Origin of the sequence: Arthrobacter sp. UNCCL28 (genome assembly GCF_900102805.1) — a bacterium.
Lineage (GTDB): Bacteria > Actinomycetota > Actinomycetes > Actinomycetales > Micrococcaceae > Arthrobacter > Arthrobacter nicotinovorans_A.
Genome location: NZ_FMWE01000002.1, coordinates 291,017 through 347,179 on the forward strand (window position 1 = coordinate 291,017; position 56,163 = coordinate 347,179).

The 56,163-nt window shown below is 62.7% G+C and carries 54 protein-coding genes and 2 tRNA genes (2 of these 56 only partly in view); 26 read left to right on the top strand and 30 right to left on the bottom strand.

The window, feature by feature from the left end; genetic code table 11:
• On the bottom strand, positions 1-822 hold the 5' portion of the coding sequence (locus BLQ01_RS06010; RefSeq protein WP_091550607.1) for a M50 family metallopeptidase. Its footprint begins 510 nt before the window's first position; the window shows 822 of its 1,332 coding nt (coding positions 1-822); the start codon lies at positions 820-822; the stop codon falls past the left edge of the window.
• A gap of 30 nt (positions 823-852) precedes the next feature.
• The gene (gene dxr, locus BLQ01_RS06015) at positions 853-2,037 is read right to left on the bottom strand and encodes a 1-deoxy-D-xylulose-5-phosphate reductoisomerase (protein ID WP_026547303.1); all 1,185 of its coding nucleotides are present in this window, start codon (positions 2,035-2,037) and stop codon (positions 853-855) included.
• 121 nt (positions 2,038-2,158) lie between these two features.
• Here dxr and BLQ01_RS06020 point away from each other — a divergent pair, with 121 nt between their 5' ends.
• A complete protein-coding gene (locus BLQ01_RS06020; protein ID WP_091550609.1) occupies positions 2,159-3,619 on the top strand; it encodes a lipase maturation factor family protein in 1,461 nt (486 codons plus the stop codon).
• A gap of 30 nt (positions 3,620-3,649) precedes the next feature.
• On the opposite strand, the gene BLQ01_RS06025 is transcribed toward BLQ01_RS06020, so the two are convergent.
• Positions 3,650-4,729 (bottom strand): LacI family DNA-binding transcriptional regulator, encoded by a 1,080-nt coding sequence (locus BLQ01_RS06025; protein WP_091551135.1) that lies wholly within the window; start codon positions 4,727-4,729, stop codon positions 3,650-3,652.
• Between the two features lie 281 nt (positions 4,730-5,010).
• Between BLQ01_RS06025 and BLQ01_RS06030 the strand changes: the two genes are divergently transcribed.
• From BLQ01_RS06030 to BLQ01_RS06060, 7 genes are read left to right on the top strand one after another with little or no spacing between them, the layout of a single operon-like run.
• Entirely contained in the window at positions 5,011-6,330 is a 1,320-nt protein-coding gene (locus tag BLQ01_RS06030; RefSeq protein ID WP_026541524.1) for an ABC transporter substrate-binding protein, read from the top strand.
• A 4-nt stretch (positions 6,331-6,334) separates the two neighbouring features.
• Entirely contained in the window at positions 6,335-7,273 is a 939-nt protein-coding gene (locus tag BLQ01_RS06035) for a carbohydrate ABC transporter permease (protein ID WP_091550611.1), read from the top strand.
• The gene (locus BLQ01_RS06040) at positions 7,273-8,172 is read left to right on the top strand and encodes a carbohydrate ABC transporter permease (RefSeq protein ID WP_091550612.1); all 900 of its coding nucleotides are present in this window, start codon (positions 7,273-7,275) and stop codon (positions 8,170-8,172) included. Before BLQ01_RS06035 ends, BLQ01_RS06040 begins: the two co-directional genes overlap by 1 nt.
• Positions 8,173-8,202: 30 nt before the next feature.
• A complete protein-coding gene (locus BLQ01_RS06045; protein WP_091550614.1) occupies positions 8,203-9,423 on the top strand; it encodes a Gfo/Idh/MocA family protein in 1,221 nt (406 codons plus the stop codon).
• An 11-nt stretch (positions 9,424-9,434) separates the two neighbouring features.
• Entirely contained in the window at positions 9,435-10,439 is a 1,005-nt protein-coding gene (locus BLQ01_RS06050; RefSeq protein ID WP_026541520.1) for a sugar phosphate isomerase/epimerase family protein, read from the top strand.
• A 56-nt stretch (positions 10,440-10,495) separates the two neighbouring features.
• Positions 10,496-11,197 carry a ThuA domain-containing protein gene (locus tag BLQ01_RS06055; protein WP_026547298.1) on the top strand — a complete coding sequence of 234 codons (702 nt, stop codon included), beginning with the start codon at positions 10,496-10,498 and terminating at the stop codon, positions 11,195-11,197.
• A complete protein-coding gene (locus BLQ01_RS06060; protein WP_091550616.1) occupies positions 11,182-12,285 on the top strand; it encodes a Gfo/Idh/MocA family protein in 1,104 nt (367 codons plus the stop codon). The genes BLQ01_RS06055 and BLQ01_RS06060 overlap by 16 nt, the downstream gene beginning before the upstream one ends.
• 70 nt (positions 12,286-12,355) lie before the next feature.
• Here the strand turns inward: BLQ01_RS06060 and BLQ01_RS06065 are convergent, their stop codons facing one another.
• Genes BLQ01_RS06065 through BLQ01_RS06095 form a run of 7 tightly spaced genes read right to left on the bottom strand, consistent with a single transcriptional unit; the run spans position 12,356 to position 20,270 of the window.
• Positions 12,356-13,213 carry an HpcH/HpaI aldolase/citrate lyase family protein gene (locus tag BLQ01_RS06065; protein ID WP_091550617.1) on the bottom strand — a complete coding sequence of 286 codons (858 nt, stop codon included), beginning with the start codon at positions 13,211-13,213 and terminating at the stop codon, positions 12,356-12,358.
• A 42-nt stretch (positions 13,214-13,255) separates the two neighbouring features.
• A complete protein-coding gene (locus BLQ01_RS06070) occupies positions 13,256-13,741 on the bottom strand; it encodes a MaoC family dehydratase (protein ID WP_026541516.1) in 486 nt (161 codons plus the stop codon).
• Positions 13,738-14,490 carry a CoA transferase subunit B gene (locus tag BLQ01_RS06075; RefSeq protein ID WP_091550619.1) on the bottom strand — a complete coding sequence of 251 codons (753 nt, stop codon included), beginning with the start codon at positions 14,488-14,490 and terminating at the stop codon, positions 13,738-13,740. The genes BLQ01_RS06070 and BLQ01_RS06075 overlap by 4 nt, the downstream gene beginning before the upstream one ends.
• Entirely contained in the window at positions 14,487-15,290 is an 804-nt protein-coding gene (locus BLQ01_RS06080; RefSeq protein ID WP_091550620.1) for a CoA transferase subunit A, read from the bottom strand. Before BLQ01_RS06080 ends, BLQ01_RS06075 begins: the two co-directional genes overlap by 4 nt.
• A gap of 20 nt (positions 15,291-15,310) precedes the next feature.
• Positions 15,311-16,474 (bottom strand): acyl-CoA dehydrogenase family protein, encoded by a 1,164-nt coding sequence (locus BLQ01_RS06085; RefSeq protein WP_091550622.1) that lies wholly within the window; start codon positions 16,472-16,474, stop codon positions 15,311-15,313.
• Positions 16,471-18,657, bottom strand: coding sequence for an ATP-binding protein (locus tag BLQ01_RS06090; protein ID WP_091550623.1), 2,187 nt, complete (start codon positions 18,655-18,657; stop codon positions 16,471-16,473). Before BLQ01_RS06090 ends, BLQ01_RS06085 begins: the two co-directional genes overlap by 4 nt.
• 2 nt (positions 18,658-18,659) lie before the next feature.
• Positions 18,660-20,270, bottom strand: coding sequence for a carboxyl transferase domain-containing protein (locus BLQ01_RS06095; protein WP_091550625.1), 1,611 nt, complete (start codon positions 20,268-20,270; stop codon positions 18,660-18,662).
• Positions 20,271-20,411: 141 nt separating this feature from the next.
• Between BLQ01_RS06095 and BLQ01_RS06100 the strand changes: the two genes are divergently transcribed.
• A complete protein-coding gene (locus BLQ01_RS06100) occupies positions 20,412-21,044 on the top strand; it encodes an SACE_7040 family transcriptional regulator (protein ID WP_026541511.1) in 633 nt (210 codons plus the stop codon).
• 41 nt (positions 21,045-21,085) lie between these two features.
• Here the strand turns inward: BLQ01_RS06100 and BLQ01_RS06105 are convergent, their stop codons facing one another.
• Both BLQ01_RS06105 and BLQ01_RS06110 read right to left on the bottom strand, forming a co-directional pair.
• Positions 21,086-22,942 carry an alpha/beta fold hydrolase gene (locus BLQ01_RS06105; RefSeq protein ID WP_091550626.1) on the bottom strand — a complete coding sequence of 619 codons (1,857 nt, stop codon included), beginning with the start codon at positions 22,940-22,942 and terminating at the stop codon, positions 21,086-21,088.
• Positions 22,939-23,538, bottom strand: coding sequence for a TetR/AcrR family transcriptional regulator (locus tag BLQ01_RS06110; protein ID WP_091550628.1), 600 nt, complete (start codon positions 23,536-23,538; stop codon positions 22,939-22,941). Before BLQ01_RS06110 ends, BLQ01_RS06105 begins: the two co-directional genes overlap by 4 nt.
• A gap of 233 nt (positions 23,539-23,771) precedes the next feature.
• Between BLQ01_RS06110 and BLQ01_RS06115 the strand changes: the two genes are divergently transcribed.
• Positions 23,772-24,644, top strand: coding sequence for an NAD-dependent epimerase/dehydratase family protein (locus BLQ01_RS06115; RefSeq protein WP_026547294.1), 873 nt, complete (start codon positions 23,772-23,774; stop codon positions 24,642-24,644).
• 77 nt (positions 24,645-24,721) lie between these two features.
• Here BLQ01_RS06115 and BLQ01_RS06120 read toward each other — a convergent pair whose 3' ends face one another.
• The 3 genes from BLQ01_RS06120 to pdhA are packed head-to-tail and all read right to left on the bottom strand — an operon-like array spanning position 24,722 to position 28,316.
• Positions 24,722-26,122, bottom strand: a complete 1,401-nt coding sequence (locus tag BLQ01_RS06120) for a dihydrolipoamide acetyltransferase family protein (RefSeq protein ID WP_091550629.1) — start codon at positions 26,120-26,122, stop codon at positions 24,722-24,724.
• Positions 26,119-27,129: an alpha-ketoacid dehydrogenase subunit beta gene (locus BLQ01_RS06125; RefSeq protein ID WP_091550631.1), complete on the bottom strand. Its 1,011-nt coding sequence runs from the start codon at positions 27,127-27,129 to the stop codon at positions 26,119-26,121. Before BLQ01_RS06125 ends, BLQ01_RS06120 begins: the two co-directional genes overlap by 4 nt.
• Positions 27,129-28,316: a pyruvate dehydrogenase (acetyl-transferring) E1 component subunit alpha gene (pdhA, locus tag BLQ01_RS06130; RefSeq protein WP_026541506.1), complete on the bottom strand. Its 1,188-nt coding sequence runs from the start codon at positions 28,314-28,316 to the stop codon at positions 27,129-27,131. The genes BLQ01_RS06125 and pdhA overlap by 1 nt, the downstream gene beginning before the upstream one ends.
• 195 nt (positions 28,317-28,511) lie before the next feature.
• Here pdhA and BLQ01_RS06135 point away from each other — a divergent pair, with 195 nt between their 5' ends.
• The 5 genes from BLQ01_RS06135 to BLQ01_RS06155 all read left to right on the top strand — a co-directional run bounded on the left by BLQ01_RS06135 (position 28,512) and on the right by BLQ01_RS06155 (position 32,208).
• Positions 28,512-28,982, top strand: a complete 471-nt coding sequence (locus BLQ01_RS06135; protein WP_026541505.1) for an Lrp/AsnC family transcriptional regulator — start codon at positions 28,512-28,514, stop codon at positions 28,980-28,982.
• A gap of 148 nt (positions 28,983-29,130) precedes the next feature.
• Positions 29,131-29,913 carry a hypothetical protein gene (locus BLQ01_RS22300; protein ID WP_254779254.1) on the top strand — a complete coding sequence of 261 codons (783 nt, stop codon included), beginning with the start codon at positions 29,131-29,133 and terminating at the stop codon, positions 29,911-29,913.
• Positions 29,914-30,042: 129 nt separating this feature from the next.
• Positions 30,043-30,450 (top strand): DUF4383 domain-containing protein, encoded by a 408-nt coding sequence (locus tag BLQ01_RS06145; protein ID WP_026541503.1) that lies wholly within the window; start codon positions 30,043-30,045, stop codon positions 30,448-30,450.
• Between the two features lie 56 nt (positions 30,451-30,506).
• Positions 30,507-31,112, top strand: a complete 606-nt coding sequence (locus tag BLQ01_RS06150) for a hypothetical protein (RefSeq protein WP_026541502.1) — start codon at positions 30,507-30,509, stop codon at positions 31,110-31,112.
• Positions 31,113-31,188: 76 nt separating this feature from the next.
• Complete coding sequence (locus tag BLQ01_RS06155) at positions 31,189-32,208, top strand: PHP domain-containing protein (protein ID WP_091550633.1); 1,020 nt, start codon at positions 31,189-31,191, stop codon at positions 32,206-32,208.
• A gap of 99 nt (positions 32,209-32,307) precedes the next feature.
• Here BLQ01_RS06155 and BLQ01_RS06160 read toward each other — a convergent pair whose 3' ends face one another.
• Together BLQ01_RS06160 and BLQ01_RS06165 are read right to left on the bottom strand one after the other, a co-directional pair.
• Positions 32,308-33,927 (bottom strand): solute symporter family protein, encoded by a 1,620-nt coding sequence (locus BLQ01_RS06160; protein WP_026541500.1) that lies wholly within the window; start codon positions 33,925-33,927, stop codon positions 32,308-32,310.
• Positions 33,924-34,304 (bottom strand): DUF485 domain-containing protein, encoded by a 381-nt coding sequence (locus BLQ01_RS06165; protein ID WP_026541499.1) that lies wholly within the window; start codon positions 34,302-34,304, stop codon positions 33,924-33,926. Before BLQ01_RS06165 ends, BLQ01_RS06160 begins: the two co-directional genes overlap by 4 nt.
• Before the next feature lie 216 nt (positions 34,305-34,520).
• Between BLQ01_RS06165 and BLQ01_RS06170 the strand changes: the two genes are divergently transcribed.
• The 5 genes from BLQ01_RS06170 to BLQ01_RS06190 are packed head-to-tail and all read left to right on the top strand — an operon-like array spanning position 34,521 to position 39,024.
• Positions 34,521-35,723 carry a sensor histidine kinase gene (locus BLQ01_RS06170; protein WP_026541498.1) on the top strand — a complete coding sequence of 401 codons (1,203 nt, stop codon included), beginning with the start codon at positions 34,521-34,523 and terminating at the stop codon, positions 35,721-35,723.
• 21 nt (positions 35,724-35,744) lie between these two features.
• Positions 35,745-36,464: a LytR/AlgR family response regulator transcription factor gene (locus tag BLQ01_RS06175; protein ID WP_026541497.1), complete on the top strand. Its 720-nt coding sequence runs from the start codon at positions 35,745-35,747 to the stop codon at positions 36,462-36,464.
• The gene (locus BLQ01_RS06180; protein ID WP_026547288.1) at positions 36,461-36,823 is read left to right on the top strand and encodes a hypothetical protein; all 363 of its coding nucleotides are present in this window, start codon (positions 36,461-36,463) and stop codon (positions 36,821-36,823) included. The genes BLQ01_RS06175 and BLQ01_RS06180 overlap by 4 nt, the downstream gene beginning before the upstream one ends.
• Complete coding sequence (locus tag BLQ01_RS06185) at positions 36,820-38,286, top strand: sodium/solute symporter (RefSeq protein ID WP_091550634.1); 1,467 nt, start codon at positions 36,820-36,822, stop codon at positions 38,284-38,286. The genes BLQ01_RS06180 and BLQ01_RS06185 overlap by 4 nt, the downstream gene beginning before the upstream one ends.
• Positions 38,287-38,334: 48 nt before the next feature.
• Complete coding sequence (locus BLQ01_RS06190; protein ID WP_026541494.1) at positions 38,335-39,024, top strand: hypothetical protein; 690 nt, start codon at positions 38,335-38,337, stop codon at positions 39,022-39,024.
• A 21-nt stretch (positions 39,025-39,045) separates the two neighbouring features.
• Here the strand turns inward: BLQ01_RS06190 and BLQ01_RS06195 are convergent, their stop codons facing one another.
• The 6 genes from BLQ01_RS06195 to rpsB all read right to left on the bottom strand — a co-directional run bounded on the left by BLQ01_RS06195 (position 39,046) and on the right by rpsB (position 43,931).
• Complete coding sequence (locus BLQ01_RS06195; protein ID WP_026541493.1) at positions 39,046-39,630, bottom strand: DivIVA domain-containing protein; 585 nt, start codon at positions 39,628-39,630, stop codon at positions 39,046-39,048.
• Positions 39,631-39,650: 20 nt separating this feature from the next.
• The gene (locus BLQ01_RS06200) at positions 39,651-40,586 is read right to left on the bottom strand and encodes a phosphatidate cytidylyltransferase (protein WP_026541492.1); all 936 of its coding nucleotides are present in this window, start codon (positions 40,584-40,586) and stop codon (positions 39,651-39,653) included.
• The gene (frr, locus tag BLQ01_RS06205; RefSeq protein ID WP_026541491.1) at positions 40,586-41,143 is read right to left on the bottom strand and encodes a ribosome recycling factor; all 558 of its coding nucleotides are present in this window, start codon (positions 41,141-41,143) and stop codon (positions 40,586-40,588) included. Before frr ends, BLQ01_RS06200 begins: the two co-directional genes overlap by 1 nt.
• A gap of 102 nt (positions 41,144-41,245) precedes the next feature.
• Positions 41,246-41,983 carry a UMP kinase gene (gene pyrH / locus BLQ01_RS06210; protein ID WP_026541490.1) on the bottom strand — a complete coding sequence of 246 codons (738 nt, stop codon included), beginning with the start codon at positions 41,981-41,983 and terminating at the stop codon, positions 41,246-41,248.
• 120 nt (positions 41,984-42,103) lie between these two features.
• Entirely contained in the window at positions 42,104-42,940 is an 837-nt protein-coding gene (tsf, locus tag BLQ01_RS06215; protein ID WP_026541489.1) for a translation elongation factor Ts, read from the bottom strand.
• Between the two features lie 121 nt (positions 42,941-43,061).
• A complete protein-coding gene (rpsB, locus tag BLQ01_RS06220) occupies positions 43,062-43,931 on the bottom strand; it encodes a 30S ribosomal protein S2 (protein ID WP_091550636.1) in 870 nt (289 codons plus the stop codon).
• Positions 43,932-44,337: 406 nt separating this feature from the next.
• On the opposite strand from rpsB, the gene BLQ01_RS06225 reads away from it, so the two are divergent.
• Positions 44,338-44,862, top strand: a complete 525-nt coding sequence (locus BLQ01_RS06225; protein ID WP_254779256.1) for a M23 family metallopeptidase — start codon at positions 44,338-44,340, stop codon at positions 44,860-44,862.
• Between the two features lie 13 nt (positions 44,863-44,875).
• Here the strand turns inward: BLQ01_RS06225 and BLQ01_RS06230 are convergent, their stop codons facing one another.
• The 6 genes from BLQ01_RS06230 to BLQ01_RS06255 all read right to left on the bottom strand — a co-directional run bounded on the left by BLQ01_RS06230 (position 44,876) and on the right by BLQ01_RS06255 (position 50,093).
• The gene (locus BLQ01_RS06230) at positions 44,876-46,066 is read right to left on the bottom strand and encodes an acyl-CoA dehydrogenase family protein (protein ID WP_026541487.1); all 1,191 of its coding nucleotides are present in this window, start codon (positions 46,064-46,066) and stop codon (positions 44,876-44,878) included.
• 135 nt (positions 46,067-46,201) lie between these two features.
• A tRNA-Ile gene (locus BLQ01_RS06235) sits at positions 46,202-46,275 on the bottom strand.
• Between the two features lie 85 nt (positions 46,276-46,360).
• Positions 46,361-47,557: a glycosyltransferase gene (locus BLQ01_RS06240; protein ID WP_026541486.1), complete on the bottom strand. Its 1,197-nt coding sequence runs from the start codon at positions 47,555-47,557 to the stop codon at positions 46,361-46,363.
• 109 nt (positions 47,558-47,666) lie between these two features.
• Positions 47,667-48,572 carry a DMT family transporter gene (locus BLQ01_RS06245; RefSeq protein WP_026541485.1) on the bottom strand — a complete coding sequence of 302 codons (906 nt, stop codon included), beginning with the start codon at positions 48,570-48,572 and terminating at the stop codon, positions 47,667-47,669.
• On the bottom strand, positions 48,572-49,195 hold the full coding sequence (locus BLQ01_RS06250) for a CDP-alcohol phosphatidyltransferase family protein (protein WP_091550637.1): 624 nt from the start codon (positions 49,193-49,195) through the stop codon (positions 48,572-48,574). The genes BLQ01_RS06245 and BLQ01_RS06250 overlap by 1 nt, the downstream gene beginning before the upstream one ends.
• 49 nt (positions 49,196-49,244) lie before the next feature.
• Complete coding sequence (locus BLQ01_RS06255) at positions 49,245-50,093, bottom strand: phage holin family protein (RefSeq protein ID WP_091550639.1); 849 nt, start codon at positions 50,091-50,093, stop codon at positions 49,245-49,247.
• Between the two features lie 174 nt (positions 50,094-50,267).
• Between BLQ01_RS06255 and BLQ01_RS06260 the strand changes: the two genes are divergently transcribed.
• The 5 genes from BLQ01_RS06260 (at position 50,268) to BLQ01_RS06280 (ending at position 56,098) form a co-directional block, all read left to right on the top strand.
• Positions 50,268-51,497 carry a multidrug effflux MFS transporter gene (locus BLQ01_RS06260; RefSeq protein WP_026541482.1) on the top strand — a complete coding sequence of 410 codons (1,230 nt, stop codon included), beginning with the start codon at positions 50,268-50,270 and terminating at the stop codon, positions 51,495-51,497.
• A gap of 23 nt (positions 51,498-51,520) precedes the next feature.
• Positions 51,521-51,700 carry a glycine zipper domain-containing protein gene (locus tag BLQ01_RS06265; protein WP_026541481.1) on the top strand — a complete coding sequence of 60 codons (180 nt, stop codon included), beginning with the start codon at positions 51,521-51,523 and terminating at the stop codon, positions 51,698-51,700.
• 138 nt (positions 51,701-51,838) lie between these two features.
• A complete protein-coding gene (locus tag BLQ01_RS06270) occupies positions 51,839-54,343 on the top strand; it encodes a DUF2156 domain-containing protein (RefSeq protein ID WP_091550640.1) in 2,505 nt (834 codons plus the stop codon).
• Positions 54,344-54,362: 19 nt separating this feature from the next.
• Complete coding sequence (locus tag BLQ01_RS06275; RefSeq protein WP_026541479.1) at positions 54,363-55,646, top strand: alpha/beta hydrolase; 1,284 nt, start codon at positions 54,363-54,365, stop codon at positions 55,644-55,646.
• Positions 55,647-55,690: 44 nt separating this feature from the next.
• Positions 55,691-56,098 (top strand): hypothetical protein, encoded by a 408-nt coding sequence (locus BLQ01_RS06280; protein WP_026541478.1) that lies wholly within the window; start codon positions 55,691-55,693, stop codon positions 56,096-56,098.
• 48 nt (positions 56,099-56,146) lie between these two features.
• Here BLQ01_RS06280 and BLQ01_RS06285 read toward each other — a convergent pair.
• Positions 56,147-56,163 (bottom strand) — tRNA-Asn (locus BLQ01_RS06285) (it continues 56 nt past the right edge of the window).

Consider the following 56,163-nt stretch of genomic DNA (forward strand, 5'->3'; position numbering starts at 1 on the left):
GATGCCGAGGAAGCCGACTTCCTGGTACTGCAAAACTCCATTGGCGTCCTGCGCCTGGCGACCGTCAGGGCCAACGACCGGACGGGAGGAAAGCACCGGGGTCACGGTGGTCTGGACGGGTGAGCCGTTGCGTTGGACGGTGATGGCCACCTCCCTGCCCGCCGAGGCACGGATCCAGCCGGTCAGTTCATCCCAACTGGTGACGGTTTTTCCGTCAAAGGAAGTGATGGTGTCGTTCGGTTGAAGTCCCGCAGCTGCGGCCGGTGTGGGTTTGCAGTCCGCAGAGTCCGGGTCAACGGTCTCGCCGGCCGCAACCTGGCATTTGGAAACATCGGCAATGGTGGTGGTTGCTTGGGCTGTCCCGAAGCCCATGAGCAGCACGGCCAGCAGGATCAAGCCGATGATCATGTTCATGGCGGGCCCACCAAGCATGACGATGACTTTTTTCCACACCGGCAGCTTGTAGAAGACCCGGTGTTCGTCCGCCGGACCAACTTCCTCGTGCGCCATGGAACGCGCTTCGGTGGCCAGTGTCTGGAACATTCCCGTGCTTGAAGGACGGACGGCGCCGTCCACCTTGTTTGGCGGGTACATGCCGATCATGGAGACGTATCCGCCCAGCGGAAGCGCTTTGAAGCCGTATTCCGTCTCCCCTTTTTTCCTGGACCACAGGGTGGGGCCGAAGCCGATCATGTACTTGGTGACGCGCACTTTGAAGAGCTTCGCCGGCACGAGGTGGCCTACCTCGTGGAGCGCAATGGAAACGGCGACGCCTATGGCGACGAAGACGACTCCGAGAATGAAGAGAAGAACGGGACTCATGCCGGTGGGACTGCTTCCATAAGGGTTGGGCTACTGGGCGCTGTTGGCTAAACGATCAAGGGTACGGGCGCGTGCCCAGTCCTCAGCATCCAGCACGGACTGAACCGTCAGCTCGGAGGAGCCTGAATGTTCACTGAGAACCGACTCCACGGTATCCACGATGTCCGTGAAACGGATGCGGCCGGCATGGAAAGCCTGGACTGCTTCCTCATTGGCTGCATTGAACACTGCGGGGAACGTGCTCCCCTGTTTGGCTGCATCCTTGGCCAGGTCCACTGCAGGGAAAGCCACGGTGTCCAGTGGCTCGAAAGTCCAGCTGGTGGCCTTGGTCCAGTCGCAGGCTTGTGCAGCCCGCGGGACGCGGTCCGGCCATCCGAGCCCCAAGGCGATGGGCAGGCGCATGTCCGGTGGTGAGGCCTGGGCGATGATGGAACCATCGACAAACTGGACCATGGAGTGGACCACCGACTGGGGATGGACCACGACGTCGATCCTGTCCAGGGGAACATCGAACAACAGGTGTGCCTCGATGACTTCCAGCCCTTTGTTCACCAGGCTGGCCGAGTTCGTTGTGACCATAAGGCCCATGTCCCAGGTGGGGTGGGCCAGCGCTTCCTGGGGCGTGACGTGATGCAGCTGATCGCGCGTTCGGCCACGGAAGGGACCGCCCGAGGCCGTCAGGATCAGCTTCTCGACTTCCTGGGCAGTCCCGGACCGAAGGCACTGGGCGATGGCGGAATGCTCCGAGTCAACCGGAACGATTTGGCCGGGGCCTGCAGCAGCTTTGACCAGGGCGCCGCCCACGATCAGTGACTCCTTGTTGGCGAGCGCCAAGGTGGCGCCGGTTCCCAACGCGGCCAACGTAGGTGCCAGGCCAATGGACCCCGTAATGCCGTTGAGCACAACATCGCAGTCGATGGCTGCAATCTGTGTGGAGGCGTCCGGGCCGACGAAGACCTCCGGCTCAAAGTTCCTTATCCCGGCCACGGAGGCCGCCTCTTCAATCAGCCGGCGCAGCACCTGTGGATCACCGTGGGCAATGCCTACAGCCTGTGCCCGGGTATGGACAGCCTGCCGGGCAATGAGTTCCGGGTTTCCCCCACCTGCGCTCAGGGCCACCACTTCAAAGCGGTGCGGGGCAGCATCGACGACATCGATCGCCTGCGTGCCGATGGAACCTGTGGACCCGAGGATGACGATCTTGCGCGGCTGCATTGTTCAAGTATCCCAGCCCACCACGGAGCCCGCGACCGCGGGCTGGCCCCTGTGGGAAGCCGGGCCTATGTGGAGAAACGGTACTTCTTGACCATCATCCTTCCGCGCGTACCGTGGAACCGTGGAGTGGTTGTCCTGGTTGGATGCTTGGGACTACGAATTTGCCCGGCAGGTATTGCAGCGCGGCACCGCTGCGCTGTACCTGGTTGCCTTCCTCTCCACGGTGAACCAGTTCCCGGCCCTCCTCGGCGAGCGCGGCCTGTTGCCCGTTCCGGCTTTCCTGGAACTGGCACGCAAGCTGGGCAGGCCCACGCTCTTCCGCTGGCGCTATTCGGATGCGCTTTTGAGAACAGTCTGTTGGACAGGGATAGGGGTGGCAGCCCTGCTGGTTGCAGGGCTGCCGCAAACCGGCCCTCCGTGGCTGCCGATGCTGGCTTTCCTGACGTTGTGGTTCCTGTACATGTCAATCGTCAACGTCGGCCAGACGTTCTACGGCTTTGGCTGGGAGATTCTGCTGCTTGAAGCCGGCTTCACCGTGGCTTTCCTCGGTTCGGACCGTACGCCCCCACCAACCACCATCCTGGTCCTCATCGTGTGGCTGGTCTTCCGGCTTGAGTTCGGGGCCGGGATGATCAAGATCCGCGGGGGCAGGGAGTGGCGGGACATGACCGCCATGTTCTATCACCACGAGACCCAGCCGATGCCGGGTCCGCTCAGCAGGCAGGCGCACCTGCTCCCGCGGCCGCTGCACAAAGTGGAAGTGGTGGGCAACCATTTCGCGCAGCTGGTGGTGCCATTCTTCCTCTTCGCGCCACAGCCACTGGCAAGCATTGCCGCAGGAATTGTCGTCGTGACGCAACTGTGGTTGGTGGGCACCGGAAACTTCGCGTGGCTGAACTGGGTGGCGATTGTCCTGGCTTTCGCTGCCGTCAGCGACCCCGTGGTCCACGCCGTCTTTCCGTTCATCCCACTTGACTGGCACCAGGGCGCCGATACGCCCCTGTGGTGGTTCGCCGTCGTCGTGTCTGTGACTGTCCTGTTGTTGGTATGCAGCTACCGTCCGCTCCTGAATCTGTTCTCCAGCCGGCAGATGATGAATGCCAGTTTCAACCGCTGGCGCCTGGTCAATGCCTACGGCGCTTTCGGGACAGTGACGAAACAGCGCATTGAGATCGTGGTTGAGGGCACCATGGATGACGATCCCCTGGCCCCGGATGAGCGGTGGTCCGAGTATGGCTTCAAGGGCAAGCCCGGCGATGTCCGCCGACTCCCCCGGCAATGGGCGCCGTACCATCTGCGCCTGGATTGGCTCATGTGGTTCCTGCCATTGCGGACCGTTCACGAGGACTGGTTTTACGCCTTCCTGGACAGGCTCCTGGAGGCGGACAAGCCGACGCTTGGGCTGCTTCGCCAGGACCCGTTCGACGGCGAACGCCCCCGTTGGGTGCGGGCGCGCAGCTACCTCTACCGTTTTGCCAGCCGGGCGGAGTTCCGCGCGACGGGCGAGCGTTGGGTAAGGGTGCTGCTGTACGACGCTGTTCCGCCGGTGCAGTCAGGCCCGGGACGCCGGCTTCGGCGCTGAGACTGATTCCCGTGCCGGCACTGAGGCTGATTACCGTGCCGGCGCTGAGCCTGCCTCCCGTGCCGGGGCTGAGGCTGAATCCCTTGGCGGGGCCGTGGACTCACGAACCACCAAGTGTGTTGCAAGTTCGACGCGCCGTGAGTCGATGTCTTCACCTTGCATTTGGCGAAGGATGAAGTTCAGCGCCGATCGCCCTATTTCCTGGAGGGGCTGGCTCACCGAGGTCAGCGGCGGCGTGGACTCCTCGGCTTGGTAGGTTCCATCGAACCCGACCAGGCTCATGTCCTCGGGGATCCGGATCCCTTGCCTGCGTGCCTCGGCCAGGACACCCATGGCAATGCTGTCGCTGCCGGCAAACACGGCCGTGGGCGGATCTTCCAGTGCCACCAGTGCTTTGAAGGCTGCCGCTCCATTCTCGGGCCGGAACTGGCCTGCAGAAACATATTCATGCTCCACGGTGATGCCCTCTGCCATGAGTGCGGCCATATAGCCGTGGAGCCGGGCCTGGCTGCATTCGGCCGTGGCAGGACCGCCGATGTAGGCGATGCGTCGATGCCCCAGCTCCAGGAGGTGGGTGGCGGCGACCTTTCCACCTGCCCAGTTGCTGGCGCCCACGCTGAACAGGTCTGCGGGAGGGGGGTTCAGCGGGTCGATGACCACAATGGGGATTTGGCGCCTCTGGAAAGCTTCCAGGTGGGCTGTTCCGAATGCCGAGGTGACCACGATCATGCCGCTGCGGCCTTCGTCGACCATCCGCTGCGCCCGTTCTTCCGGACCCAGCGGCGGTGCTGCCTGCAGCCCGGTCACCGAAAGGATCACTTCCATGTCCGAAACGTTGGCCTGCTCCATGATCCCTTTGAGGACTTCCATGTTGTAGGCCGAGTTCAGGGAGTCAAACACCGCTTCGACGGTCCTCTGGACGGGATTGGCTTTGCGCTGGAGCGGGGATTTATATCCGGTCCGTTGCAGGGCGGCCAAGACCCGGGCACGGGTCCCCTGTGCCACGTCTTCACGCCCATTGACCACTTTGGACACGGTGGGCACGGAGACGCCCACCTCTTGCGCCACGGCGGAAAGGGTCAGTTTGGAGGGTCGTTCGTTGAGACTCACGGCTACCGCTTTCGAAAAGTTTCGGTTGATGACAGTCTGCATTGATGGCAGGGTTTTCGTCAACAGGACAGTAACCAGAACGAATTTGTTCCATAGAAGGCCTTGACGGTGATGCGGGTCACGGCTAAGTTTGGTGGGCACTTCCGAAAGGACTTACGAAACATTTCGAAAAGTTGCTGGAACCAGGGATCGAAGTCGATCTCCTAAACCGCGGAGTGTGGCTTTTTACACGCACAACCGGGCAATCAGCGTCGAGCCCGAAGGACGAATGGAAACTGCACATGAATAATCTAAAGTTGCGCACCGCCGGACTGGCCGTTTCTGCAGCGGCATTGTCGATCTCACTCGTAGCCTGCGGATCCTCCGGCCCGGCCGGATCGGGCGCCTCCGCGGACTCGGCTACCATGTGGGGACTTACCGGTGGTGACCAGCCCGTGTTCCAAGCGTCAGTGGATTCGTGGAACAAGTCCCACCCGGATTCCGCCATCAAGCTCGACTTCTTCGCCAACGATGCCTACAAGACCAAGGTCCGCACCGCCGTCGGCGCAGGCCAGGGACCCACGCTGGTCTACGGCTGGGGCGGCGGGGTCCTGAAGTCCTACGTCGACGCCGGACAGGTGGATGACCTGACGGGATTCCTCAAGGAGAACCCCGACGTCCAGAGCCGATACCTCCCCTCCATCCTTGAGAGCGGCGTGATCGACGGCAAGACCTACGCACTCCCGAACAACAAAGTGCAGCCCGTAGTCCTCTACTACAACAAGGAAGTCTTCGACAAGGTCGGAGCACAACCGCCCAAGACCTGGGATGAGCTGATGGCCTTGGTCCCTAAGTTCAAGGAAGCCGGCGTGGCGCCCTTTTCCCTGGGTGGCCAGTCCAAGTGGCCGGACCTGATGTGGCTTGAATACCTGGTGGACCGGATCGGCGGACCCGAGGTATTTGCCAACATCGCAGCGAACAAGCCCGGCGCGTGGTCCGACCCCGCTGTGCTGGAAGCACTGAAGAAGATCCAGGAACTGGCCGATGCCGGAGGATTCATCAACGGATTCTCCTCCATTGCCGCTGACAGCAACGCCGACCAGGCCCTCCTGTACACCGGCAAGGCCGCCATGATCCTGCAGGGCAGCTGGATCTACCAAGGCATGAAGAAGGACGCGGCCGACTTCGTCTCAAGCGGCAAGCTCGGCTACATCCCCTTCCCCACCGTTGAAGGCGGCAAGGGTGATCCGGCCAACGTTGTGGGAAACCCCTCCAACTTCTGGTCCGTCTCTTCCAAGGCCACCGAAGAGCAGAAGAAAACCGCCCTCGAATACGTCAAGGACGGAATGTTCAACGACGAGAACGTCCAAAGCCTGATCAACTCAGGAGCAGTGCCCGTGGTAACAGGTATTGAGGACAAGCTCGCGGCTTCCCCTGACAAGGACTTCCTGACCTACGTGTACGGCATGGCCAAGGACGCCCCGGACTTCACGCTTTCCTGGGACCAGGCCCTGAGCCCTGCCCAGGGAGATGCCATGCTGGCCAACCTGGACCAGATCTTCCTGAAGAAGATCACTCCTGAGCAGTTCGCTTCCACTATGAACGCGACAATCGGGAAGTAATCCAGTGTCGGCAACCAGCACCACTCCGCGCAAGGAGCTGGGCGTCGGACACACTGCAGGCACCCGTCGGACCCTGGAAAAGGGTCCGTCGGGGTGGCTGGCAGTCCCCGCCCTGGCCTTCTTCATGCTTTTCGCCATCCTCCCGCTCCTGGGAGTCCTGTTCCTGAGCTTCACCCGCTGGGACGGACTGGGAGCGATCAAACTGGACGGGCTGTCCAGCTGGAACACGGTCCTGGCCGATCCCGTCACCGGAAACGCTTTGTTGGTGACGGCCAAGATCATGTTCTTCTCCTTCATTGTCCAGGCCCCCATCAGCCTCTTGCTCGGGGTCTTCACAGCCGCCAGCCAGAAGTACCGCGCTGCACTGGCCGTCCTCTACTTCGTGCCGCTGCTCCTCTCCTCGGCAGCAGTGGCCATCGCCTTCAAAGCGTTGCTCGATCCGAACTTCGGACTCGGTCCCGGATTGGGCCTGCCCTTCCTCGCCCAGGATTGGCTGGGCAACTCGGACCTGGTGCTGTTCGTAGTGGTCTTCGTGATCGCCTGGCAGTTCGTGCCCTTCCACACCCTGATCTACCAAGGCGGCGTTCGACAGATTCCCGCTTCCCTGTACGAAGCTGCCCAGATTGACGGTGCCGGCCGTGTCCAGCAGTTCTTCAATATCACCTTGCCGCAGCTCAAATACACCATGATTACTTCCTCCACCCTCATGGTGGTGGGTTCCCTGGCGTACTTCGACCTGATCTTCGTGCTGACCGCCGGCGGCCCCGGCTACTCCACCAGGCTCCTGCCGCTGCACATGTACCTGACCGGCTTCAAGGCCAACGACATGGGAGCGGCGAGCGCCCTGGGCGTCATCCTCGTTGTCATCGGACTGGCCTTGGCTTTGTTCCTGCAACGACTCGGCGGCAAGAACCGCAACGCGAGCCAATTGGAAGGTGCGTAATGGCTGCCACAACACAATTGCCCACACCCCCGGCGACAATGCCACAACAAGGGACCAACCGGCGTCGGGCCCCAAAGCTTGGCCGCGCGCGGCCAAACTTCCTGGGCGGGCTGGGTGGCTGGCTGTGGCTGGCGGTCATCATCGTACCGGTGTACTACGTAGTGATCACCAGCCTGAAAAACCAGGCAGGGTTCTTCACTTCCAATCCGATGCTGCCTCCTGCCGAGCCCACCTTGGAGAACTACAAGCTGGTCCTGGAGAACGATTTCGCCAAGTACTTCACCAACAGCCTCATCGTCACCGTGGGCAGCGTGGTCCCGGCACTGTTCGTCGCCTTCATGGCCGCCTACGCGATCGTCCGCGGCAAAGGACGGTTCCTCGGCTGGACCAACAACGTTTTCCTGCTGGGTCTTGCGATCCCGTTGCACGCAACCATCATTCCCATCTATTGGATGATCACCAAGGCGCACATGTACGACACGCTGCTGGCGCTGATCCTGCCCTCCATTGCCTTTGCGATCCCGGTCTCCGTGCTCATCCTGTCCAACTTCATGCGCGATGTTCCCAACGAGCTCTTTGAATCGATGCGGCTGGACGGTTGTTCCGATTGGGCCATGATGTGGCGGCTCGCACTGCCCATGACCAAGCCCGCCGTCATCACGGTTGGCATCTACAACGCACTGCACGTGTGGAACGGATTCCTGTTCCCGCTGATCCTCACCCAAAGCCCCGACACCAGGGTCCTGCCGTTGTCGCTGTGGACCTTCCAAGGTGAGTTCAGCGTCAACATCCCCGCAGTGCTCGCCTCCGTGGTGCTGGCCACGCTTCCCTTGCTGGTGATCTACGTCGTGGCGCGCCGGCAGTTGCTCAGCGGCCTGACTGCTGGTTTCAGCAAGTAAACGGGCTTCCACCAACCAGAAAGGATTCAGATGACGGACCTCCAACCACTGCGCGTGGGCATGGTGGGCTATGCCTTCATGGGCGCCGCCCATTCCCATGCCTGGCGCACCGCACCGCGCTTCTTTGATCTTCCCCTCGCTCCGGAACTGACAGCCGTTGCCGGCCGGAACGGTGACGCTGTCCGGGCCGCGGCAGCCAAATACGGCTGGGCATCAACTGAGACCGATTGGCGCCGCCTGATCGACCGCGATGACATCGACCTCATCGACATCTGCACCCCCGGGAACACCCACGCCGAAATAGCGATCGCCGCCCTTGAAGCCGGTAAGCACGTCCTGTGCGAAAAGCCCTTGGCAAATTCGGTGGAAGAAGCCGAAAAAATGACGCTCGTCGCCCAGGCTGCGGCCGAGCGTGGTGTGTTCTCCATGTGCGGCTTCAGCTACCGGCGCACCCCTGCTTTGGCGTTGGCCAAGCGGATGGTGGAGGACGGCCGGCTGGGCGATATCCGGCACGTCCGGGCCCAATACCTCCAGGACTGGCTCAGCGACGCCGATGCCCCACTGACCTGGCGGCTGGATAAGTCCAAATCCGGGTCCGGGTCACTCGGTGACATCGGCGCGCACAGCATCGACGCCGCCCAGTGGATCACCGGGCTGAACATCACTGGCGTTTCGGCACTGTTGGAAACCTTCGTGAAGGAGCGCCCGGTGGGCGGTGACCTCGTGGGCCTGGGTGGCCATGGTGGTGCCGATGGTCCACGCGGTCCGGTCACGGTGGATGACGCAGCGCTCTTTACCGCCCGTTTCGAGGCCACGCCCGACGCCGGTGCTGCCGCCGGCTCACCGGGCAGCACCACCACCGGGCCCATTGGCATCTTCGAAGCAACCCGTTTTGCCCTGGGACGCAAGAACGCCATGCGCCTGGAACTGAACGGCACCAAGGGATCGATCGCGTTCGACTTCGAGGACATGAACTCCTTGCAGTTTTACGATTCCGCGCTGGAACCGGATGCAGGCTTCCGGAAGATCATGGTCACCGAACCATCCCACCCCTACACCGCCAATTGGTGGCCCACCGGCCACGGCCTGGGCTATGAGCACGGCTTCACGCATCAGGTGGTGGACCTCGTCACGGCCATCGGCGCAGGCGAGCAGCCCACGCCGTCGTTCGCTGACGCATTGCAGGTGCAAAAGGTGCTGGCCGCGGTAGAGGCGAGCGCAGAGAACGCCAGCCACTGGCAGAACGTGTGAGAGGAAAAACCATGAACCGACCCATCACCCTGTTCACTGGCCAGTGGGCCGATCTTCCGTTTGAGGAAGTAGCCCGGCTCGCCGGCGAGTGGGGCTTCGACGGCTTGGAGATCGCGTGCTGGGGAGACCACTTGGACCCGCAGCGTGTGGTGGAGGATGAGGGCTACCTGCAGGAAAAGCTGGACATCCTGGACAAGCACCAACTGAGCGTCCACGCGATCGCCAACCACCTCACCGGCCAAGCGGTGTGTGATGACCCCATTGATGAACGCCACCAGGACATCCTCAGCCCTTCAGTCTGGGGCGATGGGGATCCGGAGGGGGTCCGGCAACGGGCCGCCGAAGTCATGAAGACCACAGCCCGTGCTGCGGCAAAGCTTGGGGTGAAGACGGTGACGGGCTTTACCGGCTCATCCATATGGAAGTGCGTGGCCATGTTCCCGCCCGCATCCGAGGCCATGATCGAGCGCGGCTACCAGGACTTCGCGGATCGTTGGAACCCCATCATGGATGTGTTTGACGAAGAAGGCGTCCGATTCGCCCTGGAAGTCCATCCCTCTGAAATCGCCTATGACTACTGGACCACCAAGCGTGCCTTGGAAGCGATGGGCCACCGGCCAAACTTTGGCCTCAACTTCGATCCCTCCCATTTCATCTGGCAGGACCTTGACCCCACGATGTTCCTCCAGGACTTCGCGGACAAGATCTTCCACGTCCACGTGAAGGAATCCGTCCGGCAACTCAATGGACGCAACGGCAGGCTGGGGTCGCATTTGCCCTGGGCTGATCCCCGCCGGGGGTGGGACTTCGTCACCGCCGGCCACGGCGATGTGAACTGGGAGCCGATCTTCCGCACCCTCAACGCCATTGGTTATGAAGGCCCAACCAGCATCGAGTGGGAGGACGCCGGCATGGACCGGCTGCTCGGCGCTCCCCAGGCGCTGCGCATGGTCCGGGAGTTGGCCGGCATACGCCCTCCGGCTGCCGCCTTCGATGCCGCTTTTGCAACGCGCTGACCGCACCAAAGCACTGACTCACTGACTCACTGACATACGCCCAAACGAAGGAAACCATGACAAGCAACAACAAGACAGCGCTGGTGGTTCGCGGCGGCTGGGACGGACACCAGCCGGTGGAAGCCACGGAGCTGTTCATCCCTTACTTGAAGGCCAACGGCTACGAGGTCCGGGTGGAGGAATCCCCCAAGATCTACGCCGACCCTGACTACATGGCCACCGTTGACCTGATCGTGCAATGCATGACCATGACCACCATCGAGAAGGACGAGTTCGAGGGACTGCGTACTGCCGTCGAAAACGGTACCGGCCTGGCCGGCTGGCATGGCGGAATCGCTGATTCCTATCGCAACAACTCGGACTACCTTCACCTGATTGGTGGCCAGTTCGCCTGCCACCCGGGCAAGCATGCGGACGAGCGGATCGGTGAGCAGTCGGACAACTATGTCCCGTACACCGTTTCCATGCTTCCCGCCGCCTCCGAACACCCCATCACGCAGGGCATTGGAGACTTCGATCTGGTCACCGAACAGTACTGGGTCCTCTCCGATGACTACATCGACGTTCTGGCCACCACCACGCAGAAAGTACGCGACTGGGACCCCTGGAACCGCGAAGTCACCTCGCCGGCCATCTGGACCCGGCAGTGGGGCAAGGGCAGGATCTTCGTCTGCACCCCCGGGCACCGTGTGGAAATCCTTCAGGACAACAACGTCCGCACCATCATTGAAAGGGGCATGCTGTGGGCAAGCCGCTGAACATAGGCGTCATCGGCTGTGGTGCCATCATCGCCCAGTACCTGACAAACTTCCGCCGCCTGGATTCGATCAACCTGGTAGCGGTAGCGGATCTCGACTTCGCCCGGGCGCAGGCCGTAGCGGAATCCTATGACGGCGTCCGTGCGCTGTCCGTAGACCAGCTCCTGGCTGCTGAAGATGTGGAACTCGTCCTGAACCTCACTATCCCGGCCGCCCACGCCGACATCGCACTGAGGGCCATCGCAGCGGGAAAGTCCGTCTACGGGGAAAAACCGCTGGCTGCCACCACGGCCGAAGCCCAACAGGTGCTGGATGCGGCCGCCGATGCAGGACTCGCGGTAGGTTGCGCCCCGGACACAGTGCTGGGAACCGGAATCCAGACAGCCCGAAAGGCCATTGACGATGGACTGATTGGGGCACCAATTTCGGCCACCGCCACCATGGCAACCCCAGGCCACGAACGGTGGCACCCGAACCCCGATTTCTACTACCAGCCCGGCGGTGGTCCCCTGCTGGACATGGGCCCCTATTACGTCTCTGCGCTGGTCACGCTGCTCGGACCCGTGGTTTCAGTCCTGGGTGCTGCCAGCCATACCCGCAAGGAACGCACCATCGGTTCCGGCCCGCGCCAGGGACAAGTGGTTCCCGTTGACATCGACTCGCACGTCACAGGCATCCTGGTCCATGCCTCCGGCGCCATATCAACGCTGTTCATGAGTTTCGATGCCGTCAAGACCAAGAGCCCCAACATCGAGATCCATGGTGAAACAGGCTCGCTGATCGTCCCTGACCCGAATCATTTCGACGGCGATGTGCAGCTGTTCGCTTTGGGCGCGGAGGAATGGGAGAGTCTCCCGGCCTCTGCCGGTTATGTGGACTCGGGCCGCGGCTTTGGCATCGCCGACCTCGCCATGACCCCGGCCGGGCAGGAACCACGCGCCGGTGGCCAGCTGGCCTTCCACGCACTGGAAGTCATGGAATCTGTGCTCGAATCCGCCAAGAGCGGGCAGGCGGTACCGATCAAGAGCACTGCCTCCCGGCCCCCCGTGGTTGAACTGACGGACATCGCGACGCCGGTCCGCGCCTAGCGCTCAGACCACCCCCGCCGGGGTGGCAGTTGATGCCCATGTTTTGCCGCCGAAACATGGGCATCAACTGTCACCTCGCGGGGTGCCCGGCCCGGCGAAGGGTCGCTTGGGCGTGCTTGAGGATGGGCCCATCGATCATCTTGCCCCGGAATTGGAACACTCCCGTGCCTGCGGCGGCCGCAGCTTCCAGGAGCTCATTGGCCTGGCCAATGGCTTCGAGTGTTGGCGCATACGCCTCCCGTACCACCGCTACCTGGTTGGGATGGATGCAGGCTTTCGCTCCGAACCCGCTGGCAACGGCATCGTGGGATTCGGCCAACAGGCCCTCAAGATCCGGGATGTTCACATACACGGAGTCGATGGCTTCCTTGCCTGCGGCCTTGGCGGCGAGCAGTACAGCGGACCGGGAGTGAAGGGCAACAGCCCGGTACACGCCGTCGTCGTTCCTGCTGGAGAGGCCACCGAGGGAAGCCAGCAAGTCCTCTGCGCCCCACATCAGGCCCACGACGTTCGGCTCGGCAGCGATGGCCGGGGCGTGGACGATGCCCGCGGCGGTTTCGCACAAGGCGATGACGTCGAAACCAGCCAGCTCCCGCAATTGCTCCGCGCTCTCTGCTTTGGCGAGCATGATGGTGCGGTACGGCGTTTCAGCCAGGGCTTCGAGATCCAAGCCGAACTCGGGCGTCCCCACGGGATTCACCCGGACGATGGTTCGGCGCGGATCCAGACCGGCGCCCCCGGACCGTTCCAGAATCGCTTGGCGGGCCGCAGGCTTGTCCGCCGGCGCTACTGCATCTTCAAGGTCGAGGATGACGGCATCGGATCGATCAGCGGCCTTGCCGAAACGCTCCGGCCGGTCTGCAGGGCAGAAAAGAAGGGCCGGCCCCATGGTGAACACTGAAGTGGAGGGAGAATCGGGAGAAGGCATGGGGCTCCTGGCTGGTGGGTTCTGGCAAGGCAGGGAACGGATTCAAGGCTGGGCTGCGTGCGCTTCCTTGGTCCACATGAGGCAGGTCCGTGTTGCCAGCGCAACTACGGTCCCATCCTGGTTTCGACCGGTGTGCCGCATGGTCACCACACCTTGGCCCGGGCGGGATGACGACAACCGTTTTCCCGTGATTTCCGTTTCCGTGTACAGGGTATCGCCGTGATGGAGCGGGTGCGGAAAAGTGACATCCGTCAGGCCCAACTGCGCAATGATGGTGCCCTGCGTCAACTGGGTCACGGACTGGCCCACCATGGTGGACAGGGTGAACATCGAGTTCATCAGCCGCTGCCCGAAAGGTTGCCCCGCACTCCACGCCGCGTCCAAATGCAGCGCCTGGGTGTTCATGGTCATGGTGGTGAAGAGGACGTTGTCTGCCTCGGTGACCGTGCGTCCGGGCTTATGCGCGTAGATCACACCTTCTTCGAGCTCGTCGAAGTACAGCCCGCGCTGCTCGATGACCCGCGTCATACAGTGAGCTCCTGGTCTTCTTCGAACAAGTCCGCTCCGGTTGCCGCGAGGACGTCCTCAAGAGTGACGTTGGGAGCCAGTTCGCGCAGGACCAGGCGGGGGCCACCTTGGTCCTTGACGACGTCGATGACGGCCAGGTCCGTGATGATCCGGTCCACGCACCCTTTGCCTGTCAGGGGCAGCGTGCACTCCTGGACAATTTTCGGCCGGCCGCTGCGGTCTGCGTGTTCCATCATGACAATGACCTTCTTGGCACCGAACACCAGGTCCATCGCGCCGCCCATGCCCTTGACCATTTTGCCCGGGATCATCCAGTTGGCGAGGTCTCCGTTTGCGGCAACCTCCATGGCACCGAGTACTGCGACGTCAACGTGGCCGCCACGGATCATGCCGAACGAGGCCGACGAGTCGAAGAACGCAGCGCCGGGATTCGTGGTGACCGTTTCCTTGCCGGCGTTGATGAGGTCCGGATCGACCCTGTCCTCCGCTGGGTAGGGGCCAACTCCCAGGATCCCGTTCTCGGAGTGGAGAATGACTTCCACACCATCAGGGATGTAGTTGGGAATCAGCGTGGGCATCCCGATACCCAGGTTCACGTATTGCCCGTTGGCCAGCTCCCTGGCCACACGGGCGGCAAGTTCGTTGCGGGTCCAGCCTTTGGCTTCGTGGTGCTCGACGTCGGCGCGACGGTACTCGTGCCGGACGGCTTCGGGGCGGGGCGGAATATCGTGGAAAGTGTTCTCGGTCATCGTTCCGCTCCTGCCTGGGCTGTGGCGGATTGGCCTGCGCCGGCACTGGAGGCCAGCGCCACGGTCCGCTTCTCTATCCGCTTCTCACTCGAATTCGCCACCACTACCCGCTGGACGAAGATGCCCGGCGTGTGGATGTGTTCCGGGTCAAGCTCGCCGGGTTCCACCAACTCCTCAACCTCGGCAATGGTGGTCTTTGCCGCCATGGCACAGAGGGGGTTGAAGTTCATTGCAGTTGCGTGGAACACCAGGTTGCCGTGCCGGTCGCCCTTCCAGGCATGGACCAAACCGAAGTCAGGTGTCAGGGACTCTTCCAGCACATAGTCGGCGTCATTGAAGGTCCGCACTTCCTTGGGCGATGAGGCCAGCGCAACGTTGCCTTCGGCGTCGTACTTTTGTGGAAGTCCGCCCTCCGACACCTGGGTGCCCACACCGGCCTTGGTGTAGAAGGCCGGGATGCCGGCACCACCGGCACGCAGCTTCTCCGCCAGGGTGCCCTGCGGGGTGAGGACAACTTCCAACTCCCCCGCCAGATACTGCCGGGCAAATTCCTTGTTCTCGCCAACATACGAGCTGATGGTCCGGCGGATGCGGCCGTCTTTGAGGAGAATGCCAAGGCCCCAGTCGTCCACGCCGCAGTTGTTGCTGACCGTCTCAAGATCGGTGGTGCCTTGCCGGTGGAGGGCGTCAATCAGGGAAACGGGAATACCGCAGAGGCCGAACCCTCCCACAGCCAACGAGGCGCCGTCCGGGATGTCCTTCACCGCTTCCGCGGCGCTGGCAACAACCTTGTCAATCATCCTTGATCCTTCCCGTACGGTTACAGACCCAGCTCGCGGGCGATCAGCATCAACTGGACCTCTGTGGTGCCTTCCCCGATTTCAAGGATCTTGGAGTCGCGGTAATGGCGTGCCACCGTGAATTCGTTGATGAAGCCATAGCCGCCGAACACCTGGGTGGCGTCCCGTGCGTTGTCCATGGCTGCCTCGCCTGCGACCATCTTAGCGATGGCGGCTTCTGTCTTGAACGGCTTGCCTGCCAGCATCCGGGAGGCGGCGTCGTAGTAGGCAAGACGGGCAGTGTGGGCCCTGGCCTGCATCCTGGCGATCTTGAACTGGATGGCCTGGTACTTCCCGATGTTCTGCCCGAACGCGCTGCGTTCCTTGGCGTACTTCACGGACAGATCCACGCAACCCTGGGCTGCACCGGTGGCCAGCGCAGCTATGGCAATACGGCCCTCGTCAAGGATGGAGAGGAAGTTGGCATAGCCACGGCCGCGCTCGCCCAAAAGGTTCGCCTCGGGAACGCGGACGTTGTCCAAGGTGAGCGGGTGCGTGTCGGAGGCGTTCCAGCCCACCTTGTTGTACGGCTTCTCCGCCCTGAAACCGGGCGTGTCCGTCGGCACCAGGATGGTGGAGATTTCCTTCTTGGTGCTGCCGTCAGGGTTCTCCTTGTGTCCCGTCACTGCGGTCACCGTCACCAGCGAGGTGATGTCCGTGCCGGAGTTGGTGATGAACTCCTTGTTGCCGTTGATCACCCAGTCACCGTTGTCCAGGTGCGCGTTGGTCTTTGTCCCGCCGGCATCGGAGCCCGCTTCCCGTTCGGTCAGGCCAAACCCGGCCAGGGAACGTCCCGACGCCAGCTGCGGCAGCCATTCCTCCCTCTGGGCGTCCGTCCCGAAACGGTACACGGGCATGGCACCAAGTGAAACTCCGGCTTCAAGCGTGATCGCCACCGACTGGTCAACCCGGCCCAGTTGCTCCAGTGCCAGGGCAAGGGCAAAGTAGTCGCCGCCCATCCCGCCGAACTCCTCGGGGAAGGGCAGGCCGAACAAGCCCATCTCCCCCATCTGCTTCACAACCTCGTAGGGGAAACTGTGCTCTTCGTCGTGCTTGGCCGAAACGGGCGCAACAACCTCGTCGGCGAACTCGCGGACGGAGTCGCTCAGGTCCTGGTATTCCTCATTGAGTTCAAACGTGCTCATGCCTGGTCTTCCTTGTCTGTGGTGTTGCCCGGGTTCCTGCCGGCGGCCTCGTGATCTCCAGTGGCGTCGGCTGCGTGGATGGTGGCGAGCACCTGGTCGGCCTTGACCAGGTCGCCGGGTTTGCTGGTGAGGTGAACGGTTCCCGCGACCGAGGCCACCAACTGGTGTTCCATCTTCATCGCTTCCACGGCAAGGAGCGCCTGGCCTTCCTCAACTCTCTGGCCGTCTGCCACCGACACGGACACCACCGTTCCGGGCATTGGCGAGCGTACTTCCGGATCCGCGGCCCCTTCTTCGCGCTGGATGCCTGCAAGCATCCGGCGCAGGCGTTCTGCCCGGTCCAGGACCTCGAGCCTGCACGACCAACCGTTACTGCCGACGTGGATTTCGCGGGGATTACTTCCAACGGTCCCCACCGCGAAGGTGACTGGACCGTCGTCGAACTCCAACGCAATCGCATTGTCAGTTCGGTCCGACACCTTTACACTCACGGGGGCCCCGCCGTCGATCCTTGCCGTGAGGGTTCCGTCCCCTTCAGTGATGGAGACAGTGGAGACGGTACCGCCGGGCACCCCGAACGTCACCGTCCATGCGGCCCGGGCACCAAGACGCCACGAATCCGGAGTTGCCCACGCGTCGCCCGCCAGCGTCGCTCCGGTCCGTTCCAACCACAAGGTGAGAGCGGCGGCGATCAGCTCTACGGGACCTGCGTGCCGGAACTCCATGAACGGAAGACGGCGCTCGATCAAACCCGTATCCAGTTGCCCGGCGCGGACCTGGGGATCATTGATCAGCAGCCGCAGGTATTCAACATTCGTATCAACACCCAGCAAGGTGTACCGGCCAAGGGCAGCGTCCAGGGTATCCAGGGCCGCTTCCCGTTCCCCGCCCCAGGCGATGACCTTGGCAAGCATGGGATCGTAGTCCCCCGTGATCTCCAGGTTCTCCCGCATGGCCGAATCAATCCGCACATCCGCGTGCACCCTTTGCTGCCCTGACACGGACGGATCCCCGGCGCCCTGCTCTGCGAGCGCCACGATCCGGCCCATCGACGGCATGAAGTTCCGCTCGGGCACTTCCGCGTAAACGCGTGCCTCCACGGCGTGGCCATGAAGTACGACGTCGGACTGCGCCACGGTGAGCACCTCACCTGCGGCGATCCTCACCTGCCATTCCACGAGGTCGATGCCGGTGACCATTTCAGTAACCGGATGCTCCACCTGGAGCCGGGTGTTCATCTCCATGAAGAAGAACTCGTCAGGGTGTTGGTCCGAGACCAGGAACTCGACGGTTCCGGCGCCGCTGTAGTTGACGGACCTCGCCGCGTTGCAGGCTGCCTCACCGATGCGGGCCCGCTGCTCCGCGCCGTTCGGCAGCGATTCGAACAGGGCGGACGGGGCTTCTTCGATCACTTTCTGGTGGCGTCGCTGGAGGGAGCACTCGCGCTCGCCGAGGTGGATGACGTTGCCGTGGTTGTCGGCCAGGATTTGTACTTCGATGTGCCGGGGCGTGCTGATGAGCCGCTCCAGGAAAAGAGTGTCATCCCCGAACGCGGATGCCGCCACGCGCCTGGCCGTCACGAGGGTTGAGGCCATGTCTTCGGGCCGTTCCACCACATGCATGCCTTTGCCGCCACCACCGGCGGAGGGCTTAATCAGCAGGGGGAAACCCACCTCCGCTGCCGCCTCGATCAGTTCCTGGTCGGTCAGGCCGGGCTGGGCTATTCCCGGAACGCACGGCACGCCGTAGGCCATGACGTGGTTCTTGGACCGGATTTTGTCGCCCATGACGTCGATTGCACCAATTCCCGGCCCGATGAACGCGATGCCCGCGGACTCCAGCGCTTTGGCGAACTCCACATTCTCTGACAGGAAGCCGTAACCGGGGTGGACCGCTTCGGCGCCGCTTCGACGGCACGCCTCGATGATGGCATCGATTCTCAGGTAGCTTTCCGCAGGTGCGGTCCCACCGATTGCCACGGCGGTGTCGGCCAAGGCGACGTGCTTGGCGTCTTTGTCGGCGTCCGAGTACACAGCGACGGATCGAATGCCCATCGCCTTCAGGGTGCGGATGACACGACACGCGATCTCACCTCGGTTGGCAACGAGGACGGCGCTGAAACTGCGGGGTTCGACTTCCGGGCCCGATGGCGCGGGGGCTGTAGTTGTTGTTGGCAGGGTCATGGTCACATCCTGAAGAGGCCGAAGGCGGTCTCGGGCAGTTGCTGGCGGGAGAGGACATCCAAGGCCATTCCCAGAATCCGCCGGGTGTCAGCGGGATCGATGATGCCGTCGTCCCACAACCGGGCGGTGGAGTAATACGGACTTCCTTGGTCCTCGTACTGTTGCTTGATGGGCGCTTTGAAGGCTTCCTCATCCTCGGCAGACCATTCCTGGCCGGCCGCCTCGTACTGATCCCGTTTGACGGTTGCGAGGACACTGGAGGCCTGGTTTCCGCCCATTACGGAGATCCTTGCGGCCGGCCACATCCAGAGGAACCGCGGCGAATACGCGCGTCCGCACATGGAGTAGTTGCCCGCGCCGAAGGAACCGCCGATGACCACTGTCAGTTTGGGTACCCGGGCTGTTGCCACCGCGGTGACCATCTTGGCCCCGTTCTTGGCGATGCCGCCCTGTTCGTAGTCTTTGCCGACCATGAAGCCGGAGAGGTTCTGCAGGAAGACCAGGGGAATGCCACGCTGGTCGCAGAGCTCGATGAAGTGGGCTCCCTTCAAGGAAGACTCGCTGAAGAGGACCCCGTTGTTGGCAACGATCCCCACCGGATGGCCGTGCAGGTGCGCGAATCCGGTGACCAGGGTGGTGCCGTAGTTCTTCTTGAACTCATGGAACTCCGAGCCATCCACGAGCCTGGCAATGACTTCGCGGACGTCGTACTGTGCGTTCACGTCCACGGGAACCACCCCGTAGATTCCTGAAGGATCGACGACGGGCGGCAGGACGACGTCGGACACGTCCCAGGCCGGCTGCGCCGGCTTCGGCAAGGTTGCAACAATGTCCCGAACGATCTCCAGAGCGTGTTGGTCGTTCTCGGCCAAGTGGTCGGTAACCCCGGAAATCCTTGAATGGACGTCCCCGCCGCCCAGTTCCTCCGCGGTGACGATCTCGCCAATGGCCGCTTTCACCAGGGGAGGTCCGCCGAGGAAGATGGTGCCCTGGTTCCGAACGATGATGGTCTCATCGCTCATGGCAGGTACGTAGGCGCCACCTGCCGTGCACGATCCCATGACAGAGGCGATCTGCGGGATTTTGGCCGCTGACATTTTGGCCTGGTTGTAGAAGATCCGGCCAAAGTGCTCTTTGTCCGGGAAAACCTCGTCCTGCTTGGGAAGGAATGCTCCACCGGAATCTACGAGGTAGATGCAGGGCAGCTTGTTTTCCAAGGCGATCTCCTGGGCCCGGAGATGCTTTTTCACCGTCATGGGATAGTAGGTGCCGCCCTTGACGGTGGCGTCATTGGAGATCACCAGGACATGCCTGCCATGAACCAGCCCGATACCCGCGATCACCCCGGCACCTGGTGAATCGTCGTTGTACATTCCATTCGCAGCCAAGGGTGCGATCTCCAGGAATGGGCTGCCGTCATCGAGCAGATAGTCGATGCGTTCACGCGGCAGCAGTTTGCCGCGGGCGATGTGCCGCTCACGTGAGGCGGCCGGGCCGCCGAGGGCCGTGGTCGCCAAGCGTTCCTTGAGTTCTGCCACCAAGGCACGTTGTGCCGCTTGATTGGCTTCAAAGGTGCCACCGGCCGTTCCCGCCAGCTTGGAAATTGTCTCCATCGACCCCTGTTCCATTCCCGGCCGCAGGCCATTTCGGTTAGTGCCACGTAACTGAAATTTAGGTTAGTCTTTATTAACTGTGATGTCCAGCACAGCCGAACCAGCAGGGGTTGGGTCCGGCACTGGCACCTAGGAGGAAAAGTGACCGGAGGTCCGGAAGCAAGCAACAACGGCACCCGTGCCGCTGCAACGCAGCGGGGGCAGGCCAAGGAGCTCCGGCGACTGGCCCTGTTGTCCGCGGCCGCCGGACTCTTTGCGGAGAACGGTTTTACCCGCGTGTCCCTTGAAGATCTTGGCGCAGCAGCGGGAGTCAGCGGACCCGCCGTCTACCGGCACTTTCCAGGCAAGCAGGCGGTCCTCGGAGAGCTGCTGCTCAGCGTCAGCCGGGACTTGTTGGACGGCGGGTCAAAGGTGGTATCCGAAGCGGAGGACCCCCTGTCCGCGCTGAAGGGATTGATCCAATTCCAGGTCGACTTCGCGCTCAGCAACCCTGACGTCATCCGCGTTCAGGACCGGGACTTCGGAAGCCTCAGTGACACCGACCAGGCCGAAGTCAGGTCGCTCCAGCGCAGTTACGTCGAAACGTGGGTAGACGTCCTTGCCCGCCTCCACACCGACGCCGATGTCCCCGGCCTTCGGGTCCGGGCTCATGCAGCCTTCGGCCTTATCAACTCCACGCCCCACTCGGTGCGCCACCACGGCAGGAAAATTGCCGTGAAGTCAGCCAGGCCCATCCTCGAACAGATGGCCCTGGCTGCCCTCGTGCCGGCGTAATCACCAGCTCGTCCAACCGCCGAGTGAACCGCTGAGCCACCTCATGACGCAGCCGGACCGGCCGCCTTGGCGGTGCGATGGAACCCCTGATGCGAGTGGACCCCAAACGTGGGTGCACCCTGGAGGAGGGCGATGAGATCCCCGCCATGGGTCAGTTGCGGATGGTGCCCTGCACCCGGTACCCGGATCAGCTGGACCTGCGGAAGTGATTCAAGGCGCTCAACCATCTCCGGGGCGATGGGGTCATCGCTTCCCGTGATGATGCGGACACTGCCGCTGAATCGCCACAGCGCGTCCTGGAGTTCGGCGCGCCAATGCTTGGACCCGGCAAGGGCGAGGTGCTCAGCCACCCTCCTGCCGCGGCTTCGTTTGAGGTCGCTGACGCTGGACTCAAGGGCCGTGGCGTACCCTCCCGATCCTGTCAGCTGATGCGAGAGTCGGGTGGAGCCGGTGCGCCGGAAGTAGGTGCGCGCGAGAGGTTGCACCCTGGCCAATGCGCCCATTCGGGGCTGGAGGAAGAATGGTGCGATCAGCGTGAGGGACTTGACCTGCCCGGGGAACCGATCAGCAGCCACCACTGCCGCAGCCGCTCCGATGGAGTGGCCGATGAGGTCGGCGGGTTCGCCACCCAGGACAGCGGGCAGCCACTGCTCCCAGTCCTGAATGCCCGATCCACCGCTGAGGCCGAGTCCGGGCAGGTCGAGAACGCGTGCGCCGATCCCGGATGCGACGTCGGCCCATGTGTCTGCATTGACCGGCAAGCCGGGAAAGACAACCCTGCTGGAGTTGGCCGCGCCCAGCTCGAAGGTCCTCAGGCCACCAACGTTGACGAAACGACGGCCAGCACCTGAGACGGTGCCAAACCGATGCGCAGCCAGGTAGTCGGCCCAGCGCTCCAAGGCGACCAGCACGTCCGGCATGCGGATTCCATGCTTGCCTGCCAGTTCGATGGCGGATCCGGTGCGATAGCGGTCCTCTGACATGAACGTGAGCGTCTCGGGATCGGCCTTGGTGATCCGCTGCGGGAGCCGCTTGATCACACTGACCGGCATCCTGACCCGCGGGACCTTCGCGCCAAGATGTTCGCCCACATGGGTGAGCAGGTCTGCCAGTGGTGGGGTGGCGTCGTCGAGAATCCAATATGACTCGCCGGCAGCGGTGGGATCTACAGCTGCGGCCGTCATGAAAGCCGCCAGGTAGTCGACAGTGACCACCGGAAGGAATGTCCGTTGGTTTCCCGGCAATGCGGCAACGGTGCCGTTGTGGATTTGCTCAATGGTGGATGCCAGCCCGATGAGCTGATCGGACTCACCGGTCACGCTGTCACCGATCACGCTGGATGGATTGACCAGGGTCCAGGGCACTCCGCGTTCAAGGGCCCTGGCCTGGAAAATGGCGTCGGATTCGACCTTTGATGCCTCGTACGCGCCAAGTTCCTTGTATAACGCCTCGCGATGGTCATCGGACCATGGCACAGTCGCCGGGTCCTGTCCGCCAACCCGGTAGCCCGACACATGGACCACGCGCCGAAGATTGGGCAGCTCCGCGGCGAAGTCGATCAGCTTCTCGACGATGCCAACGTTCGCTTGGCGCGCCTCCCCGGCAGTCATCCCAAACCGGTACGATCCGGCGCAGTTGTGGATCTCGGTGACGAATTCGAATGCCGCTGGGCCACCGGCGATGATCCCGGCGGCATCGAAGTCGACGATCGCCGTGCTGATGCCCTGCGCAAGGCCATGCTCCCTTGCCCAGCGCTGGACACGGGCTCCGGAGGCGGCGGTTCGCACTGCTGCCGTGACGTGCGCGCCGGCTTCGGCAAGGGTAAGGACAAGGTGCCGGCCGACCATACCCGAGGCGCCGAAGACCAAGGCGTGGCGGGGCTTTTCATTCGAGGTCATCGCGCTCCCCCGGTGGCTTTGCAGCGCTGATCAATGAGTTCTGCGACGACGTCTGCGGCCGAAAGCAAGGGCTGGGTGCTCTGCATGGCACGGGAGAGGATCACCGCCCCTTCGATCATCGACACAACAACGGTTGCCAGGGACCGGGCTTCGGCGGCGTCAATACCATTGGCCTCCAGGAGCGCGGACGTGGGAGCAATCCAGGATTCGAAGGCAGCCGCGCAAGCCCCCCTCAGCCGCTCGTTCTCCGCACCCATCTCCAAAGTCACTACAGAGACCGGGCAACCCAGCCGGAAGTTGCTTCCGCTGACAAGGGAAGCCAGCGCCTCGATGGCAGCCCGGGCGGCCCCGGCGGCACTGCCTGCCGACACTGCCGCTTCAGCTATCAGCGTCTCGAACTGCTTTGCGGCGAGTTCGACCGCCGCGACGCCAAGTCCCTCCTTCCCGTCGGGGAAGTGGAAATAGATCGATCCCTTCGGGGCCGCGGCATGTTCGATCACGGCATTAAGCCCCGTTCCGCTGTAGCCGTTGGTCTGGATGAGTTCGAGCATTGACTCCGCGAGCCGCGCTTTGGTGAGGTTTCCTTTTGATGCCATGGAAAAATAATAGACCGGTCTATATATTTTTCCTAATGGCGCCCTTCACCGGATGTTTTGGCCCCGTGGGTGGCTTCGGCATGCCTAGGACTGCCAGGGCCAGCTTGGGAGGATGTTTTCTGCCGCGGCTCCCCTAGGCTGAAATTCGAAGCCCTGGCGAATCGACGCAGAGAAGCAACCGACCGAATTCGAAGCAGCAGGGCCCATGGACCATCGATGCAAAGGAGAAACCCATGAGGATTGCCGTCACCGGCGGAAGCGGAAAACTGGGCAGGAGCGTGGTCCGCCGGCTCACGCAGGATGGCCACCAGGTACTGAACTTGGACCGCACCGGAACCCGCGGCAAGGGATACGTCGCAGTGGATCTCCGCAATTATGGGCAGGTCCTTGATGTGGTCCTGGGCTTGGACGATCAACACGACGGCCTGGATGCCATTGTTCACCTGGCCGCCATCCCCGCACCGGGACTGGCCCCCGACGCCGCGATCTTCGAGAACAACATGGTCTCTACCTACAACGTGTTCCAGGCTGCACGGCGGGCGGGCATCAAGAAGGTGGTGTATGCCTCCAGCGAAACAGTGCTTGGACTCCCCTTCGACATCGCCCCTCCGTACATTCCCGTGGATGAAGAGTATGCGGCACGGCCGGAGAGCACTTACTCGCTGGTGAAGCATCTTGAGGAGCAGATGGCCATCCAGCTCACTAGGTGGGATCCGGAACTAAGCATCACGGCGCTGCGGTTCTCCAACGTCATGGACCCCGAGGACTACGATGCCTTCCCGTCCTTCGACTCCGAGGCAACACTGCGTAAATGGAATCTGTGGGGCTACATCGACGCCCGGGATGGCGCACTGGCAGTGGTCAGGACCCTGGAACATGCCGAACCGGGGTTCGAGGCTTTCATCATCGCCGCAGCCGACACCGTCATGAGTCGCAGCAGCGCGGAGTTGGCGGCGGAAGTCTTCCCCGGCGTCGAGATCCTCAAGGAACTGGGCGAGCACGAAACCATGTTGTCGATCGACAAAGCCCGCAGGCTCCTGGGCTTCGAACCCGAGCACAGCTGGCGGGCAGTCCATTCCAACCGCACTACTCCCACCGAGGACTGACGCGCGACGACCCATCCCTTAACTGCAGTTTCCTGCAAGCACTCGTAAAGGGATGGGCCGGCGCAGCTTCGGTACCGCTAGATCATGGTCATGACCATCGCGGGGTCGGCCAGAATGGCGCCAAGGTCCGCAAGGAACCGTGATCCCTGTTCACCGTCCACCAAGCGGTGGTCGAAGGACAGGCTGAGGGACATGACCTGGCGGACGGCGAGTTCGTCATTGACCACCCAGGGCGCCTTCCTTACCGCGCCCAGGGCAACAATGGCAGCCTCCCCGGGGTTCAGGATGGGAGTCCCGGCGTCGATGCCAAACACGCCGATGTTGGTGATCGAGATGGTCCCCCCGGACAGGTCGCCCGGGGAGGTCTTGCCCGCACGGGCGGTATCAGTCAGTTCCGTCAGCGCGGTGGAAAGCTCCCGCAACGACATCCTGTCCGCATCCTTGATGTTCGGTACCGTCAGGCCTCGCGGCGTTGCTGCGGCGATGCCCAGGTTGACGTAGTTGAACTGGACGATCTCCTGGCTGGCCTCGTCCCAGCGCGAATTCAGCGAGGGGTTGTTCCGCAACGCCACGAGGACAGCTTTGGCGGCGATGGTCAGCGGAGTCAACTTGAAGCCTTCGAAAGACCTGTTGCCCTTGAGCTTGGCCAACAACTCCATGGTTGCGGTGACGTCAACGGTCAGGAACTCTGTCACGTGGGGCGCAGTGAAAGCGCTTTGGACCATGGCCGCGGCCGTGAACTTCCGGACCCCCTTGATCGGTGTCCGGGTTTCCCGCCCGCCTTCGGCAGGGGGAACCTGAGCTTGCGCAGCAGCCGACGAAGCTCCGGAGAAATCCAGGACGTCATCGCGGGTGATGAGCCCACCCGGTCCGGTACCGGAGATGCGTTCAAGTTCGATTCCGAGATCGCGGGCAAGCTTTCGGACCGGCGGGGTGGATCGGGGACGCTCGGAGACTGCGGCTTCTGCCTGGGGCGAGGCTGCCGGCCCCGAAATCGCCGGGGCAGCAGGCGATTGCGGCTTGATTTCCTGGACCTGGCCGCGGGCACGCCGAGCGGGCCGGCCTGAATGTTCGACGACGGCGCCGTAACCCACCAGGTTCGGCTCACGTTTTGCCGGACTCCCCACAGCTTCGGCAGCGGCAGTGGCCGGTGCACCTTTCACAGAGGCCCCGCCGGCTGACCCACCGGCAGCGTCGGCCGCGCCTCCCCCGCTGGAGGACCCGGCGTCGTCCACCTCGAAGGAGACGATCGGCTTGCCGACTTCCACCACCGTGCCGGGCTGCTCATGGAGTTGGGCCACCACTCCGGCGAAGGGTGAGGGCAGCTCCACAACAGCCTTGGCTGTTTCCACCTCGGCAATGACCTGGTTCAGTGTGACGGTATCCCCCACCGCAACCTTCCAGCTGAGGATTTCCGATTCCGTCAGGCCTTCACCAAGATCCGGCAGCTTGAATTCCTTGATCATGGTGAGGTTCATCCTTCCAGTCCACTCAGCGAGTTGGGGCGGCCCATGGCGCGATCGACGCCGTCGAGGATCCGGTCCAGATCCGGCAGGTGGTGCATCTCGAGCTTGGAGTAGGGGTAGGGCACATCGAAGCCTGTGATGCGGACGGGAGCAGACTCCAGGTAATGGAAGCAACGCTCAGTGATGCTCGCGGCTATTTCCGCGCCGAGGCCACCGGACTGGCCCGCCTCGTGGGTAATGACCAAGCGGCCTGTCTTCCGGACGGAGGCTTCCACCACGGGGTAGTCGACGGGGGCCAGCGAACGGAGGTCGATAACCTCCACGGAGACGCCCTCATCCGCTGCTGCCATCGCGGCATCCTTGGCGGTTTTCACCAAGGGGCCGTACGCCACCAGCGTCACATCGGAACCGGCGCTGACCACGGCAGCCTTGTCCATCGGAAGGGCCGTGGAGAGGTCGATGGTTTCATCGACGTCGCCTTTGTCGTGATAGCGCCGTTTGGGTTCGAAGTAGAGGACAGGATCATCCGAAGCTATGGCCTGCTGGATCATGGTGTAGGCATCCTGGGGATTGGATACAGCGACCACCCGGAGGCCGGAGGTGTGGGTGAAGTAGGCCTCCGGTGATTCGGAGTGGTGCTCCGGGGATCCAATGCCGCCACCAAAGGGCACGCGGATGGTGATGGGCATCTTGACCCGCCCCTGGGTGCGGTAATGCATCTTGGCTACCTGGCTGACGATTTGGTCGAAGGCAGGGTAGATGAATCCATCGAACTGGATCTCGCACACGGGACGGTAGCCCCGGTAGGCAAGGCCAACGGCAGTGCCGATGATGCCGGACTCCGCCAAAGGGGAATCAATGACCCGGTGTTTCCCGAAGTCTTTCTGGAGGCCATCGGTGACACGGAAGACGCCGCCGAGGGAGCCGATGTCCTCACCCATGAGGACAACTTTGGGATCGTTCTCGAGCGACTTGCGGAGGCCGGCGTTGATGGCACGGGCAAACGTGAGCTTGGACATCAGAGCGCACCTTCCTCGACTGGCTGGTTGAACCCGCTTGGCTGGCTGAAACTGTTCAGATAGCGCGAGTAATGGTCCTTCTGGCGTTCGATCCAGGAATTGGGCGTGCTGTAGACGTGATTGAAGACCTCCAACGGCTGCGGGTCGGGCATCCCGATGCAGCTGGAACGGAGCTCGGCTGCAACCGCATCAGCCTTGGCCTTGACGCGGGCTTCGACGTCCTCGGTGAGCAGGCCTTTGGTTTCAAGGAGCTTGCGCAGCCGGAGGATGGGATCCTTCGCGGCCCAATCTTCCAGTTCAATGGGGTCACGGTACCTGGTGGGGTCATCGGCTGTGGTGTGCGGGCCCATGCGGTAAGTGACAGCCTCAATAAAGGTCGGTCCCCCGCCGTTGCGTGCACGGTCAAGTGCCACACGCGTGGCAGCCATGACAGCAAGGACGTCGTTGCCGTCCACCCGGATGCTCGGAATGCCGAATCCAGTGGGCCTGTCAGCCAGTTGCACGTGTGACTGTATGCGGACAGGTTCGGAGATGGCCCAATGGTTGTTCTGGCAAAAGAACACCACGGGGGCTTGGTAGCTGGCGGCGAACACCATGGCCTCGTTCACGTCGCCTTCGCTGGTGGCGCCATCACCGAAGTAGGCCAGTACGGCCGTGTTGGCGCCATCGAGTTGAACTCCCATGGCGTATCCCGTGGCGTGCAGGCTTTGGGACCCGATGATGATCTGGGGCGTGGCAAGCTTGATGCGCTGCGGGTCCCACCCGTAGGAGGCATTGCCCCGCCAAACGCGGGCGATCTCGGACAGGTGCGCACCCCGGACGTAGGCCACACCGCTTTCGCGGTAGCTCGGGAAGACAAAGTCGTCATCTCGGAGTGAACGGCTCGAGCCGATCTGGGCCGCCTCCTGGCCAAGGAGCGGCGGCCAGAGCGCCAACTCGCCCTGACGTTGGAGCGCCGTCGCCTCGGCGTCAATGCGGCGGATAACTGTCATGTCCTCAAACAAGGAGCACAGTTGCTCGTCTCCGACGTCCTTGACCCAAACATCGAACTCCGGGTGGCTGATCCGTTCCCCGTCCGGGGACACCAACTGGAGCAGATTGCCACCAGTCCTCAAGGGATTTTGTGCACTATGTCCTGGGCCCGGAGTGTCATGGTGCACTCCCTTGCCCGCCTGATCCGTCAACACAGGTGATCGCAACCTTCCGGCTCGTTTTCGTCGGCGCTGGCGGAACTTGTGATCCTGCCGCAGACCGGCCCTCCGGCACCTTCGCCGGAGTTAATTGTGACCCTACTCACAAGGCGCATCGGGTACAACCACCCTCCGGGAAATTGAGCATCCTGCCCTGTTTGGACCCTTGGGACCGTGCTAATCTTGCGCATTATGCAACCCTTGGATGGCACTGACACCCGGCTCCTTTCCGCCATGGCAAAGGACCCCCGCGGGACAGTTGTGGCCTTGGCCCAAAAGCTGGGCCTCTCCCGCAACACCGTGCAGGCCCGCATGGCCTTGTTGGAGAAGAAGCACGCGTTTCTGTCCTTTGAGCGCAGGATCAACCCGGCTGCCCTCGGCTACCCGTTGACTGCATTCATCACAGTCCACGTACAACAGCAAAAGCTCGCCTCGCTGGCGCAGGATCTTGCGGACATTCCGGAGATCCTCGAAGGCTTTGGCCTGACGGGTTCGGCGGATCTGCTCCTGCGCGTTGTCGCGTTGGACGCAGAGGACCTGTACCGGATAAACGGAAAAATCCTTGGCTGCGACGGTGTGGAAAGGACCGATACAGCGCTGGCGATGCGGGAGATGATTCCCTACCGCGTCCAACCGTTGCTGGGACGGCGCTCCGGGGACTGAAAAGCCCCACTCACCTGCGGTTTTCTGCGAGGCGGTACTTGCCCGGGGAACCCGCATGCGATTGGATGCAAGAGGACGTATCGGGGGCCGGCCAGAGGACCCCGGCCATGTGGTGGCCCTGCCGAAGGCTGCTGAAAGGGGCACTACCGTGAGCAACCCGCAAGAACCCGGGCAACCCAACCCCCACTACCCGGGCAACAACCCGCCGCCGGTTCCGCCGGGCCCCGGTTACCAGGCACAGCCCGGCGCCGCGCCGCAGTGGCAGCAGCCGCCGTCGTCCACGCCTGCTGGACCTGGCGGTCCCGGGTCCGGAAACCCGCCGTATGGCGGCCCCACCTACGGCGCCCCACAGCCCGGAGCACCCGGCCAGGACGCCAACAACCCCTACCCGCAGGGACAAAACGCCTACGCCCCCGGCCAGAACCCTTACCCGGAGAACCCTTACCCGCAGGGCCAATTCCAGCCCGGGCAGTACCCTCCGGGCCAATTCGGGCAACCGCCGGCCAAGAAGAGCAGGAAGGTTTTATGGATCGTCCTTAGCATCGTTGGCGGTGTGATCGTCCTGGCCGTGGTTGGCATTGTGCTGCTGGTCAACCTCGTGGGCAATGCGACGTCCAAAGCCAGGTCGCTGGCTGACGAATTCACCAACCTGGTGGTCTCCGGCCATACAGAGCAGGCCTACGATAACTACCTGAGCCAGCCGCTGAAGGACGAGCTGGACAAGGATTCGTTCATGGACGGCATTGCCAGCCTGAACCTGGATGCCTCATGCAAACCGAACTACAACTCGGTGAACGTGAACAACAACAACGGCAACAACAAGGCCGATCTTTCCGGGACTTTGCAGTGCGACGGCAAGACCATAAATCTCCAGTACGTCTTCGAGGGCACCAACGACCTCAAAATGAGCAGCATCCGTCTTCGCCCGTAATTGCAGCAAAGAAATTTCCGCAGTACCACCCATCCACCTGCGCATATGGTCCGAATCCCTGCTTGAGAGCCCCAGCCGGGGCTCAGCAGGACGGCCGGAACAACCGGCCATCATCGGAAGGCCCGGACCATGCGTACTTCGCCCAATCGCCTGATCGCCACCATCTTCGGAGCTGTCTACCTCCTGGTAGGCGTGCTCGGATTCTTTGTTACCTCGGGAATCGGCTTCTTCGCCACCGAGGGCGCCAACCTGATCATCTTCGCCGTGAACCCCCTCCACAACATCATCCACCTGGCCATTGGCGCCGCCCTTCTGTACTCCGGCATGAACAGCGTCACGCTGTCCAAGTCGGTCAACACCGCTGTCGGTGGCGTCTACCTCCTGGTAGGCATCCTGGGCCTGTTCCTGGTGGGTTCCTCACTGAACATCATCGCCCTCAACGGCGCGGACAACGTCCTGCACCTCGCCAGCGCCGTGGTCCTGCTCGGTGTTGCCCTGTCCCAGGACAAGGCCGCAGTAGCTTCCGCCCACGCCTGATCCGCCTGAACAGCGCCTGAACAGACTCATCAAGCAGCGATAGGACGGCAAGGACCATGGAACGCAGAAACCACCCCACACTGAACGCAGCCACCCTCCTGTTCGTGTACTTCGCAGCGATGGCCGCCGGGATGGTCGAGCTTTCACTTGCCGCCGGATATCTGACGGGAAACACCTCAGCGACACCGGGAACCGTGATCAGCGGCGTCGCAACCCTCACCGCGGGCCTGGCCTTCCTGGGTTGGTCCCTGTGGGGATTGCACCGCAACGCCCTGGTTTTCGCCCGATGGGCGTTTCCTGTTCTCTCGGTTGCTGCGGCGGCGCACCTTGCAGTCACGGTTGCCGAAGTCAGTGCCCTCCGCTCGCTTGATGTGAGCCACGTTGCCGCCCTCGGCCTGACGCTCATGGCACTTGCCGGGGCGGGCTGGCTGAGGCGGCAGCATAAGACCAACGACGGCGGCGCCCACGGCCAGCCAAGGACCGGGCGGCTTCTGGCAGCCGCGTTCGGAGCCGCCGTCGTTGTTGCCTCAGTGGCAACACCCGGGCTGGCTGCCTCAATGGCAGGACAACACGCCGTCCCGCATGGCGAGCACGGCCAGTCCCCACATGAAGAAAGCGGCCAGGGCTCCAATCCCGCCCTGGTCCCGGGTCGCCACCACTAGTTGACGGCGACCAAACCGGCGCACCATCGACAATGCCCACTGTTGATGGTGCGCCCGGTTCGTGGATCATGGAGCCATGGATCCTATCGAGGCGCTCGACGAAATCTCCTTTTGGCTCGAACGCAGCCAAGCCCCCACCTTCAAGGTCCAGGCCTTCCGAAAGGCGGCCGACGCCGTGCGGCAGCTATCGCCCGAACAACTGGCGAAGCTTACAGGCAGCGGGCGGATCACCAGCCTCAAAGGCGTCGGCAACCGGAGCGCTGAAGTCATCACGCAGGCCCTCGAAGACCGGGTACCGGACTATCTTGCGGACCTGCGCGAGCGCGGAACGGAATCGTTGGCATCCGGTGGGGACACGCTGCGGGCGGCTCTTCGTGGCGACCTCCACAGTCACAGCAACTGGTCCGACGGCGGCTCCCCCATCGAAGCAATGGTGGCAGCGGCCCGGACGCTCGGCCGTGAGTATCTTGCCCTCACGGACCACTCCCCCAATCTGACCATCGCCAATGGCCTGAGCGTGGAACGGCTTGAAAAGCAGCTCGGCGTGGTGGATGGGATCAACGCAAGCTCTGATGGTTTCCGCCTCCTGAAAGGAATTGAAGTAGATATCCTCGAGGACGGAACCCTGGACCAGACTCCCCCCATGCTGGCCCAGTTGGATGTGGTGGTCGCCAGCGTCCACTCCAAGCTCCGCTCGGACAAAAAAACCATGACAACGCGGATGCTGGGCGGCATCAGCGATCCCCATACCAACGTGCTGGGGCATTGCACCGGGCGCCTGGTCCAGGGATCGCGGGGAACACGGCCCGAATCCGAATTCGATGCCGCAAGAGTTTTCAAGGAGTGCGCGGAGTGGGGTGTCGCGGTCGAAATCAATTCCCGTCCCGAACGGCAGGACCCGCCGGACAACCTCATTGCCATGGCCTTGGACGCAGGCTGCCTCTTCAGCATCGACAGTGACGCCCACGCTCCCGGCCAACTGGATTTCCTGCAGTACGGGGCAGAACGCGCTGAGAGACTGGGGGTGCCCAAGGAACGGATCGTCACCACCTGGCCACTGGAACAACTGAGGGAATGGCTCGGCTTGAAGAAGTAGAGAGGTACCCGGCCGGGCGAAAGCCCAGCACACAAAAGGCTCCGCCTGCGCGTTCGCAGGCGGAGCCTTTTATGGTGGCGGGTCTATCTCTGCGCGGCCTTAGTGGTCTACGGCTTTCTCGGCACCGACACCTGTCAGCGAGCGCACTTCCATCTCCGCCTGCTTGGCCGGATCTTCACGGCGCTTGTCCAGGACGGTTCCGAGCCACCCCAGGAAGAATGCCAATGGAATGGACACGATTCCCGGGTTGCTCAGCGGGAACAGGGCGAAGTTCGCTCCGGGGATCATGGAGGTCTTGGCACCGGAAACCACGGGCGAGAACGTGATGAGCAGGATGGCCGCAGCCAAGCCGCCGTACATGCTCCAAACAGCGCCCTGGGTGGTGAACTTCTTCCAGAACAGGGAGTAGACGATCGTGGGCAGGTTTGCCGAGGCTGCGACGGCGAAAGCCAGCGCCACCAGGAACGCCACGTTCTGGCCATTGGCAAAGATGCCCCCCAGAATCGCGAGGACGCCGATCACCACAACGGTGCGGCGCGCCACCTTCACTTCGGTGGTTGCATCGGCCTTGCCCTTGGCGATGACGTTTGCGTAGATATCGTGGGCAAACGAAGCAGCGGCCGTGATGGTCAAGCCGGCCACTACGGCAAGGATGGTGGCGAAAGCGACCGCCGAAATGAATCCCAGGAGCAGCGGCCCACCCAGGTGGAAGGCCAGCAGGGGTGCGGCAGAATTGACTCCACCGGGCGCGGACTTGATGGTTTCCGCGCCAACCAAGGCAGCTGCGCCGTAGCCAAGCACCAGGGTAAAGAGGTAGAAGAGGCCGATCAACCAGATCGCCCAGACAACGGATTTGCGTGCTTCCTTGGCCGTGGGAACGGTGTAGAAGCGCATCAGGACGTGCGGCAGGGCGGCTGTACCGAGGACGAGCGCCAGTCCGAGGGACATGAAGTCCAGTTTGGACGTTTCGGTCTTGCCGTACTGCAGTCCCGGGTTGAGGATGTTCGGGTTGTTGGCAGCCTCAGCGGCCGAACCCAACAGGCTGGAGAGGTTGAAACCGTAAATGGCCAGCACCATGGCGGTCATCACGGCTGCACCGGCGATCAGCAGGATGGCTTTGATGATCTGCACCCAGGTGGTGCCTTTCATGCCACCGATCAGTACATACATGATCATGAGTGCGCCGACGACGATGATCACCAAGGCTTGCCCGCCCCAGTCGCTGATGCCCAGCAGGAGCGAAATCAAGCTGCCTGCACCCGCCATCTGGGCGAGGAGGTAGAAGAAGCAGACGGCCAGGGTGGAGAGGGCCGCGGCAATCCGAACGGGGCGTTGGCGCAACCGGAAGGACAGGACGTCGGCCATGGTGAACTTGCCGGTGTTGCGGAGCAGTTCCGCCACCAGGAGCAAGGCCACCAGCCAGGCGACCAGGAAGCCGATGGAGTAGAGGAAACCGTCATATCCATTGATGGCGATGGCACCGGTGATGCCGAGGAACGAAGCCGCGGACAGGTAGTCGCCTGCGATGGCCGTGCCGTTCTGGGAGCCAGTGAATGACCGCCCCGCTGCGTAGTAGTCCGCTGCGGTCTTGTTGTTCCGGCTGGCCCGGAAGACGATCACCATGGTGACCGCCACGAAGAGGGCAAATATGCCCATGTTGAGCAGGGTGGTGTCCTTCAACGCTGCTACGTTCACTGCTGCCGGGACCATGGTGTTCATTTGGCTGCCCCGTTGATCACATTGCCGTCCTTATCAAATTCGTGGCCCTCGATCTCGTTGCGGATTTCTGCAGCGATGGGGTCAAGCTTCCGGTTGGAGTAGCTCACGTACCAGGCCGTGATGCCGAAGGTGGTGACGAATTGCAGCAGCCCGAGAAGCAGGCCGACGTTGATATTGCCCCAAACCTTGATGGACATGAAGCCCACCGCGTAGTCAGCCAAAAGGACATACGCGAAATACCACAGCAGGAATACCACTGCCATGGGAAAGACGAAACTGCGGTGTCGTTTGCGCAGTGTCTTGAACCGTTCCGTCTGTTGGACTTCCTGGAAGTCCACGGACGCCGTTGCGTCCTGGGGTTGGGCCTCATTACCCATGGTTCCTCCTGATTGTGATGTGTCCACATCGGCTCCACACGCCTCGCCAATGTGACTGCAATCACTATCGAACGCGTCGGGGTACGTGTTCCAGAGCCTCGCCCGCAGCCGTCGCCCAGCGGTTGCGGTGCTGCGCCAAACGGTGGCCTGAGGTTCGACGGCCGGTATTTCCGGTGCTTGGAAAAGATGCGGGAGCGGTCCGGCTACGCTGGCCTTATGCCCGATTCACCGCTTCTCACCGCAGCCGCGATCGCTGTGATCGTGCTGGCTGTCGCCGTCGTGGTTGGCGTTGGCTACAAGGTGATGCGTTCCTTCCGGGACCTTGGCACCGACGCCGAGCGCGCCACCTACAACACGTTGCATGCAGCCTCCCGTGCCGGCCAGCACCTGAGGGGTGGCCTGCAACCTGCCGGGGCGGCCAAAGCCAGCAGGCAGCTTCGGGTCCTTCTGGGCTGCGACGCCTTGGCCATCACGGACACAGATTCGGTGCTGGCCTGGGATGGCACCGCAGAAGAACTCAGGTCGTCGCTGATGCGTCTTGCTACCGAAGTACTCACCACCGGACGAACCGTGGTGGTGCCCCACGGCGGGCGCCGGTCTACCGGAAAGCCGGAGCACGGGACCCATGATTTCAGCGTGGTGATTGCTCCCATCCGTTCCGGTTCCAAGGTGGTCGGTTCGGTGGCGGCCCTGGCGCCGGCAGCAGGGGCCGGGCTGGTGAGGGCCACCAGCGAGGTTGCGGACTGGATTGCCGCCCAGCTGGAACTCACGGAGCTTGAAGCCTCACGGACGTTGCTGATGGAGGCTGAGGTCAGGGCGTTGCGTGCTCAAATCAGCCCTCATTTCATCTACAACTCCCTCAACGCCATTGCTTCCTTCATCAACACCGATCCTGCCAGGGCCAGGGAGCTGGTGGTGGAGTTTGCAGACTTCACCCGGTACTCCTTCCGGCGCCACGGCGACTTCACCACAGTGGCCGAGGAACTTCGCTGCATTGACCGCTATCTTTTGCTGGAACGGGCACGCTTTGGTGAGCGCGTCCAAGTGAGCCTCCGGATCGCCCCGGAGGTCCTCAGCACAGTGATCCCCTTCCTCAGCCTGCAACCACTGGTGGAAAACGCGGTCCGCCATGGCCTGGAAGCCAGGGATGGCCCGGGCCACATCACCATCTGCGCCAACGATGCCGGCGCGTTCGCCGAAGTGACCATCGAGGACGACGGCGTGGGCATGGACCCGGAGCACCTGCGCTCGGTGCTGGCCGGGCACACCGATGGCATCCACGTGGGACTGCGCAACGTGGACGCGCGCTTGCGCCAGGTCTACGGCGATGAACACGGACTGGTCATCGACACCGCCCCAGGTGAAGGGACCCTGATCACCATGCGGGTGCCCAAATCCCAGCCCGGGCATGACGCTTGAGGTGAAGGTTAGTCTTTAAGGATGATCAACGTGCTCGTCGCTGATGACGAACTGCCCGCCGTGGAGGAGCTGGCCTTCCTGCTGGGACGGGATGAAAGGATTGGCGCCATCCACCGGGCGTCCTCGGGTGCAGAAGCGCTGCGGACCCTGGAAACGGAGGCCGTGGACGCGGTGTTCCTCGACATCCATATGCCGGCCCTCTCAGGCTTGGACATCGCCCGGGCGATTTCGCGCAGCAACAATCCACCCGCCGTCGTTTTTGTCACTGCTGACGAAGACTGTGCCCTGGAAGCCTTCGACCTCGCTGCGATCGACTACCTCCTCAAACCCCTTCGCGCCGAACGCCTTTCGCGCTCCGTGGACCGGATCAGCGACCTCATCAAGGATGGAACCCCCGCGCCGGAGATGATCACGGTGGATCTGGGCAGCACCACCCGCATGATCCGCCGCGATGATGTCACCTACGTTCAGGCCCAGGGAGACTACGCCAGGTTGCACACGGCCGAGGCCAGTTACCTCATCCGGGTCCCCTTGAGCGACCTCGAACAGAAATGGGCTGAGGCCGGATTCATCCGGATCCACCGCTCGTACCTGATTGCCCTGAAGCATGTGGAGCACCTTAGGTTGTCGGCCACCGGACCCAGCGTGGCGGTGGCGGGAGCTGAGTTGCCCATCAGCCGGCGCCATCTGCCTTCCGTCAGGGACAAACTGCACTCCACACGCATCCGGCCGCAAGGATGACGCGGGTCCGTGTCACAGCACCCCACCGGTCGGCCACTGCGGCTCCCGGCCGGCTGCCGTACCCCCGCGAGGTCGCAGAAGACTCCGACGCCGGCAGGATCTTCATCCGTTCCCTGATCCGCTCCCAACTGCGCCTGGCACTGGTAGTGGCCTGTGGCTTTCTGATCATCCTCGTGGTGGTCGCTCTTTTCCTCGTGTACGGGCCCGGCGTAGCTGAAACAAGGGTCCTGGGGATTCCACTGGACTGGCTGGTACTGGGCCTTGGCATCTACCCGGTAATTGGCCTCAGTGCCTGGCTCTACAACCGTGCGGCAGCGCGGAATGAAGCGCGGTACCGGGACCTTGTGGAGGACAAGTGAATCCGGCTGTTGCCCTGATCGCCTTCCTCGCCGTCTCACTCTCCACAGCCGTCATCGGCTTTTACGGCCTGCGGATTTCACGGACAACCGGAGACTTCTATGTGGCCTCGAGGACGGTCCCACCCTGGTGGAATGCCTCGGCAATCGGCGGCGAGTACCTCTCTGCCGCCAGCTTCCTGGGCGTCGCCGGGCTGATCCTGCTCTCGGGAACAGACGCCCTATGGTTCCCCGTGGGGTACACCGCAGGCTACTTGATGCTGCTGCTCTTCGTCGCCGCTCCCCTGCGTCGCTCAGGCGCCTACACCATCCCTGATTTCACCGAAGCCCGTTTGGATTCCAGGTTGGTCCGCCGCGTCACCAGCCTGGTGGTGGTCGCCGTCGGCTGGCTTTACATCGTCCCGCAACTCCACGGGGCGGCGCTCACCATCCGCATCACCACCGGCCTGCCGTCGTGGGTAGGTTCGACGGCGGTTGTGCTGGTGGTGTGCCTGACGGTGGTGGCAGGTGGCATGCGCTCCATTACCTTTGTCCAGGCATTCCAATACTGGCTCAAACTGACCGCCCTGGCAGTGCCGGTGGTTTTTCTGCTGCTGGTGCTGGCCGGGAACGGCACAACTCCCCAGGCTCCCCTCCCGGTCAATCCCACCGGCCAGGCCTCCGCCGGCGTGTACCAACACATTTCCCTGTTGGTGGCCTTGCTCTTTGGAACCCTGGGCCTGCCCCACGTCCTGGTGCGGTTCTACACCAACCCGGACGGGCAATCGGCCCGCCGCACAACCCTCATTGTGCTGGGCCTGCTCTCCGTCTTTTACCTGTTTCCCTCGGTATCCGGTGCCCTCGGACGGATGTTCGCACCCGAACTTGCCCAGTCCGGGCAGGCGGATGCCTTGGTCCTGCTGCTCCCGGGGAAGCTCATAGGCGGCGTTGCAGGAGACCTGCTCTCCGCCCTCGTAGTCGCTGGAGCCTTCGCCGCCTTCCTCTCCACCACGTCCGGGCTGGTGGTTTCGCTGTCCGGAGTCATCAGCCAGGACCTGTTCGGTGGGAGCGTCAAGGGCTTCCGCCTCGCCGCGGTGCTCGCCGCCGTCGTACCTTTGGGTTTTGCCTTCATGACCGACTCCCTGGCCCTTGCCGGGAGCGTGGGCCTGGTCTTTGCCTTCACGGCCTCCACCATCTGCCCGGTATTGCTGCTGGGAATCTGGTGGCGCGGGCTCACAGATGCCGGCGCCATCTCCGGAATGCTCACCGGCGCGCTGCTGTGCGGCGGGGCCATGGTGGCGGGCACACTCATGGGGCCAGGAACGGCACCGGCTTGGCTTGCCCAGCCGGCGGCATGGAGCGTTCCCGCAGCCTTCGCTGTGACAGTGGCCGTTTCCCTGACAACCAGAAACCGTGTGCCGGCGTCAGTAAACCGTGTCATGTCACGGCTGCACGTACCGGAACGGCCTGTGGTTACGGAGAGGTAGCTGCGGCAAGGCGTTGTCCGGCGCCCCCTCAGGGTGGACAATGACGCCATGTCCGAGGAACCAGGTGCCGCCGGTCCGGAACCGCCGGCACCAACACCGGAACCATCCCCCAGCGTCCGGGCACAATTGCTGGCCACCGAACACTGGAGCCTGCTCGCCTCGCGCAGCACCACCCAAGGCGAGGTCCTCACCCGGATCAGCATGTTCCTGACCTTCACGTCCGCAAGCCTTTTGAGCGTGGCGCTGGTGGGTAACGCCACCCAGTTTTCCGATGCGTTCAGGGCGTTCGCACTGACAGTGCTCAGTATCGACCTGGTGGTGGGCCTGCTGACGCACGTGCGCGTCATGAGCGTAGGCATGGAGGACTTGATGTATGTCCTGGCGATGAACCGCCTGCGGGCCGCCTACGTCGATATGGATCCCGGCATAGGGCCTTACCTCATGGCCGGGGCGCACGATGACGAGGCCGGCGCCAAAAAGACGTACTACTTCCTGGGCAACAGGAAGGACTTCAGCCAAGTGGCCGGCAGCAGCATGGTCTTCATGGGGTTCGTGAATTCGGCCTTGATCGCGCTGCTGCTGGGATCGGCACTCCTGGCAGCCGGGCTCCCCACAGCCGCGGCAGTGCCCGTGGCCGTTGTGGTCGCGCTGGCGTTCTTCGCCACGTCCCTGGTCCGGGGCCATCGACGCTACCTGGAAGTCTGGCAAAACAACCCACCCGTTTCGCCCACGCGCTAGCCCTGCGCCCGGGGGTGCGGACTAGTCGATGGCCGCCATGAGCTCGACGGCACGTGCGAGGAATGCGTCCACCTGGGCTTCTTCGTAACCTTCATTGCCCTTGGCAGCCCGGAAAACGGCGCGGCGCACCGTGTCAACGCTCAGGACTTGGTCGTGCTCAAGGTAACCCACCAGTTCCGCACACAGGGCATCGACGTCCTGGATGTTGTAACTGCGTGCCCGCTTGCTGGAAGGACGGCGGAACCGCTCGCCGTCGGGCCGGTGAAGGCGTCCACGCAGGATGCCGGAGAGCTTGCCGATCTGGCGCAGCCAGGCTTCCTCGCCCTCGCGGCTGATCAAGTCATCGCGCTCACGGCGGGCAAATGCATCCTCGAGCCGGTCCAGGGCGGCGTCCACGCTGTGTGCGTCGTACCCACCCTTCACGGGATCGAAAGCCACGTCCCGCACGTCAACGCTGGCCACCTGGTCAGCGGCACCTACCGGGTTTTCGAACGATGTCCTTGCACGCTGGAGGAATTCGTCCACTTGCTTGGCGTTATAGCCGTACTTGCTGCGCTCCACGCGGTCGAACGTTGCGGGAATCTGGCGTCGAATATCCACGGACACTAATTTTCCTTCGTTGATTCTCAGACGCCGCTGAGCAGCGCGAACAGAACATAGGCTACAGGGGCCGCGAACACAATGGAGTCCAAGCGGTCCATCACACCACCATGGCCGGGGAGGATGCTGCTCATGTCCTTGACACCCAGTTCCCGTTTGACCATGGACTCGGCGAGATCACCGGCGGTAGCTGCCGCCACCATGCCAATAGCCAGCACCAAGCCCACCCACCAAGGCTTATCGAGGATGAAAATGCATGCCAGGACCCCAATCAGCATGGCACCGCCCACTGATCCGGCGAAACCCTCCCAGGACTTCTTGGGGCTGATCTTTGGAGCCATCGGGTGCTTCCCGAACGAGGCCCCCACGATGTACCCGAACGTGTCATTGGAAACCACCAACAACAGCATGGAAGCGATCTGCCAGGCGCCGTCGGGAATCCCGTCCGGCCAAAAGCCGACGGGAGTCGGACCGCTGCTGGTGTGCAGGGACAGGGACGCGAAGCTGATGAGGAAAGGAATCCACGCCAAAGTGAACACCCCGGCGAAGACACTCCTCGGAGCTCCGGCGGCACTCTCGATGGACCGCCACAGCAGGACGGCAACGGAACTGGCCGTCATGGTGAACAACAGGCCTTCAAGGCCACCAAAATAGGCCGATACCGGCATAACCAGGCTGCCGACCATCACGGGGATGATCGGCATCCTGGTGCCTTGGGCTTCGAGGGCCCGGAAAACTTCCCATACCCCCAACACCGCAAATGCTGTGGTGAGCAGGACGAATCCCAACGGGAGGAAAAGCAATCCGCCCAAAACCGCCAAAAGCATGGAAAGCCCGACGCCGATGGCCGCAGGAAGATTACGCCCAGCCTTGGGCGTGGGGTTCGTCCGGACGCGCCTGGTGCGGTGCGGGGTATCGCGTGTCGGGACCCGTCCAGCGGGCGCCGGCTCAGCCTGGTTCATCAGACCTCGAGCAGCTCGGCTTCCTTGCGCTTAAGCAGCTCGTCGATGCTGTCAACGTGCTGCTTGGTCAGGGCGTCGAGCTCCTTCTCAGCGCGGGCACCCTCATCTTCGCCGGCTTCGCCGTCCTTGACCAGCTTGTCCAGCGTGTCCTTTGCCTTGCGGCGGATGCTGCGGATGGAGACCTTGGCGTCTTCACCCTTGCCCTTGACGATCTTGACGTACTCCTTGCGGCGCTCTTTGGTGAGCTCCGGGATGGTCACGCGGATGACGTTGCCGTCGTTCGAGGGGTTGGCGCCGACCTCGGAATCGCTCAAGGCCTTCTCGATGTCGCGCAGGGCGGTCTTGTCGTAGGGCGTGATGAGGATGGTCCGGGCGTCGGGGACACCGAAGGACGCCAGCTGCTGGAGCGGCGTGGGCGTGCCGTAGTACTCGACGATCACCTTGTTGTAGAGACCGGGGTTCGCCCGACCCGTACGGATCGTGGCGAAATCGTCCTTGGCTACCTCAACCGCCTTGTCCATCTTCTCGCCGGCTTCGAGCAAGGTCTCTTCGATCACGGGTTTCTCCTCAGAAAATAGTTGCTGCCCAAAAGCAGGCCGCAGTACACAGTAAAGATCCGCCGTGAGAGGCGGACGGTCCTAGAAATATCCTAGCCCTTGCTAGGGAGTAACCAGGGTTCCGAGCGTTTCGCCCAGGATGGCACGGGTAACGTTGCCCTCGCCTTCCATGCCGAAGACCACCATGGAAAGATTGTTGTCCTTGCACATGGTCATGGCCGTTTGGTCCATGACGCGGATGTCCCGGCGCAGGGCGTCGTCGTAGCTCAGGACATCGAGCTTCTCAGCTTCCGGATCCTTCTTGGGATCGGCGGTGTACACGCCATCCACGCCGCTCTTGGCCATGAGGACAACATCCGCGTGGACTTCCAGGGCACGCTGGGCTGCCACGGTGTCAGTGGAGAAGTAGGGCAGTCCGGCGCCTGCACCGAAGATGACCACGCGGCCCTTCTCCATGTGGCGGATAGCGCGGCGGGGAATGTAGGCCTCGGCAACCTGGCCCATGGTGATGGCGCTCTGGACACGGGTTTCAACGCCGGCCTGCTCCAGGAAGTCCTGCAGGGCCAGGCAGTTCATGACCGTGCCGAGCATTCCCATGTAGTCGGCGCGGGAGCGGTCCATGCCGCTCTGGGACAGTTCTGCGCCGCGGAAGAAGTTGCCGCCGCCCACGACGATCGCAACCTCGACGTCGGAGACAGCTGCCGCGATCTGCTTGGCGATGGCCCTGACGGTTTCAGGATCGACGCCGAGCTTGCCTCCGCCGATGACCTCACCGGAAAGTTTCAGAAGTACACGTCGGCGGGTCTTCTCGGGCTGGATTGCAGTGTTGACGGTTTCCATGGTGCCTCCCGTTGGTGGACTCTGGCTAGATTATCGTGCTGTGGGTCCGCTCAGGTACTACCCGGACGGGTGCATGAAAAAGGGGCGGCCACCGAAGTGACCACCCCTTTTCATGAATTACTAGTTTCCTACGCGGAAACGGGTTACTGCAGTTGCCTTGACGCCGGCCTCTTCGAGGACCTGTGCAACAGTCTTCTTGGAGTCCTTGGCGAATGCCTGGTCAACCAGAACTTCACCCTTGTAGAAGCCCGTCACGCGGCCTTCCACGATCTTCGAAAGAGCAGCTTCGGGCTTGCCTTCAGCCTTGGCGGTCTCTTCGGCGATGCGTCGCTCGGACTCGACCAGTTCGGCCGGAACGTCGTCGCGGGTCAGGTAGTTCGGAGCCATGGCTGCAACGTGGACAGCGATGTCGTGCGCGGCGGTGGCAGCGGCTTCGCCTTCGCCGTCAACAGCGAACAGGACGCCGACCTGGGCCGGAAGGTCCTTGGACGTCTTGTGCAGGTAAGCGTCAACCGTGGTGCCCTCAACGCGGGAGATACGGCGGACAACAACCTTTTCGCCGAGGACAGCGCCCTCTTCGACAACAACCTCGGACAACGGCTTGCCGTCAACCTCGGTAGCCAGCAGGGTCTCGAGGTCGGCTGCGCCGGACTCGACTGCAACGTTGAGGACCTTGTCGGCCAGCTGGATGAACTTGTCAGCCTTGGCAACGAAGTCGGTTTCGCAGTTGACCTCGATCATTACGCCAACGCCGCCGTTGACCTTGGCAGCAACCAGGCCCTCGGCAGTGGAACGGCCTTCGCGCTTGGTAGCACCCTTGAGGCCCTTGATGCGGATGATCTCGATGGCCTTCTCGGCGTCACCGTTGGCTTCGTCAAGAGCCTTCTTGACGTCCATCATGCCGGCGCCGGTGCGCTCGCGCAGGGCCTTGATGTCAGCAGCAGTGTAGTTCGCCATGTGAACCCCTCTGTCTAGAAATTTGTGTGTTTACGGACTGACAGGACGGCCGCCCACCGTGTGAGCTGCCATCCTGTCAGTTGCCCCCGATGCTGTTTCCGGCATCAGGGAAGGTCCAGATTTACTTGGCTGCTTCGGCTTCGCCGGCTGCAGCCTCAGCTGCCGGAGCCTCAGCTGCGGGAGCTTCTGCTGCCGGAGCTTCGGTTGCTGCTGCTTCTTCAGCCTTGCTGCCTTCGAGGAGCTCGCGCTCCCACTCAGCCAGCGGCTCTTCAGGAGCTTCGGTGGTGCCCGTTGCGCGCTGGTTACGGGCGATGAGGCCCTCAGCTACGGCGTCGGCAACAACGCGGGTCAGCAGGTTGACGGAGCGGATGGCGTCGTCGTTACCCGGGATCGGGAAGTCAACTTCGTCAGGATCGCAGTTGGTGTCAAGGATGGCTACAACGGGGATGTTGAGCTTCTTGGCTTCGTCAACAGCAAGGTGTTCCTTCTTGGTGTCAACAACCCACAGAACCGAGGGAGCCTTGGTCAGGTTGCGGATACCACCGAGGTTGGACTCAAGCTTGGTGAGTTCGCGCTTGAGGAGCAGGAGCTCCTTCTTGGTGTAAGCCGAGCCTGCGACGTCGTCGAAGTTGATCTCTTCGAGTTCCTTCATGCGCTGGATGCGCTTGGCGACGGTCTGGAAGTTGGTGAGCATACCGCCCAACCAACGCTGGTTGACGTACGGCTGGCCAACGCGGGTAGCCTGCTCGGCAATTGCTTCCTGAGCCTGCTTCTTGGTGCCAACGAACAGGACGGTGCCGCCGTGGGCGACAGTAGCCTTGACGAACTCGTAGGCGCGGTCGATGTAGGACAGCGACTGCTGGAGGTCAATGATGTAGATGCCGTTGCGCTCCGTGAAGATGAAGCGCTTCATCTTCGGGTTCCAACGACGGGTCTGGTGTCCAAAGTGGACGCCGCTGTCAAGCAGCTGGCGCATAGTTACGACGGGCATGCCGACGCTCCTTCCGGCAGGTCATTCATGAGAGAGCCCAAGGGGCTGCTCTTACCCTGCCAATAGTTGACGGTTGTTTAGCCTTTGCCCGGATGGGCGTGGCTCCTGGCATCCATTGCGCTTCTCATCCGGCACAGAGCCTAAGCTCAGCCGGACCGCAAGAGGCACAATCCTCCGCAGCCTGAAGCCAAGGGGCTTCGCTGGTGGAGGGTTGGATACGCGTAGTCAGCCTGGGGCCCTCGCATATCTGAATGAGACATGCTCCTGAACCAGCTTGAGGGCACAGCAAACTGCTCCACCAAGTGTACTACAGCCACCCCACAGGTTTGACCGCAGCCGCGGTTGGTTGTCCACATAGGGCAAGTGCGGTATCGATCGCCGGCGGGCACCGCGGGAGGCTCTATCCATGACGATTGCGAAGTCCTTGATGGCCCTGCTGGCGGCGCTGGCGATGGCGGCAGGCACACTTGGCGCTGCTGCTCCGGCCGAGCCAGTTCCAGGCACGCCCGATCCGACCGGCGCCCGGTGGAGTTGGCCGCTCTCCCCCAAGCCTGCCGTGCTGCGGATCTTCGACCCGCCGGACAAACCATGGCTGAGTGGTCACCGCGGCGTGGATTTAGGACCATCGGCCGACGGCGGAAAGGTCACCGCGCCTTCGGATGGAGTGGTGACCTTTGCCGGCGTCGTGGTTGATCGACCGGTACTGACCATCGATCACGGCAACGGTCTCAAGAGCAGCTTCGAACCCGTGGCCAGTGACCTCAAACCCGGAGACGCCGTCCGCAAAGGCCAGGTCATTGGCACCCTGGAGCCCGGTCATTGCGGTGCCGCGGCCTGCCTGCATTGGGGCGTTCGCCAAGGCGCGGATTACCTCAACCCGCTGGACTTCGTGGAGGACATGCGCCCGTCGGTCCTGCTGCCGTTGTACTGATTACCTACTGTGCCTAGACGATGGCCGAGACGCCCGTGATGGCACGGCCGGTGACCAGGGTGTTGATCTCGTGCGTGCCTTCATATGAGTAGATGGCCTCCGCGTCGGAGAAGATCTTGGCCATGCCGTAGTCCGTAACGATCCCGTTGCCGCCCAGGATGCTGCGACCCAGGGCAACACTTTCCCGCATGCGCGCCGTAGCAAAGGCCTTCGCCAACGCCGACTGCTCGTCCTTGGCCACTCCCGCATCTTCAAGCTGGGCCAGGCGCACCATCATGCCCATGGATGCCACGGTGTTTCCGAGGATTTGGACCAACTGGTTCTGCACCAGCTGGAAGGCCGCCAACGGCCGCCCGAACTGCTGACGCTCCACCGCGTAGCTGCGGGCGACGTCAAAAGCTGCCATCTGAAGCCCAACCGCCTGCCACGCCACAGCCAGGCGGGTGACTTTGAGCACCTTGTTGGTGTCCCGGAAACTGTTGCCGTTGGCCAGTTTGAAGAAGTCCGGAACCACCACATTGTCCAGGACGATGTCTGCGTTCTGGACTGTACGCAGGGAGATCTTGTTCTCGATCTTGCTGGCAGAGTAGCCGGGCAGGGTGGTGTCCACCAGGAAGGCCTTGACCTGGTTGTCCGCAACGTCCTTGGCGTAAATGACTACCCAGTCGGAGAAGGTGGCGTTGCCGATCCAGCGCTTGGCTCCATTGAGGATCCAGTTGTCACCATCGCGCCTGGCAGTGGTGCGGGTGCCGCCGGCAACATCGGAGCCACCCAGGGGCTCCGTCAGGCCAAAGGCGCCGATTTTCTTCAGCGAGTAGATCTCCGGAAGCCAGGCATCCTTCTGCTCCTGGGAGGCAAGGGCCTCGATGGACCCTGTGAAGAGGCCGTCGTGCACGCCCATGAAAGTGGCAATGGATGCGTCCGCCCGGGTCACTTCAGCGTGGAGCATGCCGGCGAACAGGTTGGAGTACCCCTGCCGGCGGACAGGACTGACCAGGTCCAGTTCACCGAGCTTGGGAATGAGGTCCATGGGGAACTCGCCACGGTTCCAGCAGTCCACGGCGATGGGCTTGACCTCGCGGGCAAGAAACTCCCGGACTTCAGCCAACCGGTCCTGCTCTTTTCCTGTCAGCATCTGCTCAAAGGCGTAGAAGTCGCCGTCGGCATACGGAAGATTGGCGGCGTCGAATGCAGCGTTGGACATGTTCGCTCCTTCAAGGGTGGTCACCTGCGACCAAAACTAAGTTACTGATGAGTAACTTACCTCAACTGAGGGGGAACGCAAAAGAGCCGTGGCCGACAATCCAGGATTGTCGGCCACGGCTCATACGTGAAGGTGTAGGGCTACTCGGACTTGAACCGAGGACCTTAGGATTATGAGTCCCGCGCTCTAACCAGCTGAGCTATAGCCCCATGATGCCCGGTCCGGCCGCTGCGTAAACAGCAGTACCGGGCAAAGCACTCCAGCAATTCTAATAGCTGCCGGGGAGTGCTTTTGTCACACGACCTTGTCCTCGTAGGAGGCCCCGCGGTAGAGGTCCTCGAAGGTCTGGAGGGTGCCGTTGATGCTGTGCGGTTCCACCATCTCCCGGCTCAGCTTGCCCATGGCTTCCAGCTCGTGCTTGGGAAGCTCCACCAGCTTGGTGATCTTGGCTGCCAGTTCATCGCTGTTGTTGGGCGTGAAAAGGTAGCCGTTTTCACCGTCACGAACCAGGTGCGGCAGGGCCATGGCATCGGCCAGCAGCACGGGAGTGGAAGCAGACATCGCCTCCAAGGTCACCAGGGACTGGAGCTCAGCAGTACCGGGCATGCAGAAGATGTCGGCCTTGATGTATGCCTCGCGCAGGTCTTCGTCGCTTGCCAGACCGAGGAACCTCACCCGGTCCCCCAGCCCCAGCTTGGCCACCTGTGCCTCAAGGGCGGGACGGACTTCGCCGCCGCCCACAATTTCCAGGTGGACGTTCAGTTCGCGCGGAGTCTTGGCCACGGCGTCAATCAGGACGTTGACGTGCTTTTCTTCTGCCAAACGCCCGGCGAACAGGACCGTGGGATTGGCGTGAGGCTCAATGGTCTCGCCAGGCTGGAGCTCGTAGGCCGAGGAGTCAATGCCGTTGGAGAGCGGCAGGACCTTGCGCAGGAAGGCGTGCTGGTGCATTGCTTTGGCAGCCAGGGGCGTGGGCGTGGTGACCACGTCCGCCTGGCCCATGACCTTGCCCATGTCCTTCCAGGAGATGCGGCCAACAATGTCCTTGAACCACTGCGGGAACGGCAGGAACGGATTCAGGTTCTCCGGCATGAAGTGGTTCGTGGCAACAACGCGGATACCGCGCTTTACGGCCTCGTACAGGACGTGCTCGCCGATCATGTAGTGGCTTTGGATGTGGACGACGTCCGGCTGGACTTTGTCGAACAAAAGGCTGATTTCCTTTTTGATCTCCCACGGAAAACAAATACGGAAGTACTCATGGGTGAAGACGCCGTGCGAACGCAGCCGGTGGACTGTGGCTTCGTCGCGGAACTCTGTGTAGCTTTTGCCCGTGTCCGGACGGCAGGCCAGCACGTGCACGTTGTGTCCACGTGCCGTCATCCCCTTGGCCAAGCGGTAGCCGAACTGAGCGGCGCCGTTGACGTGCGGCGGATATGTATCGGCCGCAATCAGAAGGGTAAGGGGCTTGGTGGTGTCGGGAATGGTCACGTGGAGAACTCCTGATGGTCACGGTGCGGACAGCATTGCTTGTGGCAATACTGCGGTGTCGCCGGGTTGCCGGTCCGCGTGCAGCGGCGGCGCAAGGTGCAGCTCTGCCCTAAGCCTTCTTGTTGGCAGCCGCCTTCGCGTCCTTCTTGCGTTTGGTGACTTCCGGGTGGTGCCGGCTCAGGGCAATAACCCCCACGATAGCAAGCGTTGCGGCCACAGCCATGGCGATAGCCATGACGGCGTGGACATCGGGACGAAGCTCACCAAGGATCACAATGCCGATGGCAATGCCTACCATCGGGTCGATCACTGTCAGTCCTGCAATGACCAGATCCGGCGGACCACCTGAGTAGGCGCTCTGCACGAACCAGGAGCCAAGTCCCCCGGCGGCCGCGATGGCGATCAGGGTGTACCACTGGACGTTGAGCAGGAACAGGCCGTTGGGGTCGAGCAGGTGCTTGCCGATGATCCGCGTCAGCACGGCAACAAATCCGAAGAGGACCCCGGCTCCCAGAATGTACACAAAGGCGCTCATGCGGTGTTTGAAAAGTACGGCCAGGGTCCCGAAGATGCCCACTGCCAGAGCCAGCAGCAGGACAATGGTCAGTTCGTCCTCACTGTTGACGTGATGGTTCTCCTGGGTGACGAAGACGGCCAGCAGCACGAACAATGCCGAACCCGTGACGCACGCGCTGATGGCCACTACAGTTGCCCGGTTGATGCTCAGGCCCTGGTCCTTGGCGTTGACCACCGTGGTGATCACCAGGGCAATGGCACCAATGGGCTGAACCACGGTGAGCGGGGCGGAGACCAAGGCGATCGCGTTCATCACCATTCCAAGGGCAAGGAACAACAGCCCGAGCATCCAGCGGGGATTGCGCAGGAGCCTCAGGAAACCGTTTGAACTCAGGGCCAGGCCGCCGGTATCGGCTTTGACCGCGCTGCCCTGCCGTTGGGCGCCTATAGCCAGAAAAAAGGCACCAAGCACCGCAAGGAAAACCGCCAGCCAGACCATCAGCCGTGTCCGCCGTCGTCGTTTTTCAGTTCTTTACCCTTACGCAAGATGGCCCAGAAATAGTTGTAAGCCGCAATCCAGTGTCCCAGAAGCCCGAGCCCCAGGAAGGTCCAGGCGGCTACGAAGTAGACCTCGGTGAACGGAATGGGCAATTTGGAGAGGACCAGCAGGGGCGTGCCGAGCAGCAGCAGCGCCGTACGGATTTTTCCGATGATGCTCACCGGAAGGTCCGGGTGGCTGCGGAAGTAGATCAGGGAAGCAATGGCCAGGATGGCATCGGGCACCAGCAGGGCCGCCAAATACCACCACTGCACGACGCCGGCCACGGCCAACGTGAATGCTACGGCCAGGAGCGCGGCGCGGTCAGCCATGGGATCAAGGATGCGTCCCAGCTTGGAGGTCTGGTCGAAACGCCTTGCGATGTAGCCGTCCACCCAATCGGTGCTGCCCATGATGACGAGCACCAGGACAGCGAATCCATACTCCTGCTCCGATAAAACGAGCCAGACGAACAAGGGGACCCCCATGAAACGGAGGACCGTGAGGATGTTGGGGACAGTGAAGATGAGCTCGTGGTCGACTTGCGGCCGATCAGGATTTGAACCAGCACCGATCAATCTCACCTATGTCCCCCTTCCCATTCCCAGTGTGTGTTTTGACCCGGAAGGCTGCCTACTTTTTCAGCAGCTTCCGCAGGGCTACAACGAAGACCACGGCGGCAGTGGCAAACGCGGCGAGGTCCTTCCACCGGGCGGCGAGCCGTTCGGTCAGGCTTTCGGGGACGGATTCTCCCAAGGCAGCAAACTTTGCCGCAGCGAAGTCCTTGCCCTCGGTGAACTTTTCGTTGGCCCCCGCCAGCAGGGCCTGGCCCTGCTTCTTGACGTCCAACTGCTCACCGAGTTCGTCGCGGACCCCGGTGAGGTGCTCGCGACGCTTCTTCAGGCGCGAGCGAAGTTCCGCTTCCGTGGGTGCCTTGACTGCGTCCGCTTCCTTGGCAGCTTCCTTCGCAGCTTTCTCTGCCTTGGCCTTCTCGGCAGCTGCTTCCTTTTGGGCCTTCGCTGCCTTGGCGGCGGGCGAACTGGGATCCAGGATGGATTCGTCGAAGTCCGAGCCTTCCTTGGCAATTCCAAGATCGTGCTTGATGCCCCGGATGGTGTCTTCGGGGACCAGCGGCATGGCCTTCTTGAACTTGGCAATTCCGATCAGGGACGCAATGGCCACAATGATCAGGAAGAATGCTGCAACGATCAGCGCCGCGAGCCAGCCCGGCATGATGGTTGCCAGGCCCAGGATGGCGGCAACAACAAGGGCGATGACCAAAAGGGCAAGGAACACAAGGGCCACGCCAAAGAAGGCACCGGCTATGCCAACCTGGGTTGCCTTGCGCTTGAGCTCGACCTTGGCCAACGCAATTTCGTCGTTGATTTGGCGTGGTGCCAACCGCGCAACGAGCTTGAGGGTCTTCGGCAAAGTACGAATGGCTGGTCCTTGACTGGTCCGGCCGGTGTGACGTCCACTCATGGGTTCCGCCTAACTGCTTTCCTCTGGGCATCGTATGGGGCGAACGCGGACGGAATTCTTCCACCGCGGACACCTGTCCTCAAAGCTATCATTCAGGTTCCTGCTGAACTTTCGGGACCACAGTGCGGCGCGCCCGTCATACGCCAAATAAATATGACCTGGGCCATAAGATGGATGATCGTGACCTCTCCCATTGCTCCGGGCGACTCCCTGAGCCGACGCGAAAAACTTGTCTACATTCTCCTGCTGGGTGCACTGACTGCGCTGGGTCCCTTCACGATCGACCTTTACCTCCCGGCGTTCCCGGCGCTGGAGGAAAGTTTCGATGTCTCCGCCGCGGCCATCCAGCTCACGTTGACCGGTACCACCGTAGGTTTTGGGCTCGGCCAGCTGGTGGTGGGTCCGTTCAGCGATAAAGTGGGGCGCCGCCTTCCGCTGATCCTCGCCACTGCCGTGCACATCGGCTCGTCCCTCGGAGCAGCGCTGGCAACAGACATTGGGATGCTCTCGCTGTTCCGTGTCCTGATGGGAATCGGCGCGGCCGGCGGTGGCGTGGTGGCCATGGCCATGGTCCGGGACCTCTTCCACGGCTACTCCATGGTCCGCATGTTTTCAAGGATGTCACTGGTCAATGGCCTGGCCCCGATTCTTGCCCCCGTCATCGGATCGCAGCTGCTCCTGGCGTTTCCGTGGCCCGGCATTTTCTACTTCCTGGCCGCCTACGGCCTGATGGTGATCCTTGCCTCCATCTTCTTCATCAGGGAGACACTGCCCGCAGAGCAGCGCGGCAAATCCACCATCACAGTGGGTCAGCGCTACAAATCGGTCCTGACGGACCGGATCTTCGTGGGCATGGTACTGGTGGGAAGCCTGAACTTCGGTGGCTTGTTTGCCTACCTCTCTGCGTCCACCTTCCTGTTCCAGGATGTCTACGGATTCTCGCCCCAGGAATACGGAATCCTGTTCGGTATCAACTCCTTGGGCATTGTTGCCGGTGTCCAGATCAGTTCACGCCTGATCCGCCGCGTGGCCCCGCAGTGGATCGTTGCGGGGGCAACGGTCTTCATGCTGTTCACAGCCCTCGTGATCGTGGTGCTGGACCTTCTGCACGTTGGCCTCTGGGGCATCCTCATTCCGTTGTGGTTCTACATCTGCGCTACCGGCTTCATGTTCCCCTGTGTCCAGGTCTTGTCCCTCGCGAACCACGGCGCCCAGGCAGGCACCGCAGCCTCCCTCCTGGGAGCATCCCAGTTCATGATGGCCGGAATCGTCCCGCCGGTAGTTGGCTGGCTGGGCGTAAGCTCCGCTGTTCCCATGGGTTCAGTCATGGCTGTGTGCATCACCGGCGCGATCGCTGCCCTCTGGCTGGTGGTCCGCCCGCGCACCGTTCCCTCCATCCATTAGGAACGCCCCCGTAGGCTGGGACCATGACCAGGAAACCGCACCGTAACGGCAGGGGACTCTTCCTCGGCGCCCTGCTGGGCGCCATGGCCGGCGCACTCATAGGCCGGGCGGCCGGAAGTGCCCTGTTCGGCGCGATCCTTGGTGCCGTCGTCGGTGCCGCCGTCCTGTACCGGGTGAACCCCGGCCCCTGGAACAGGGGCTAGCGCGCCGGCACACAACGCGCCCCGCAAAAGGCGACCCGCCGACGTCGGGCCGTCGAGCCTCTCCCTTTACACGCTTCCGCAAGGCAGAATGGTGGCCAGCCGGGCTATCCGGCGCCGGACCGGTGAAGGGGACATCACATGAGCGCGGCTGTGGAATTGCGGGGCGGTGTCCGCGGCTTGGCTACGCTGCGACGACTGCCCCTGACACTGGGGTTGGCAGCTTTGCTGTGGGTCCTGGGGGCAATAACGGGGAGTCTGCTGGATGGACCCAGCGAGGCTTTGCTGGACCAGCTGGGCCTGGGATTGGCAGTGGAGCCAGGACCATGGTGGTCCGTTTTCACGTCGGCATTCTTTGCCTCGTCCCTTCTGGACTATCTTGCCTGCACGGCCGCAATCCTGGTGGGCGTCGGAATCGCCGAGCGCGTGATGGGTTCCTGGGCCGCCCTGCTCGCCTTCATTGCAGGCTCAGCCCTCAGCGCCTTGGTACTTGTGGCACTTGTGACGTTCGGAACCGACGCGTCCGACCAATGGCTCAGTTTCCTGGGCGGCGAATATGTTGTAGGCGCCTATGGCGGCGCTGCCGCCGCCCTCGGATTTGCGACGGCGGCACTGGACGCGCTCTGGCGGCGGCGGCTGAGGACGTGGCTGCTGGCCGCTACGCTGATGTTCGCCCTGTTCGTGGGGGTGGCCCAAACACTTCAAGCACTTGCCGGTGCCGTGCTGGGCACCCTGGCCGGCTGGGCCATCCAGTCCTTGGTCTTCCGGCGCCGCGCAGGCTCTCTGCATTCCTCAACCATCCGTGAAACCCGGTTCCTGGTGGGTACGGTAGTTGGCGTTTTCGCCCTGGGACCCCTGCTCACGCAACTGACCGGCACGTGGGAAATCGGCCCCCTGTCCGTGGTCTCGGAGGTCATGCTCCAGGCCAGTCCCGACGCCGATGAAGTCAAGGAAGCCTGCGACAACGACACCAGCTGCGTGACGTTGCAGGGAATCGTGGGCGTGCAAAGCTTCGGCGCAGCAATCCTGACGCTGATACCGGTCCTCCTGCTCCTCGTCTGCGCTGAAGGACTGCGCCGGGGACGCCGGCTCGCCTATCGGCTGACCCTGGTGATCCAGGCGTACCTTGCCGCCGTCACGGTCCTGTCCATCGTCCAATACGCCACCGATCCGGAAGTCACCCTGGGCGATGACGATTTCGGCTATCTCCTGCTGTACGCGGTCCCGGCATTCCTGGCCCCGGTAATCATCGTGGCGTTGCTGCTGGCCAACCGCCACAAGTTCAGGGTGGAGTCCAGCGACGCCGGATACCGGGTCCTGGGAAGGACATCACTGGTCCTCACGGTGGTCGCAATCGTCCTGTATGTCGCGTTTTGGTTCGCGGAAGGCAACCCTGGCCGCTCGACCCTGTGGGACCTCGCCGGCCAACTGACGCACATCCTGGTCCCCTTCCCTGTTCCCTTTGTGGTGGCCCTCCCCCAAGGCCTGCTGAGCACCGTGGTGTATGGGCTGGGCGGGGACATCATCTGGCTATGCATCCTGGTGCTGGTCCTGAACAACTTCCGGCGGTTCAGGCAACTTGCAACGGACCCGGCAGCTGATCTGGGCCACACCCGGGAGTTGCTCCACGACGGCGGCGGCACGCTGTCCTGGATGGCACTGTGGGATAACAACCAGTACTGGTTCGCCCCCGACAGGAAGTCCGGTGTTGCCTTCCAGGTCCATAACGGTGTTGCCCTCACGGTTGCCGGCCCCTTTGGCGCCGAAGAGCATCACGCGGACGCAGCCACTGGATTCGTGAACCACTGCGCCGGCCTGGGACTGACACCGTGCTTCTATTCAGTGACCGCCGAACTGGATGGACCGCTCCTGCCCCGGGGGTTCCGCAAGTTGGAAGTGGCCGAGGAGACGCTCCTCAACGTCCAGGCCATGACCTTCAAGGGCAAGGAATGGCAAAACGTGCGCACCGCCCTGAACCGGGCAGAGAAACTGTCCATCAAGGACCACTGGTATCCGTACCAGGGAATGCCCCCGGGAATCAGGGCCCAACTGGCGGAGATCTCCGAAGAGTGGGTTGCGGACAAGGCCCTGCCGGAGATGGGCTTCACCCTGGGCGGCTTGGATGAACTGAAGGATCCTGAAGTCCTCTGTTGCGTGGCGGTCGATGACGACGGCCTGGTCCATGGGGTCACCAGTTGGCTGCCGGTATTCCGGAACGGTGTCATCTCGGGCTGGACGCTGGACTTCATGCGACGCCGGACCACCGGTTTCAAGGGAGTGATGGAATTCCTGATCGCCTCTGCCGTAACCCACTTCAAGGAAGAGGTCCCCATGATCTCCTTGTCCGGTTCCCCGCTTGCCAACGCCGGTGCCGGTGCCATCGACGGCGACGGCGACCACAGTTCCCTGGACCGTGTCCTGGCGCTGCTCGGCAATGCCCTGGAGCCGATGTACGGGTTCAAGTCCTTGGCCGCCTTCAAATCGAGGTTCCAGCCGGAGCACCGCACCCTGTACATGTACTACCAGGACCCCCTTGCCCTCCCATCGATCGGCATCGCGGTAGGTTCCGCGTACCTGCCCGGGCTCTCCACGGCGCAAAGCGCGGGCCTGCTGCGGCAAATGGTTGCCCGGGAACCTGCAGCATGACGCCGGGAACCCACTAGCCATGGACGACCTCCTGAAACTTGAGATCAGCGGCCCTGTGGTCATGACCGTTGCCGGGGCGATCGGCGTCGTGTTCTTCCTGGTGCTCTTCCTGCGGCCGTCTGCCCGTTGGGCGTTGACCGCGATCGTTGCCATCGTGGCGGCTGCGCTGCTGGGGTGGTTGACGGTGTGGATCGTGGAAGACGTCATGGACGTCTTCCATGTGGGCCTGACCCCCCGCGTCTGGTTCTGGGCCATCTCCTGCTTCGCAGCGCTGGGACTGGCCGTGGTCAGCTTCCGGCACAGCCGCGCGTGGCGGAAGGTGGTGGCTGCGGTGTCCATCCCTGTCTTTGTCCTGGTCGCGGCCCTGGGCATCAATACGGAGTTCGGGCTGAACAACACACTGGGTTCGGCCTTGGGCATTTCCACCGAGGGCGCCATCGAGTTGAACAAGCCGAACCCGGATGCTTCCATACCCGCCGGGCCCCTCTGGGAGAGCTGGAAACCGCCGGCAGGAATGCCCGCCAAAGGCAAGGTGGGCACCCAGGTGATTCCGGCGACTGCCTCCGGATTTGAGGCCAGGCCGGCAGGGATCTACCTGCCTCCGGCAGCGCTGACCGCGAACCCGCCCCGGCTGCCACTCTTCGTCCTCATGATGGGCCAGCCAGGCCTTCCGGATCCCCAGTATGTCTCAGCCGCACTGGACGAATTCGCGGCGAAGAACAACGGCCTGGCCCCTATCGCGATCGTGGCGGACCAGATCGGACCGGATGAGAACGACACCTTGTGCTTGGACACTGCCAAGTACGGCAATGTGGAGAAGTACATCAATGAGGACGTAGTGAACTGGGCGAAAGCCAACCTGAACATCCTCCCGGACCGCGGGCATTGGACCATCGCCGGCTACTCAAACGGCGGCCAGTGCGCGATCTCCTTCGCCCTGAAATACCCCAAAATGTGGGGCAATGTGGTGGACATCTCGGGTGAAGAATTCCCGGGAGCCGAGGACCCTGCAGGGAACCTCGCATCCATCTTCGGCGGCAGCCAGGCGGACTACGACGCCCAAAAGCCCATCAACATCATGAAGGGCAAGCAATTCCCGGACACAACTGCAGTCTTCACCGTCGGCTCCGATGACGTGACCTACGTGGCCGCAGCGAAAGCTGTCTCTGCCGCGGCACGGGAGGCCGGAATGACGGTGACCTATTACGAGGTTCCCAACGGCGGCCACGTGGGACTGGCGCTTAATGCGGGGCTGACCAAAGGGTTCGAGGTCCTCTACCCACGGCTTGGTCTTTCCCGCTAGGTATTCCCCTGTTGCCTGCCCCGTACCGGCGATAAAGTTGAGGTGTGCCCCATTGGCAAGAGCTGCAGCCGCTTCCGGCACCATGGCAGCGCCGGGATGAACGCATCCTGCCGCTGTGGTGGGACCGCTTGTGCTCAGTGACCAGTCCCCAGTCGGCCGCCCTCTATGCCGCGGGCCTCTTTACCGATGACCGCCGCCGGCCCATCGCCCAGTGGTACAACCCCGAAGCGGACGCCGCATTGCTTGTGGCCCCGGAGACGTCCCCCGAGTGGCCGGTCCAGCGGTTTGGCATCTTCTATGCACCACCCGGCGGAGGCTTCACGCGGGTCTACTCGGCCCCGCACGAGTGGCATCCGCGCGAACCCAGGACCCCGCCCACGGAGCAGGATTCGTTTGTGGCGGCCGTGGCCGAGGCTGCACGCTTCCTGCAGGTGGAGATGGATTTCGTCTAGAAAAAGTTGGACCCCGCACCGGCGTGATGCCGATGCGGGGTCCGGATGCTCCTCCGACTGGACTT

Excerpts from the sequence above, each read along its gene's own strand:
- BLQ01_RS06190 (WP_026541494.1), top strand. The coding sequence starts at position 38,335 with ATGTCCGAGGAACCAGGTGCCGCCGGTCCGGAACCGCCGGCACCAACA.
- BLQ01_RS06075 (WP_091550619.1), bottom strand. The coding sequence starts at position 14,490 with ATGACCGAGAACACTTTCCACGATATTCCGCCCCGCCCCGAAGCCGTC.
- BLQ01_RS06145 (WP_026541503.1), top strand. The coding sequence starts at position 30,043 with ATGCGTACTTCGCCCAATCGCCTGATCGCCACCATCTTCGGAGCTGTC.
- dxr (WP_026547303.1), bottom strand. The coding sequence starts at position 2,037 with ATGCAGCCGCGCAAGATCGTCATCCTCGGGTCCACAGGTTCCATCGGC.
- BLQ01_RS06085 (WP_091550622.1), bottom strand. The coding sequence starts at position 16,474 with ATGAGCACGTTTGAACTCAATGAGGAATACCAGGACCTGAGCGACTCC.
- BLQ01_RS06180 (WP_026547288.1), top strand. The coding sequence starts at position 36,461 with ATGACGCGGGTCCGTGTCACAGCACCCCACCGGTCGGCCACTGCGGCT.
- BLQ01_RS06050 (WP_026541520.1), top strand. The coding sequence starts at position 9,435 with ATGAACCGACCCATCACCCTGTTCACTGGCCAGTGGGCCGATCTTCCG.
- BLQ01_RS06065 (WP_091550617.1), bottom strand. The coding sequence starts at position 13,213 with ATGCCTTCTCCCGATTCTCCCTCCACTTCAGTGTTCACCATGGGGCCG.
- BLQ01_RS06105 (WP_091550626.1), bottom strand. The coding sequence starts at position 22,942 with ATGACCTCGAATGAAAAGCCCCGCCACGCCTTGGTCTTCGGCGCCTCG.
- BLQ01_RS06175 (WP_026541497.1), top strand. The coding sequence starts at position 35,745 with ATGATCAACGTGCTCGTCGCTGATGACGAACTGCCCGCCGTGGAGGAG.
- BLQ01_RS06200 (WP_026541492.1), bottom strand. The coding sequence starts at position 40,586 with ATGAACCAGGCTGAGCCGGCGCCCGCTGGACGGGTCCCGACACGCGAT.
- BLQ01_RS06030 (WP_026541524.1), top strand. The coding sequence starts at position 5,011 with ATGAATAATCTAAAGTTGCGCACCGCCGGACTGGCCGTTTCTGCAGCG.
- BLQ01_RS06095 (WP_091550625.1), bottom strand. The coding sequence starts at position 20,270 with ATGGAGACAATTTCCAAGCTGGCGGGAACGGCCGGTGGCACCTTTGAA.
- BLQ01_RS06115 (WP_026547294.1), top strand. The coding sequence starts at position 23,772 with ATGAGGATTGCCGTCACCGGCGGAAGCGGAAAACTGGGCAGGAGCGTG.
- BLQ01_RS06265 (WP_026541481.1), top strand. The coding sequence starts at position 51,521 with ATGACCAGGAAACCGCACCGTAACGGCAGGGGACTCTTCCTCGGCGCC.
- BLQ01_RS06080 (WP_091550620.1), bottom strand. The coding sequence starts at position 15,290 with ATGATTGACAAGGTTGTTGCCAGCGCCGCGGAAGCGGTGAAGGACATC.
- rpsB (WP_091550636.1), bottom strand. The coding sequence starts at position 43,931 with ATGCCCGTCGTAACTATGCGCCAGCTGCTTGACAGCGGCGTCCACTTT.
- BLQ01_RS06125 (WP_091550631.1), bottom strand. The coding sequence starts at position 27,129 with ATGTCCAAGCTCACGTTTGCCCGTGCCATCAACGCCGGCCTCCGCAAG.
- BLQ01_RS06045 (WP_091550614.1), top strand. The coding sequence starts at position 8,203 with ATGACGGACCTCCAACCACTGCGCGTGGGCATGGTGGGCTATGCCTTC.
- pyrH (WP_026541490.1), bottom strand. The coding sequence starts at position 41,983 with ATGGAAACCGTCAACACTGCAATCCAGCCCGAGAAGACCCGCCGACGT.
- BLQ01_RS06120 (WP_091550629.1), bottom strand. The coding sequence starts at position 26,122 with ATGAACCTCACCATGATCAAGGAATTCAAGCTGCCGGATCTTGGTGAA.
- BLQ01_RS06090 (WP_091550623.1), bottom strand. The coding sequence starts at position 18,657 with ATGACCCTGCCAACAACAACTACAGCCCCCGCGCCATCGGGCCCGGAA.
- BLQ01_RS06135 (WP_026541505.1), top strand. The coding sequence starts at position 28,512 with ATGCAACCCTTGGATGGCACTGACACCCGGCTCCTTTCCGCCATGGCA.
- tsf (WP_026541489.1), bottom strand. The coding sequence starts at position 42,940 with ATGGCGAACTACACTGCTGCTGACATCAAGGCCCTGCGCGAGCGCACC.
- BLQ01_RS06040 (WP_091550612.1), top strand. The coding sequence starts at position 7,273 with ATGGCTGCCACAACACAATTGCCCACACCCCCGGCGACAATGCCACAA.
- BLQ01_RS06255 (WP_091550639.1), bottom strand. The coding sequence starts at position 50,093 with ATGAGTGGACGTCACACCGGCCGGACCAGTCAAGGACCAGCCATTCGT.
- BLQ01_RS06055 (WP_026547298.1), top strand. The coding sequence starts at position 10,496 with ATGACAAGCAACAACAAGACAGCGCTGGTGGTTCGCGGCGGCTGGGAC.
- BLQ01_RS06110 (WP_091550628.1), bottom strand. The coding sequence starts at position 23,538 with ATGGCATCAAAAGGAAACCTCACCAAAGCGCGGCTCGCGGAGTCAATG.
- BLQ01_RS06275 (WP_026541479.1), top strand. The coding sequence starts at position 54,363 with ATGGACGACCTCCTGAAACTTGAGATCAGCGGCCCTGTGGTCATGACC.
- BLQ01_RS06260 (WP_026541482.1), top strand. The coding sequence starts at position 50,268 with ATGATCGTGACCTCTCCCATTGCTCCGGGCGACTCCCTGAGCCGACGC.
- BLQ01_RS06170 (WP_026541498.1), top strand. The coding sequence starts at position 34,521 with ATGCCCGATTCACCGCTTCTCACCGCAGCCGCGATCGCTGTGATCGTG.
- BLQ01_RS06155 (WP_091550633.1), top strand. The coding sequence starts at position 31,189 with ATGGATCCTATCGAGGCGCTCGACGAAATCTCCTTTTGGCTCGAACGC.
- BLQ01_RS06070 (WP_026541516.1), bottom strand. The coding sequence starts at position 13,741 with ATGACGCGGGTCATCGAGCAGCGCGGGCTGTACTTCGACGAGCTCGAA.
- BLQ01_RS06160 (WP_026541500.1), bottom strand. The coding sequence starts at position 33,927 with ATGAACACCATGGTCCCGGCAGCAGTGAACGTAGCAGCGTTGAAGGAC.
- BLQ01_RS06230 (WP_026541487.1), bottom strand. The coding sequence starts at position 46,066 with ATGTCCAACGCTGCATTCGACGCCGCCAATCTTCCGTATGCCGACGGC.
- BLQ01_RS06165 (WP_026541499.1), bottom strand. The coding sequence starts at position 34,304 with ATGGGTAATGAGGCCCAACCCCAGGACGCAACGGCGTCCGTGGACTTC.
- BLQ01_RS06245 (WP_026541485.1), bottom strand. The coding sequence starts at position 48,572 with ATGGTCTGGCTGGCGGTTTTCCTTGCGGTGCTTGGTGCCTTTTTTCTG.
- BLQ01_RS06225 (WP_254779256.1), top strand. The coding sequence starts at position 44,338 with ATGACGATTGCGAAGTCCTTGATGGCCCTGCTGGCGGCGCTGGCGATG.
- BLQ01_RS06270 (WP_091550640.1), top strand. The coding sequence starts at position 51,839 with ATGAGCGCGGCTGTGGAATTGCGGGGCGGTGTCCGCGGCTTGGCTACG.
- BLQ01_RS06150 (WP_026541502.1), top strand. The coding sequence starts at position 30,507 with ATGGAACGCAGAAACCACCCCACACTGAACGCAGCCACCCTCCTGTTC.